At 68.1% G+C, this 55,822-nt stretch carries 59 protein-coding genes and 1 pseudogene (1 of these 60 cut by a window edge); 43 read left to right on the forward strand and 17 right to left on the reverse strand.

Annotated elements, in window-relative coordinates:
• Positions 1-237, forward strand: a pseudogene (locus tag ACFXN1_RS38895) (hypothetical protein); the annotation flags it as partial.
• A gap of 84 nt (positions 238-321) precedes the next feature.
• On the opposite strand, the gene ACFXN1_RS38900 reads toward ACFXN1_RS38895, so the two are convergent.
• The gene (locus ACFXN1_RS38900; RefSeq protein WP_379446208.1) at positions 322-1,182 is read right to left on the reverse strand and encodes a haloalkane dehalogenase; all 861 of its coding nucleotides are present in this window, start codon (positions 1,180-1,182) and stop codon (positions 322-324) included.
• A 291-nt stretch (positions 1,183-1,473) separates the two neighbouring features.
• Between ACFXN1_RS38900 and ACFXN1_RS38905 the strand changes: the two genes are divergently transcribed.
• From ACFXN1_RS38905 to ACFXN1_RS38950, 10 genes are all read left to right on the forward strand, one after another.
• Positions 1,474-2,541 carry a UbiA family prenyltransferase gene (locus ACFXN1_RS38905; protein WP_379446207.1) on the forward strand — a complete coding sequence of 356 codons (1,068 nt, stop codon included), beginning with the start codon at positions 1,474-1,476 and terminating at the stop codon, positions 2,539-2,541.
• Positions 2,541-3,638, forward strand: coding sequence for an aminotransferase class I/II-fold pyridoxal phosphate-dependent enzyme (locus ACFXN1_RS38910; protein WP_379446206.1), 1,098 nt, complete (start codon positions 2,541-2,543; stop codon positions 3,636-3,638). The genes ACFXN1_RS38905 and ACFXN1_RS38910 overlap by 1 nt, the downstream gene beginning before the upstream one ends.
• A complete protein-coding gene (locus ACFXN1_RS38915) occupies positions 3,626-6,877 on the forward strand; it encodes a thiamine pyrophosphate-binding protein (RefSeq protein ID WP_379446205.1) in 3,252 nt (1,083 codons plus the stop codon). The genes ACFXN1_RS38910 and ACFXN1_RS38915 overlap by 13 nt, the downstream gene beginning before the upstream one ends.
• Before the next feature lie 31 nt (positions 6,878-6,908).
• Positions 6,909-7,613, forward strand: a complete 705-nt coding sequence (locus ACFXN1_RS38920) for a class I SAM-dependent methyltransferase (RefSeq protein WP_379446204.1) — start codon at positions 6,909-6,911, stop codon at positions 7,611-7,613.
• Positions 7,614-7,631: 18 nt separating this feature from the next.
• A complete protein-coding gene (locus ACFXN1_RS38925; protein ID WP_379463843.1) occupies positions 7,632-9,056 on the forward strand; it encodes a cytochrome P450 in 1,425 nt (474 codons plus the stop codon).
• Positions 9,057-9,090: 34 nt separating this feature from the next.
• Positions 9,091-9,720 (forward strand): class I SAM-dependent methyltransferase, encoded by a 630-nt coding sequence (locus tag ACFXN1_RS38930; RefSeq protein ID WP_379446202.1) that lies wholly within the window; start codon positions 9,091-9,093, stop codon positions 9,718-9,720.
• Between the two features lie 134 nt (positions 9,721-9,854).
• Entirely contained in the window at positions 9,855-10,517 is a 663-nt protein-coding gene (locus tag ACFXN1_RS38935) for an ABC transporter ATP-binding protein (RefSeq protein WP_379463849.1), read from the forward strand.
• Positions 10,514-11,677, forward strand: a complete 1,164-nt coding sequence (locus ACFXN1_RS38940; RefSeq protein ID WP_379441690.1) for an ABC transporter substrate-binding protein — start codon at positions 10,514-10,516, stop codon at positions 11,675-11,677. Before ACFXN1_RS38935 ends, ACFXN1_RS38940 begins: the two co-directional genes overlap by 4 nt.
• Positions 11,674-12,486: an ABC transporter permease gene (locus ACFXN1_RS38945; RefSeq protein ID WP_379441691.1), complete on the forward strand. Its 813-nt coding sequence runs from the start codon at positions 11,674-11,676 to the stop codon at positions 12,484-12,486. Before ACFXN1_RS38940 ends, ACFXN1_RS38945 begins: the two co-directional genes overlap by 4 nt.
• A gap of 44 nt (positions 12,487-12,530) precedes the next feature.
• Positions 12,531-13,994 (forward strand): MFS transporter, encoded by a 1,464-nt coding sequence (locus tag ACFXN1_RS38950; RefSeq protein ID WP_379441693.1) that lies wholly within the window; start codon positions 12,531-12,533, stop codon positions 13,992-13,994.
• Between the two features lie 18 nt (positions 13,995-14,012).
• Here ACFXN1_RS38950 and ACFXN1_RS38955 read toward each other — a convergent pair whose 3' ends face one another.
• Positions 14,013-14,771 carry an NUDIX domain-containing protein gene (locus tag ACFXN1_RS38955; RefSeq protein WP_379402111.1) on the reverse strand — a complete coding sequence of 253 codons (759 nt, stop codon included), beginning with the start codon at positions 14,769-14,771 and terminating at the stop codon, positions 14,013-14,015.
• Between the two features lie 77 nt (positions 14,772-14,848).
• Between ACFXN1_RS38955 and nadA the strand changes: the two genes are divergently transcribed.
• The 3 genes from nadA to nadC all read left to right on the forward strand — a co-directional run bounded on the left by nadA (position 14,849) and on the right by nadC (position 18,569).
• The gene (gene nadA / locus ACFXN1_RS38960; RefSeq protein WP_379441694.1) at positions 14,849-15,889 is read left to right on the forward strand and encodes a quinolinate synthase NadA; all 1,041 of its coding nucleotides are present in this window, start codon (positions 14,849-14,851) and stop codon (positions 15,887-15,889) included.
• Between the two features lie 33 nt (positions 15,890-15,922).
• Positions 15,923-17,641 carry an L-aspartate oxidase gene (locus tag ACFXN1_RS38965; RefSeq protein ID WP_379441696.1) on the forward strand — a complete coding sequence of 573 codons (1,719 nt, stop codon included), beginning with the start codon at positions 15,923-15,925 and terminating at the stop codon, positions 17,639-17,641.
• 67 nt (positions 17,642-17,708) lie between these two features.
• Positions 17,709-18,569 carry a carboxylating nicotinate-nucleotide diphosphorylase gene (gene nadC / locus ACFXN1_RS38970; RefSeq protein WP_379441697.1) on the forward strand — a complete coding sequence of 287 codons (861 nt, stop codon included), beginning with the start codon at positions 17,709-17,711 and terminating at the stop codon, positions 18,567-18,569.
• 60 nt (positions 18,570-18,629) lie between these two features.
• Here nadC and ACFXN1_RS38975 read toward each other — a convergent pair whose 3' ends face one another.
• From ACFXN1_RS38975 to ACFXN1_RS38985, 3 genes are all read right to left on the reverse strand, one after another.
• Positions 18,630-18,812 carry a hypothetical protein gene (locus tag ACFXN1_RS38975; protein ID WP_379441698.1) on the reverse strand — a complete coding sequence of 61 codons (183 nt, stop codon included), beginning with the start codon at positions 18,810-18,812 and terminating at the stop codon, positions 18,630-18,632.
• 84 nt (positions 18,813-18,896) lie between these two features.
• Entirely contained in the window at positions 18,897-19,394 is a 498-nt protein-coding gene (locus ACFXN1_RS38980) for a tellurite resistance TerB family protein (protein ID WP_379441700.1), read from the reverse strand.
• A gap of 280 nt (positions 19,395-19,674) precedes the next feature.
• A complete protein-coding gene (locus ACFXN1_RS38985; RefSeq protein ID WP_379441701.1) occupies positions 19,675-20,853 on the reverse strand; it encodes a winged helix DNA-binding domain-containing protein in 1,179 nt (392 codons plus the stop codon).
• Positions 20,854-20,961: 108 nt separating this feature from the next.
• Between ACFXN1_RS38985 and ACFXN1_RS38990 the strand changes: the two genes are divergently transcribed.
• The 4 genes from ACFXN1_RS38990 (at position 20,962) to ACFXN1_RS39005 (ending at position 25,805) form a co-directional block, all read left to right on the forward strand.
• Positions 20,962-21,936 (forward strand): alpha/beta hydrolase family protein, encoded by a 975-nt coding sequence (locus tag ACFXN1_RS38990; RefSeq protein WP_379441702.1) that lies wholly within the window; start codon positions 20,962-20,964, stop codon positions 21,934-21,936.
• Positions 21,937-22,032: 96 nt separating this feature from the next.
• Positions 22,033-22,977: an NAD-dependent epimerase/dehydratase family protein gene (locus ACFXN1_RS38995; RefSeq protein ID WP_379463845.1), complete on the forward strand. Its 945-nt coding sequence runs from the start codon at positions 22,033-22,035 to the stop codon at positions 22,975-22,977.
• Positions 22,978-23,057: 80 nt separating this feature from the next.
• Positions 23,058-23,954 (forward strand): arylamine N-acetyltransferase, encoded by an 897-nt coding sequence (locus tag ACFXN1_RS39000; RefSeq protein ID WP_379441705.1) that lies wholly within the window; start codon positions 23,058-23,060, stop codon positions 23,952-23,954.
• 267 nt (positions 23,955-24,221) lie between these two features.
• The gene (locus ACFXN1_RS39005) at positions 24,222-25,805 is read left to right on the forward strand and encodes a protein kinase (RefSeq protein ID WP_379441706.1); all 1,584 of its coding nucleotides are present in this window, start codon (positions 24,222-24,224) and stop codon (positions 25,803-25,805) included.
• Positions 25,806-25,872: 67 nt separating this feature from the next.
• On the opposite strand, the gene ACFXN1_RS39010 is transcribed toward ACFXN1_RS39005, so the two are convergent.
• On the reverse strand, positions 25,873-26,757 hold the full coding sequence (locus ACFXN1_RS39010) for a helix-turn-helix transcriptional regulator (protein WP_379441708.1): 885 nt from the start codon (positions 26,755-26,757) through the stop codon (positions 25,873-25,875).
• A gap of 124 nt (positions 26,758-26,881) precedes the next feature.
• Between ACFXN1_RS39010 and ACFXN1_RS39015 the strand changes: the two genes are divergently transcribed.
• The 8 genes from ACFXN1_RS39015 to hisH all read left to right on the forward strand — a co-directional run bounded on the left by ACFXN1_RS39015 (position 26,882) and on the right by hisH (position 33,565).
• Positions 26,882-27,928: an aldo/keto reductase gene (locus tag ACFXN1_RS39015; RefSeq protein WP_379441709.1), complete on the forward strand. Its 1,047-nt coding sequence runs from the start codon at positions 26,882-26,884 to the stop codon at positions 27,926-27,928.
• Between the two features lie 52 nt (positions 27,929-27,980).
• A complete protein-coding gene (locus tag ACFXN1_RS39020; protein ID WP_379402125.1) occupies positions 27,981-28,268 on the forward strand; it encodes a putative quinol monooxygenase in 288 nt (95 codons plus the stop codon).
• Positions 28,269-28,441: 173 nt separating this feature from the next.
• On the forward strand, positions 28,442-28,738 hold the full coding sequence (locus ACFXN1_RS39025) for a DUF6412 domain-containing protein (protein WP_379389838.1): 297 nt from the start codon (positions 28,442-28,444) through the stop codon (positions 28,736-28,738).
• A 106-nt stretch (positions 28,739-28,844) separates the two neighbouring features.
• The gene (yidC, locus tag ACFXN1_RS39030; protein ID WP_379441711.1) at positions 28,845-29,621 is read left to right on the forward strand and encodes a membrane protein insertase YidC; all 777 of its coding nucleotides are present in this window, start codon (positions 28,845-28,847) and stop codon (positions 29,619-29,621) included.
• A gap of 194 nt (positions 29,622-29,815) precedes the next feature.
• Positions 29,816-31,153: a histidinol dehydrogenase gene (hisD, locus tag ACFXN1_RS39035; RefSeq protein ID WP_379441712.1), complete on the forward strand. Its 1,338-nt coding sequence runs from the start codon at positions 29,816-29,818 to the stop codon at positions 31,151-31,153.
• Positions 31,154-31,182: 29 nt separating this feature from the next.
• Positions 31,183-32,304 carry a histidinol-phosphate transaminase gene (locus ACFXN1_RS39040; RefSeq protein ID WP_379402196.1) on the forward strand — a complete coding sequence of 374 codons (1,122 nt, stop codon included), beginning with the start codon at positions 31,183-31,185 and terminating at the stop codon, positions 32,302-32,304.
• On the forward strand, positions 32,301-32,930 hold the full coding sequence (gene hisB, locus ACFXN1_RS39045; protein WP_354846012.1) for an imidazoleglycerol-phosphate dehydratase HisB: 630 nt from the start codon (positions 32,301-32,303) through the stop codon (positions 32,928-32,930). The genes ACFXN1_RS39040 and hisB overlap by 4 nt, the downstream gene beginning before the upstream one ends.
• On the forward strand, positions 32,927-33,565 hold the full coding sequence (gene hisH / locus ACFXN1_RS39050) for an imidazole glycerol phosphate synthase subunit HisH (protein WP_379402130.1): 639 nt from the start codon (positions 32,927-32,929) through the stop codon (positions 33,563-33,565). The genes hisB and hisH overlap by 4 nt, the downstream gene beginning before the upstream one ends.
• Positions 33,566-33,618: 53 nt before the next feature.
• Here the strand turns inward: hisH and ACFXN1_RS39055 are convergent, their stop codons facing one another.
• Positions 33,619-34,092, reverse strand: coding sequence for a nuclear transport factor 2 family protein (locus ACFXN1_RS39055; protein WP_379402132.1), 474 nt, complete (start codon positions 34,090-34,092; stop codon positions 33,619-33,621).
• Between the two features lie 99 nt (positions 34,093-34,191).
• Here ACFXN1_RS39055 and ACFXN1_RS39060 point away from each other — a divergent pair, with 99 nt between their 5' ends.
• Positions 34,192-34,647, forward strand: coding sequence for a MarR family winged helix-turn-helix transcriptional regulator (locus ACFXN1_RS39060; protein ID WP_379441714.1), 456 nt, complete (start codon positions 34,192-34,194; stop codon positions 34,645-34,647).
• A gap of 8 nt (positions 34,648-34,655) precedes the next feature.
• Here the strand turns inward: ACFXN1_RS39060 and ACFXN1_RS39065 are convergent, their stop codons facing one another.
• A complete protein-coding gene (locus ACFXN1_RS39065; protein WP_379402197.1) occupies positions 34,656-35,012 on the reverse strand; it encodes an LppP/LprE family lipoprotein in 357 nt (118 codons plus the stop codon).
• Between ACFXN1_RS39065 and ACFXN1_RS39070 the strand changes: the two genes are divergently transcribed.
• The 5 genes from ACFXN1_RS39070 to hisI are packed head-to-tail and all read left to right on the forward strand — an operon-like array spanning position 34,915 to position 38,178.
• A complete protein-coding gene (locus tag ACFXN1_RS39070) occupies positions 34,915-35,436 on the forward strand; it encodes a hypothetical protein (protein WP_379441751.1) in 522 nt (173 codons plus the stop codon). The two genes, ACFXN1_RS39065 and ACFXN1_RS39070, sit on opposite strands and share 98 nt — an antisense overlap.
• 26 nt (positions 35,437-35,462) lie before the next feature.
• Positions 35,463-36,194 (forward strand): bifunctional 1-(5-phosphoribosyl)-5-((5-phosphoribosylamino)methylideneamino)imidazole-4-carboxamide isomerase/phosphoribosylanthranilate isomerase PriA, encoded by a 732-nt coding sequence (priA, locus tag ACFXN1_RS39075; protein ID WP_354846023.1) that lies wholly within the window; start codon positions 35,463-35,465, stop codon positions 36,192-36,194.
• A gap of 4 nt (positions 36,195-36,198) precedes the next feature.
• Positions 36,199-37,020, forward strand: a complete 822-nt coding sequence (locus tag ACFXN1_RS39080; RefSeq protein ID WP_379441715.1) for an inositol monophosphatase family protein — start codon at positions 36,199-36,201, stop codon at positions 37,018-37,020.
• A 16-nt stretch (positions 37,021-37,036) separates the two neighbouring features.
• Entirely contained in the window at positions 37,037-37,810 is a 774-nt protein-coding gene (gene hisF, locus ACFXN1_RS39085) for an imidazole glycerol phosphate synthase subunit HisF (protein WP_379402136.1), read from the forward strand.
• The gene (gene hisI, locus ACFXN1_RS39090; protein WP_379389818.1) at positions 37,807-38,178 is read left to right on the forward strand and encodes a phosphoribosyl-AMP cyclohydrolase; all 372 of its coding nucleotides are present in this window, start codon (positions 37,807-37,809) and stop codon (positions 38,176-38,178) included. The genes hisF and hisI overlap by 4 nt, the downstream gene beginning before the upstream one ends.
• A gap of 60 nt (positions 38,179-38,238) precedes the next feature.
• On the opposite strand, the gene ACFXN1_RS39095 is transcribed toward hisI, so the two are convergent.
• The 4 genes from ACFXN1_RS39095 to ACFXN1_RS39110 all read right to left on the reverse strand — a co-directional run bounded on the left by ACFXN1_RS39095 (position 38,239) and on the right by ACFXN1_RS39110 (position 40,535).
• Positions 38,239-38,736 carry a MarR family winged helix-turn-helix transcriptional regulator gene (locus ACFXN1_RS39095; RefSeq protein WP_379441750.1) on the reverse strand — a complete coding sequence of 166 codons (498 nt, stop codon included), beginning with the start codon at positions 38,734-38,736 and terminating at the stop codon, positions 38,239-38,241.
• A 190-nt stretch (positions 38,737-38,926) separates the two neighbouring features.
• A complete protein-coding gene (locus tag ACFXN1_RS39100) occupies positions 38,927-39,520 on the reverse strand; it encodes a permease (RefSeq protein ID WP_379441717.1) in 594 nt (197 codons plus the stop codon).
• Between the two features lie 77 nt (positions 39,521-39,597).
• The gene (locus ACFXN1_RS39105) at positions 39,598-40,053 is read right to left on the reverse strand and encodes a peroxiredoxin (RefSeq protein WP_379441719.1); all 456 of its coding nucleotides are present in this window, start codon (positions 40,051-40,053) and stop codon (positions 39,598-39,600) included.
• 176 nt (positions 40,054-40,229) lie between these two features.
• Positions 40,230-40,535, reverse strand: a complete 306-nt coding sequence (locus ACFXN1_RS39110; protein ID WP_379441721.1) for a hypothetical protein — start codon at positions 40,533-40,535, stop codon at positions 40,230-40,232.
• Positions 40,536-40,734: 199 nt separating this feature from the next.
• On the opposite strand from ACFXN1_RS39110, the gene ACFXN1_RS39115 reads away from it, so the two are divergent.
• The 11 genes from ACFXN1_RS39115 (at position 40,735) to ACFXN1_RS39165 (ending at position 52,285) form a co-directional block, all read left to right on the forward strand.
• Positions 40,735-42,300, forward strand: a complete 1,566-nt coding sequence (locus ACFXN1_RS39115; protein WP_379441723.1) for an anthranilate synthase component I — start codon at positions 40,735-40,737, stop codon at positions 42,298-42,300.
• Positions 42,297-43,271, forward strand: coding sequence for a TIGR02234 family membrane protein (locus tag ACFXN1_RS39120; RefSeq protein WP_379441725.1), 975 nt, complete (start codon positions 42,297-42,299; stop codon positions 43,269-43,271). Before ACFXN1_RS39115 ends, ACFXN1_RS39120 begins: the two co-directional genes overlap by 4 nt.
• A gap of 149 nt (positions 43,272-43,420) precedes the next feature.
• Positions 43,421-44,239, forward strand: coding sequence for an indole-3-glycerol phosphate synthase TrpC (trpC, locus tag ACFXN1_RS39125; RefSeq protein WP_379441727.1), 819 nt, complete (start codon positions 43,421-43,423; stop codon positions 44,237-44,239).
• Positions 44,240-44,277: 38 nt separating this feature from the next.
• The gene (gene trpB, locus ACFXN1_RS39130; protein ID WP_379441729.1) at positions 44,278-45,558 is read left to right on the forward strand and encodes a tryptophan synthase subunit beta; all 1,281 of its coding nucleotides are present in this window, start codon (positions 44,278-44,280) and stop codon (positions 45,556-45,558) included.
• The gene (gene trpA / locus ACFXN1_RS39135) at positions 45,555-46,355 is read left to right on the forward strand and encodes a tryptophan synthase subunit alpha (RefSeq protein WP_379402144.1); all 801 of its coding nucleotides are present in this window, start codon (positions 45,555-45,557) and stop codon (positions 46,353-46,355) included. Before trpB ends, trpA begins: the two co-directional genes overlap by 4 nt.
• 193 nt (positions 46,356-46,548) lie before the next feature.
• A complete protein-coding gene (lgt, locus tag ACFXN1_RS39140) occupies positions 46,549-47,727 on the forward strand; it encodes a prolipoprotein diacylglyceryl transferase (protein ID WP_379441731.1) in 1,179 nt (392 codons plus the stop codon).
• Positions 47,728-47,747: 20 nt separating this feature from the next.
• Positions 47,748-48,209 carry an NINE protein gene (locus ACFXN1_RS39145; RefSeq protein WP_379402146.1) on the forward strand — a complete coding sequence of 154 codons (462 nt, stop codon included), beginning with the start codon at positions 47,748-47,750 and terminating at the stop codon, positions 48,207-48,209.
• 190 nt (positions 48,210-48,399) lie between these two features.
• Positions 48,400-49,155 (forward strand): transporter substrate-binding domain-containing protein, encoded by a 756-nt coding sequence (locus ACFXN1_RS39150; protein ID WP_379402147.1) that lies wholly within the window; start codon positions 48,400-48,402, stop codon positions 49,153-49,155.
• 21 nt (positions 49,156-49,176) lie between these two features.
• Positions 49,177-49,845, forward strand: coding sequence for an amino acid ABC transporter permease (locus ACFXN1_RS39155; RefSeq protein WP_379441733.1), 669 nt, complete (start codon positions 49,177-49,179; stop codon positions 49,843-49,845).
• A 90-nt stretch (positions 49,846-49,935) separates the two neighbouring features.
• Positions 49,936-51,360: a pyruvate kinase gene (gene pyk, locus ACFXN1_RS39160; RefSeq protein ID WP_364619557.1), complete on the forward strand. Its 1,425-nt coding sequence runs from the start codon at positions 49,936-49,938 to the stop codon at positions 51,358-51,360.
• A 61-nt stretch (positions 51,361-51,421) separates the two neighbouring features.
• The gene (locus tag ACFXN1_RS39165; RefSeq protein ID WP_379402199.1) at positions 51,422-52,285 is read left to right on the forward strand and encodes an acyl-CoA thioesterase; all 864 of its coding nucleotides are present in this window, start codon (positions 51,422-51,424) and stop codon (positions 52,283-52,285) included.
• Positions 52,286-52,519: 234 nt separating this feature from the next.
• Here the strand turns inward: ACFXN1_RS39165 and ACFXN1_RS39170 are convergent, their stop codons facing one another.
• The 5 genes from ACFXN1_RS39170 to ACFXN1_RS39190 form a co-directional block, all read right to left on the reverse strand.
• Positions 52,520-52,882 carry a hypothetical protein gene (locus tag ACFXN1_RS39170; protein ID WP_379441735.1) on the reverse strand — a complete coding sequence of 121 codons (363 nt, stop codon included), beginning with the start codon at positions 52,880-52,882 and terminating at the stop codon, positions 52,520-52,522.
• A 193-nt stretch (positions 52,883-53,075) separates the two neighbouring features.
• Positions 53,076-53,765: a low molecular weight phosphatase family protein gene (locus ACFXN1_RS39175; RefSeq protein ID WP_379441737.1), complete on the reverse strand. Its 690-nt coding sequence runs from the start codon at positions 53,763-53,765 to the stop codon at positions 53,076-53,078.
• 60 nt (positions 53,766-53,825) lie between these two features.
• On the reverse strand, positions 53,826-54,503 hold the full coding sequence (locus ACFXN1_RS39180; RefSeq protein ID WP_379441739.1) for a phenylacetaldoxime dehydratase family protein: 678 nt from the start codon (positions 54,501-54,503) through the stop codon (positions 53,826-53,828).
• A gap of 147 nt (positions 54,504-54,650) precedes the next feature.
• Positions 54,651-54,980 (reverse strand): hypothetical protein, encoded by a 330-nt coding sequence (locus tag ACFXN1_RS39185; RefSeq protein WP_379441741.1) that lies wholly within the window; start codon positions 54,978-54,980, stop codon positions 54,651-54,653.
• 279 nt (positions 54,981-55,259) lie between these two features.
• Positions 55,260-55,822, reverse strand: partial view of a glycosyltransferase gene (locus ACFXN1_RS39190; protein ID WP_379441743.1) — the 3' portion only. 418 nt of this gene lie beyond the right edge of the window; 563 of the gene's 981 nt are visible here — the last part of the coding sequence; its start codon lies beyond the right edge, outside the window; it ends in the stop codon at positions 55,260-55,262.

Here is a 55,822-nt window from a genome sequence, read left to right on the forward strand (position 1 = left end):
GGTCTGGCCATGAAGTCCGGCCTCAAGCGCCCCGGCCCGAAGGCTCCCGGCGCTGCGGCTCCGGTGGATTCGGCTCCGGCCGAGGCCGCTCCGGCTCCGGCCGCCGAGCACGCCGCTCCGGCCGCGACGGAGAGCAATGGCACGCCGGAAGGGAATGGTTCCGTCGCGCCGCCGGCCGCCAAGCCGGGTGGTCTGGGGTTCAAATCGGGGATGAAGGCGCCGGGCCGGAAGAACTAGGCGCGCTCGAAATGGCAGGCGGCCGAACCTGATCGACGTGGGCGGCGCTACCGAGTGGTAGCGCCGCCCACGGTTTCGCCAGGCTCAGGGGAACCGCTTCGCGATCGCCGTCGTGATCTCATGGGGTGCGTGCTCCTGGATGAACTGCTGTGCGCTCGGCAGCTCGACTACCTCGAGGTCGGTGAATGTCGCCTGCATTCGGGGGAAGTGGGCCTTAGGGCGGTAGACGAGGTCCCGCATGCCCCAGACCAAGAGGGTCGGTTTGTCGGCGAGGACGGCGGGCACGTCTCGGGAGAGCTGCTCCAGTAGCGGCCGGGCGTCGCGAATCTGTTTGGCGATCACGCCGAGTCCCGGGCGAGCTGCCGGGGTGGGCTGCACCCCGCGATAGTGGTCGGCTTCGGCCGCGCTGAGCTTGCGCCCCAGCTCGCCGAGTAGGACGCGCTCGACCAGGAAGTTCCGCTCGAGCACTTGCCGCTGCATCAGGGGGGTGCGGATGAGCATGCTGAAAACCCGATTCGCGCGCGCTTCGGGTGGCCAGAACGTGGTGTTGCCCAGCACGATTCCGCGCAGCCGATCCGCGCGCGTGGTGACCGCGCCGAGGCCGATGGGTCCGCCCCAGTCGTGTCCCATCAGGATGAAGTCGTCGAGCCGCAGGTGATCGATAAGCTCGCCGAGGACCGAGATGTGCTCGGCGACCGTGTAACCGAATCCCTGCGGACGTTCGGACAATCCGAACCCCAGGTAATCGACAACGATACAGCGATACCGGTCGCGCAGCTCCTGCACGATGTGGCGGTAGAGGAAACTCCACGTCGGAACGCCATGGCAGAACAGGATTGTCGGCCCGGACCCCTCGTCGATGTAGTGCACCCGGCCGGCGGACGAGTCGAACCAGCGGGAGTCGAAGGGGTACAGATTCCGGTCGGGAACGAAGTCGATCAGCATTGAAACCCTCTCTGCGATACGAGACGACGTCTGATATACCTCGCCCACACGGAATCACGTGAATTGCCAACGGTTTTCGGCCGCACATGGGCGTGTGCAACTGATGAAGGCAGCGGTTGAACACCCTTGGGCGACAACGGATTTCGTGTATGCTCACACCAGCGGAACCGAAATACACCGTATAAGCATTGACGAGTCGTGTTCTGAGTGCCGATCGTGGGGCAAGGGTTTCGGTTTCAGGAGCTGGGGGCCCGGGGCGGGCAATATCCAACTGCGCATGACGAGTGAGCTGTGATCGTGGCTGAAACTATGTCGATACCGACACTTGACGAATTTCTGGACAAGTCGGCAGAAGAGAGACTCGATTGGGTACATTCGTCCGAGGGATACACGACAGGAATTCTGGGGCGGATCGAGCTGTTCCTTTCGTTCGCCCGCCCGCGTACATGCCTACCCGGAATGCTGGCGTTCTGCCTTTCCTGCAAGCTCCTCGGTCTGACGGTTGACCTCGATGTTCTGATCGGCTTCGCGATCACCTTCCTGTACAGCGCGGTCGCGAATCTGTTCAACGGCTATTCCGATGTCGCGGAAGACAATGAGAACCTGCCGGCCCGCCTGTACCTGCTCGGTCTCTACGGCCGGCGGCGGCTGCTGGTGAGTTCCTATGTCGTGTGCGCGATCATGCTGGGGTTGGCGACTCTGGTGAGCCCCATCTTCGTCGTGATGACGGCGATCTGTGTTCTCATCGCACACCAGTACTCCTTGCCGCCATTTCGGGTGAAGGTGCGGCCGGTGCTGTCGATCTGCCTCTTCGCCCTGGATGTCGCCTTCCCGTTCCTGATGGCTCCCGCCGTCGCGAAGCACGGGCCGGCGGTTCTCGGGAATTGGCCCTTCATCAGCATGGCCGCATATTTGTTCGTGTGGTTCGCGGCCAAGGGGCTGGTGAAGAATCTGCCCGACTATTACGGCGATAGGGCTGCCGGTCTGACGACCTCGGCGACCATCAGCCGAACACGTTTGCAAGCCGCGGTGGTGGCCTCGGCCGGAACGATCATCGTCTACCTGGGTCCGGTATTCCTGGTGGCCGCCGGTCAGTTCGGGGAGAAGTACCTGCTGGCCCTCGTCTGGTTCCCGGTCGTATGCGTTCAGTGCGCGCGGATGATCCTTCGTGACGACAGCCAGTCGGCGAACAACATGCTTCGTTTCGACATGGTGGTATCCACGGGATATTTGTCGACCTGGATCCTGCTGATAGATCCTTCCGTTTCATCGATCAGCATCGTGATCGGGTCGCTGGTCATCATTTTCCTCATGGATGCGCTGAAGCTCGATACCCGCAGAAAGAAGGATGTCATCTGATGGATGCGGTGGAAAGGTTGATGAAGGCGCGTCCGGGTGTCGTGTGGAACGAGTATCGCTCGGGTGAGGAGAACAACTATTCGGTAGTCGCGCTGGACCTTTCGAACAATGCGTTGCCTTTTGCTCCATTGCCGAGCGTCCGCAAGGCGATCGAGGCCGAGGTGGACCGCGCCGCGGACTACCCTTCCGCGTCGTATGGCTCGCTGCGGGGAGCCATCGCCGAGTTCGTGGGCTGCGCCGCCGACCAGGTCATCGTCGGGCCGGGCAGCGTAGGCGTGCTCGGATACGTTCTGCGACGGGTTGCCGGGGATGGTGGCCGGGTCGTCTTCGCGGTTCCGGCCTTCGACGCGTACGAGCGCGTCGTGGCCGACTCCGGCGGCACGCCGGTGCCGGTGCCGGGCACGGAAAGTCGGTGGCAGCCACTGGATTCCATGGTGGCGGCGGCCCGATCGGACGCGGCCGCGATCCTGATCTGTTCGCCGCACAACCCGACGGGTGAGCGGGTGCGTCTCGACGAGATCGAGCTGGTGCTCCGGACGGCTCCGCGGCACACGGTCGTCGTGGTGGACGAGGCCTATATCGATTTCGATCGAACCGTCGATCCTGCCGCGATCTTCCGGCTGACTCGCCTGTATTCGAATCTTGTTGTCATGCGGACCTTCTCGAAGTCCTACGGGCTGGCGGGGCTCCGCGTGGGATACGCCGTCGGCAACAGAGATCTGATCGGTGCCTGTCGAACGGCCGCATTGCCCTTCGGCGTGAACCGGATGGCGGTGGCCGCGGCGATCGCTTCGTTGGATGTGAGCAATGAGCTTGCCGCTCAGGTCGATTCGGTCGTGCACTGCCGGTCGTTGTTCACCGAATCGGTTCGCGAGCACGGACTCGCCGTCCCCGAATCGGGCGGCAACTTTCTCTGGATGCCCATGCGGCACACGGCATCTCTTGTCGATTGCTTCTCCCGCTCGGGGATCGCCGTCCGTGAATATCCGGACCTCGGCGTCCGGATCACCGTGCCCGCACTCGAGCACCTAGCTGACGTTGTCGATGTACTCGCGGAGGGATACCGCGGAATGGAGGCAAGCGCATGCCACAGATGAATCCGCACCTGGGGGCCGATCTGATGGGCCGTCCCCGGTTCGCCGATGCGCTGGTGGATCGATTGGTCCGGAACGATGTGCGCTACATCTTCGGGATGCCCGCGGAATCGGTGAATTGCCTCGTCGATGCGGTCGGGCGGCGGGAAGAGATCGGGCTCATCGCGGTTCGCCACGAAAGCGCGGCCTCCTGGATGGCCGTCGGCTACGCGCGGGGCTCGGGCACCGTGGGTGTGTGCTTCGGTACGGCCGGCCCCGGCGCCACGCACTTGCTGCCCGGCGTTTATGACGGGCTCTACGACCGGGTGCCGGTGCTGGCGATATCCGGACAGGTTCCGCTGGCCGGTATCGGGACGAAGTCGTTCCAGGAGATCGAATCCTCGCGGCTGTTCCGAGACGGTACGTGGCGCTCATCGGACATCATGTCGGCCGACCAGATCGGCGTCTTCGACCAGATCGTGCTCGCGATACGACTCGAGCAGACGTCGGCTCATGTCGCGGTCCCGTCGGATCTGCTGAACGCACCGGTCGATGAGAGGGAACAGGCGAGCCCGTATCGGCTGGATCGCCGCAGTGCCACGAAGGTCGACAAGAAACGCATCGACGACCTTGCCGACCACCTGTGCGTGAACCCGATGGCGATCGTATTGGGTTCCGGCAGCGGGGAATCGGTCGATCGCGCGCGCCTGCTCGCACACGCGCTGGCGGCTCCACTGGTGGCCCTGCCCGAGTCGGGAATCCCGGAGGCGCTGGTAACCCCTGTCGACGACCACGAAGAATCCGCGGCCGACGGCGGCGTTCTGCTGATCGGCCGGCGTACCGTCGGAGTGGAGCGGTACTTTCCCGCGGCGAATATCCTGATCGAAATCACCGATCTCGCTACGTCCGGGTTCGACGAGGGATGCCGGCGGGTTGGGATCGCCGGTGATATTCCGGCGATTCTGGAGTCCCTGACCTCCGCCGTGTCGAGCCGCAAAGACATTCCGGCACAAGCATCATCGGAGCAGCCGTCCGGCACACCGCGCGACGCGGAGGTGCCCGGCGGGTGGGCGGTGCTCACGCGGCGGCTGGCGGGTGCGTCGGTGGCCGTCGACCCAGGACCGATGCAGCGACTGTCGCGCAGGTTCCTGGGTGAGCACGCGAATGTTCACAGCGCGTGGAATCTGGAGGCCGAAGGGTCGGCGCTGCCGATGTCGATCGGTCTCGCGCTGGCGGCCGGTGATCGATGCTATGCGCTGACCGACCTCGCGTCTCTGGACCAGTACATCGCGGAGCTGTCCACCGCCGCGCGCTACGCGGTTCCCGTCACCGTTGTCTGCGCAGCCGAATCCGGTGCGACGATCCGAGATCTGGCTCAGGCCTTCGGAATCCCGGTGTTCTGGGCCGGAAGCCCGAGTGAGCTGAATTCGAGGCTGGAAGAGGCCGGCCGCGAGCACGGTCCGGTCGTGATCCTGACCTCCGCGCTGGAAGTGGAACCGGCGCTGTCCGGCGGGACGGTCGACGCCGATGCCGTCCGGTTCGCGAGCGATCTGTTCGGTGCGATAGCGGGTCGCGGGGTCGACTCGGTGTATCTCTCGCGAAGTAGTTGTGCGCGGCTCGGTTCGGCGAGTGAATCGTCCGACCTCGACGTGCATGTCGTCTCCGATACGCAGGCGGCCGCCATGCGGGCAACCGCGGCCTTCAAGGCCGAGGGGACCACGGCGTGTGCCCTGGTGACCTCGCCCGCGGAACTGCTCGCGCAGCTGAATGGGCTCTACGACGCTTCGTTCGACAGCGCCTCGGTGCTGCTGGTCTCCTTCGAAATCGACCGCTGGTTCCTGGATCCGGTGGACGTGCTGGGGGAGATCTCGGCGATATCGGTGGTCCTGGACGGCACCGCCAAGGATTCGACGCGCCTTCGAGACGCGTTGCTGACCGTGGCCGCCGGGGGTAAAGGGGTGACGCACATTCACGTCGCCAACTCCGCGATAGCGGCGGGCAACAGCGCAGCGCTCGTGGAAAGTTCGAGCGCGCAAGGTATTCCGACGTCGTTGATCGGGCTTCCCGGTAGCACGATGGCCGCCCGCGAAGAGATCGCGCGGGCGGCGGAACTGCTCGAAGCGGCCGAGAATGTCTCGATCATTGTGGGCCGTGGCGCAGCCGGCGCACGACGTGAACTTCTCGAGTTGGCGTCACGCACGGGAGCTCCGCTCTACTGCACCATGGGTGCCCTGGCCGCGGATGTTCTGGGCGAACACTGCGACGGCCTGGTGGGGACATCCGGTCATGACGAAGCAATGCAGAACATCCGGCAGAGCCGACTTGTCGTATTGGTGGGCGTGTCCTGGCGCGGCTCCGCATTCGAGCTCGTCGGAAACGGTCCTGTGGTGTCGATCAATACCGACCCGCTGACTTTCCTTCGTCTCCCGCCCGAATCGATCGGCCTGCTCGGAGACGCACGGGAGCTGCTGGAAGCACTGATCGGATCGTCGAATGATCCTGTCGCCGTGCGCGATATCGCCCGGTCCGGCACATCGCAGCGAAAAGGGCCGCGGGAGAGTGCGCGGGAACTGCGCGCGGCCGCGGCCGCGCAGATCATCGATCATGAGCTCGCGCAAGCCGATAGAGCATCCACCCTGAGCGTGGATGTCGGTATCAACACGCTCTGGGCATACCGCTACGTACGGTCCGCATCCAGATATCTGTGGACCGCATCCTTCGCCACCATGGGATTCGCGGTGCCGGCTGCGGTGGACGTCGCCGTCCGCAGGCCGAAGGAAATCTCGGTGGCGATCGTGGGAGATGGCGGGATCGGCATCACGCTGGCCGAGCTCCGCAATGCCGCGAAGGTCGAATCGACAACGGTGATCGTCGTTTTCAACAACAGCGCGCTGGCCGCCATCAAGTTCGAGAGCTGGATCATGGGATGGCCGGATACCTCATCGGAATTCGCGCCATTGGATTTCGCCAGCTTCGCACGGCATTGCGGGCTGCCCGCGGTGACGGCGCGGACATCCGAGGAATTCGGGAATGCCTTCCGATCCGCGCTTCGCACCGAGGGCCCGATGCTCATCGACGCGCGCATCCCCGCGGTGGAGGCTCCCGCGCTGGCGGGACGCATTCATGTTCGCCAGGTCGTGGGACTGGTATCGGGCTGGCTGCGCGACGGTAAGGCCGCGAGATCCGGCGCGTGGTCGATGGTGAAGGCGGTGGGCGCCGACGCGGCTGTCCAGCTGATTCGCCGGGTAGGGCGAAGCGAATGAACTGTCAGGCAATCAGAGAGGAGGGACTCGAATGGTCGGGACACGTCCGGCTACGCCGCAGGCGATGTTCACGGAAATAGCTCCGCGCTACGACCTGGTCAATTCGATTCTCACATTGGGTGGCGACAAGCGGCTCCGGCGCGAGGCGGTCCGCCTGCTCCGGCTCGAGGCCGGTGCGAGGGTGCTCGATGTCGCCGCGGGGACGGCCGAGATCGCGTCCGCGCTGGCCGCCGAATATCGCTTTCCGATGTCCTACTGCGCCGTCGATCTCAATGAGCAGATGCTGGAGGTGGCGGAGCGCAAACTGGCGCGGCTGGGGCAGGAGTGGCCGCGGAGCGAGTGGGGCCTGGTGCACGGAAGCGCCGAGGCGCTGACCTTCGAGTCGTCGACATTCGACGCCGTCGTCATGTGTTTCGCGCTGGATGACATGGACGACCCGTCGGCCGCGCTGGCGGAGACGGTACGGGTGCTCCGCGACGGCGGACGCTTTCTGCTGATCGAACTCGCCCTGCCGGACAGCGAGTTGCTCCGCACGGTGCTGAAGTACCGCCTGTTGCTGATTCGCAGGATCGCGGGACTTCTCGGTTTGGCGCCCGTCGCCCACATGACCAAGGAGGTGGAGATGGACCGCGGCGCGGAATACACCATAGCCCGCTGCGAAAAGGCCGGCCTCACATTGGATTCCCGAGCGCGGTACCACGGCGGCATGGTTCGCGCCTATGTGTTCCGCAAGTAGAGATGGAAAAGGTTCTTCATGTCCAACAAATGCCCGCACGTCGAGGCGCCGAAGGTACATTCTGAAACCAGCATAATCAGCCGCCGTTTCTCGAATGAGCACCTGCCCGGGCCGCCGGGACACCGTTTCATGGGTTCATACCCCGAGTTCGCGAAGGACCGCAACAAGTTCCTGCGGGACACTGTCCGGCAGTACGGAGATGTCAGCCGAATCAGGTTCCCGCTCCGGGACTTGGTCGTACTGGGTAACCCGGAAGACGCACACGCGGCTATGGGTGACACCTCCGGCGACTACAGCAAGTTCGGAAACTATCATCCCGTTATTGCGAAGCGGCAGAACGGGTTGTCGTTCATCGAGGGAGAGCTCTTCAGGGAAAGGCGTCGGATCGTCAGTCCGCTGGTCACCCGGGACGGTCTGAAGAGCACGTTCAATGCCAATGTCGAAGCCTACCTAGACAGCCTCGACGCGAACATCGCCGTGGCGACCGACGCCGAGGGTGTCACCGATCTGCAGGAGGCGATTTTTCAGACCCTCTTGCGAGGAGTGCTGAAGCAGACGTTCACCGAGCCCTTCACTCCCCATGAGATCGATGAGTTGCACAACGGCCTCTCGACCTTCACCAAGTTCCTCGGATCGACTCTGAAGATCGCCGATCCGCCGAATCTGGTGCGCCCGTGGGGTCCGTACAAGATCCGGCCCTGGGCCGTGTACACCGCGGCGAAGATCGTCAAGAATCGCGTTGTCGAGCGGCAGAACTCGCCGGCTCTGGGCACCTACGGCGATGTCTTGGACGGCATGCTCGCGGGATACAAGAAGCTGAAGACCCCCATGACTTTCTGGGACCTTTGCTTCGATGTGGCGACCATGACCAGCGCGTCGTATGGCACCACCGCCGGCGCGATCACCCAAACGGTCGTTCGCACCGTCCTCGACGCCGAAGCGACGGATCGCCTCGTGGAAGAGAGTGGCACTGTCGATCTTTCACAGCCGTCCATCGAGTCGGTGCGCAGCCTGCATTGGGTGAAATCCTGCTTCGAGGAATCGATGCGAATGCAAGGGCTTCCGCTCCTGCTCCGATTCACATCGACCGGCGCGAACTTCCAAGGATTCGACATCGCGCCCAATACGATGCTGGGCGTTCCGATCTCGACGATCCACCGCGACCCACGCTGGTGGACCGATCCCGACAAGTTCGATCCGAATCGGTTCTACGACAAGAGCAAACGGGTCGATCAGCCTCGGGTGTTGCACTACCTGGCGTGGGGTGCGGGCCCGCACCGATGCACCGGCGCCCAACTGGGGTACCTGATCGCGCCGTACCTCGTGGCCTTGATCTTCAGCCGCTACAAGATCGAAGTGCCGCCACACTGGTCACTTCGCGAGGATCCGGGCCTGGCGCCGGTGATCAAGGGCGGCTTCCGAGTTCGACTGACTCGACGATGAATGCTTCGGCCGAAGAGAACCTGAGGGAGTGGGTATGAAATTCGCAGAGCGATACGATATCGCGGCACCGATTTACGACCGGACCGCGTGGGTCCTGTCACTCGGTGGAATCGACAAGCTGCACCCGGCCCTGGTCGCGGGACTGGACCTGTCCGGCAAGACGGTGGCCGATCTCGGATGCGGTACCGGACTTGCTTTCCCGGCTCTGATCGACGCGATCGGCCCGTCGGGCCGGGTGATCGGGTTGGACAACAACGCGGCCATTCTCGCCAAGGCGGAGAAGCGGGTGGCGGCCAACGGGTGGAACAATGTGAAGCTCGTGGTCGACGACATCGCGACGACACCTCTGCTTCGGGACGTCGACGTGGTCTTCAGTTGCATTGCGATGAGCTGCGTTCCGGACCCTTCGCAGAAACTGGACGAGCTCCTCGGGAACCTGAAGCCGGGTACCGGTGTCCGCATCATCGATGCCCTGCCGCGAACCTCCGGATTCGGGTACCCCGCCATCAACGGGTACAACTTCCTGAAGTCGTTCATCGTCGGATCGCACTACAAGAAGCTCGAGCCGTTCGAGCGGGTGTTCCGTGAACAGCTGAGCGACGTGGTCGTCGACAGCGTGCACGGCGGCATGTACACGCGGCTGACCGGCGTAAAGGGCGCATAGCGCGAACCCCTGGAAGCGAGTGAGCGCTGCCGTCGATGGTCGGCGCGCTCGCTCGATTCCGCTCACGAAGGTGTCCTTGTTTGCGAAATGAATTGACCCTCGATTGCGGCACGAAGAAGTTCGGCGACAATCTCGTGCTGGACAACGTGAGCATCTCGATCGATCGCGGTGAGTTTCTCGCCGTGCTGGGCCCGAGCGGCAGCGGAAAGTCCACGCTGCTGCGGATATTGGCGGGCTTGGAGAAGCTGACCGCGGGAACGGTGAGCTGGAGCGCGGACGGCGCTCGCCCGCGCACCGGGGTGGTGTTCCAGCAATCCCTGCTACTGCCATGGCTCACGGTCATCGAGAACATCTCGGTGGCAGGGCGATTCGCCGCTCACCGGAACGAATTCGACCGTCGGTATCCGGAAACCCTGTTGCGGCGTTTCGGTTTGGACGGCCTCGCGGACCGATATCCGAGTGAGCTGTCGGGCGGCCAGGCGCAGCGCGTGGCCGTACTGCGGGCGGTCGCGACCCGGCCACGGCTGCTCCTGCTCGACGAGCCGTTCAGTGCGTTGGACCCGGCGACTCGAATAGACCTGCGGCAGTGGCTGGCCGAGCTCGTCGCCGAACTCGCGGCCACGGTCGTGCTCATCACGCATGACGTCGACGAAGCGATCGCGTTGTCGGATCGGATCGTGCTGCTCGACCGGGGCAGCATGCGCCGTGAATGGCGGGACGTCCGAACCGGCGATACGCCGGCGCTGCGTGACGACATTCTCCAGCAGTACCACCCGGACGAGGTGGCGGTTCCGTGACGGATATTTCGAGACGGTACCTGCTGGCGGGCGCGACGGGACTCACCGTCGCCGCCGGGCTCTTCGGCTCGGCGGATCTCGTACGCAGCGCGGCCACCGCCGGGCGACGGCGGGAGAGCGCACTTCGCATCGGTTACCTGCCGATCACCGATGCGGCGCCCCTGCTGATCGCGCATTCGGCGGGCCTCTATTCCTCCGGGGTGAGCAGCGGTAAGCCCGTGATGTTCCGAAGCTGGGCCGGGCTGGCGGAGGCGTTCGTCTCCCGTGAGATCGATGTCGCGCATCTGTTGATGCCGATGGCTCTGCAGCTCCAGCGCGTTCTGGGTGCCGGGGTGCGAGTGCTGGGCTGGAATCACACCAATGGCTCGGCACTCACTGTCGCCCCGGACATTACGGATCTGGAGCAGCTGGCGGGAACCCAGGTCGCCATCCCGTTCTGGTGGTCGATCCACAACATCGTCCTCCAGCAACTGCTGCGAGCGCACGACATCACTCCGGTGGTGCGGCGCAGTGCGTCGCGATCCCAGCGCACCGTCGAACTCGTCGTCATGAGCCCGTCGGATATGGTTCCCGCCCTGGCGAATCGCTCGATCGCCGGGTACGTCGTGGCGGACCCGTTCAATGCCATCGCGCAGATCAAGAAGATCGGGCGAATCCATACCTTCCTGGGCGACGTGTGGCGTGAACATGCCTGCTGTGTACTGGTGACGAGGGACGACGTGATCGCGGAGCGGCCGGCCGCGGTGCAGGTGGTCACGGATGCGGTGGTTGCCGCCCAAGTGCGAATCACCGCGGACCGCAATGGATCCGCCGGTGCCTTGACGTCCGGAAGTTACCTGCCCCAGCCACTGCCCGCGGTTCGGACGGCACTGACCTACCCCGCGCCGCCCTATCAACTGCGACACCCCGATTGGTCACCGCAACTGGTCGGATTCCAGCCGTACCCCTATCCCAGCTTCACCCGGAAGCTGGTCGAGGCAATGCACGACACCGTGGTCGACGGGGACCGCGGCTTTCTGGACGGCCTGGATCCGAGCACGGCGCACGCGGGGCTGGTCGACGACACCTTCGTGCTGAATTCGATTGCCGCACACGGAGGGACACAGGCCTTGGGGCTGCCCGTCGACCTCGTCAGAGCTGAACAGGTGCAACTGCTGTGACTTCTACCTTCGTTCGATCCACCCCGGCCGCCCGCACCGCAGCCCGGTCGGCCGTCGCCACGGCGTGGCCCGCGGCCGCGGCCATCATCCTCACGGTTCTGCTCTGGTGGCTGGCGACTTCCATACTGGCGCCGCAGCATTCGCTGTTGCGCCAGACCGCCCCACAGCGGGTGCTACCGGCGATCGTCGATCTGTATCAGCGCGGCGTGCTGGTATCGGATGCGGCGATCAGCCTGTGGCGCTTGGTCATCGGCCTGGCCATCGCCATGGTGATCGGTGTCCCGGCGGGTCTGCTGATCGGCCTGAGCACGCGGATCGAGCGGGCGGCCACGCCCGTCGTGCAGTTCTTGCGCATGATCTCGCCGCTGTCCTGGACGCCGATCGCCATCGCGCTGTTCGGAATCGGTAATCAGCCGGTCTATTTCCTGGTCGCGGCCGCGGCCGTGTGGCCCATCCTGCTGAACACCGTCTCCGGGGTGCACGCCATCGACCGCGGCTTTCTGGACGTGGCACGGTCGTTTCACGCCACGCGGGTGGAACAGCTGCGGGTCGTGATCATTCCGGCCGTGCGTGATCATGTCCGGACCGGTCTGCGCCTGGGTCTGGGTACCGCCTGGATCGTGCTGGTACCCGCGGAGATGCTCGGGGTCCGGTCGGGGCTGGGCTATCAGATCCTCAATGCCCGAGATCAGTTGGCCTACAACCAGGTTGTGGCCATCATCCTCGTCATCGGCGTGCTCGGATCCGCGGTGGATTTCGTCGCGAGCCGCCTTCCCGGGCGGACCTTCAACAATCGCGCGGTCGCGTGACACCGGCGCGGTCGCAGGAAACCGATAAGTAAGGGGTGAGCTTCATGTCCGAAGAACGGGCGGCGTCCGATCGTCGCTGGTGGGCACTGCTGGTGCTGTCGATCGCGCAATTGCTCGTCGTCCTGGACGCGACGATCGTGACGATCTCGCTGCCCTACGCGCAGGCCGACCTCGGCATCCGCGATGCCGACAAGCAATGGGTGTTCACGGCCTACACGCTCATGTTCGGTGGCCTGTTGCTGCTGGGCGGCCGCCTGGCCGACTATGTCGGCCGGCGGCGGATCTTCCTCATCGGCCTGGTCGGGTTCGCGGTGGCCTCGGCGCTGGCCGGGGCGGCGGTGAGCCCGGGTATGCTGTTCGCCGGCCGGGCGCTGCAGGGCATGTTCGCGGCACTGCTGGCGCCCTCGGCGCTGTCGCTGGTGTCGGTGACGTTCACCGCGGCGCAGGAGCGGGCTCGCGCCTTCGCCGTCTTCGGGGGCGTGTCCGGAGCGGGTTTCGCGGTCGGGCTCATCGGCGGCGGAGCGTTGACACAGTACGCGTCCTGGCGCTGGTGCCTGCTGGTGAACATTCCGATCGCGGCCGCCACCGCGGCGGCGGCCCTGCTGGTCGTCGTGCGGGACGTGCCGGCCCGCCGGGTGGGCGGCTACGACCTGCCCGGTGTGGTTCTCGTGACCGCGGGACTGGCGAGCGTCGTGTACGGGTTCAATCGTGCGGCGCAGGCGGGATGGGGCGCGGCCAGCACCGTCGCGCTGCTGGTGATCGGTGTCTGCCTGCTGCTGGCCTTCGTCGCCATCGAGGCGCGGGTCGCCAATCCGCTGCTGCCCCTGCGTATTCCGGGCGAGATCAATCGGGGCGGCTCGTTCCTGGTCGCGCTGCTGGTTCCGGTCGCGATGTACGCGGTGTTCCTGTTCCTCAGCTACTACTTCCAGCAGACGCTCGCGTATTCGCCGTTGAAGGCCGGAATCGCCTTCCTGCCCTTTCCATTCGGCATCGTCGTTTCCGCGGGCATAGCCAGCAAGTTGTTGCCCCAGGTCGGGCCGCGCGTGCTGATGCTGGCCGGTGCGCAACTCGGGGCGGGTGGCCTGATCTATCTGGCGCAGTTGCGGGTCGGGTACCCCTACTGGGCGGCCGTGCTGCCGGCCGAGATCGTGATAGCGCTCGGCATGGCGCAGATCTTCGTGGCCATGCAGGCCACCGCGCTGTACGCGATCGACGATCGCGACGCCGGTGTGGCCAGCGGTCTGCTGAACGCCGCGCAGCAGATCGGCGCCTCGATCGGAACCGCGCTGCTCACTACCATCGCGGTGCAGGTCTCGACGCGATACGCGCGCAATCACCCGCCCACCCCGGATCTGCCGGCGCGCGCCGCGATTCACAGTTACGACGTCGGGTTCTACTGGGGCGCAGGGTTTTTCGTGCTGGCGGCAATCGTGGTCGCGATCACGATTCGGGTCCGGAAGCTGGACCCGGTGACCGATCCGGACCGGGCGGCGACAATACCCGCGTAGGCGGGGCGGTCCGCGCGGCTAGCTGGGCGGGCGGAGGGCGGCGAATTCGTCGGTGACGCGGATCCCGGAGTCGGTGAAGCGGTAGACGGCGGCGGGCCGCCCGCCCGCACGGCCGGGGGAGGAGGTCGCGCCGGTGGGGGTGATCACCTTGCGGCGGGTCAGTACTCGCTGGAGGTTGGTGGTATCCACGTCGTAGCCCAGTGCGGCGCAATAGATTTCGCGCAGGGTGGACATGGTGAAGGTGGCGGGGGCCAGGCCGAAGGCGATATTGGTGTAGGACAGCTTGGCGGCCAAGCGGTTTCGGGCATGGCGGACGACCGTGCCGTGGTCGAAGGACATGTCCGGCAGACCCGAGACCGGGTGCCACTTGGTGTCGTGGGGAAGCACCGGTTCGGCGGTCAACGGCACCAGACCCAGGTAGGCCGAGGCGATTCGGCGGTCGCCGGGCACCCGGTCGGGATCGCTGAAGACCCACACCTGCTCGAGGTGGGTCAGCTCGCGGACATCGACCTTCTCGGCGAGCTGGCGGGCCGCGGACGTATCGAGATCCTCGTCGTCGCGCAGGCGGCCGCCGGGCAGCGACCAGGTGCCCTTGGCGGGGTCCAGGGCGCGTTCCCACAACAGCACCGCGAGTTCGGTGCGCTGGCCCGGTGGGCAGCGGTCGGAGATGGCAATCCCACCCACGCTAGGGCTCTCACCTGCACGGATGGTGTCAGGAAAGCGACGAACCTGGAACACCGCGGTGAGTGTTTCGTGGATGGTGCTACGATGGGCCACGTTTTCGATTGTAAGTCGAAAACCGGTTGGATGCGAATCGGCGAGGTTGCCGGGCGCATGAGAGAAGGAGCCATGCCATGGCTGCAGCAGTGGGTGCGACGATGACGCTGACCGAGCGCATCACGGACGGCCCGTCGGGATACTCCGGTGTGGAGGCCACCCCCGAATGGGCGGCGGAGATCAAGCGGCTGGCGCGTGAGCGCAATGCCACCATCCTGGCGCACAACTACCAGCTGCCCGAGATCCAGGACATCGCCGACCATGTGGGCGACTCCCTGGCCCTGTCCCGGATCGCCGCGGAGGCGCCGGAGGACACCATCGTCTTCTGCGGTGTGCACTTCATGGCCGAGACCGCCAAGATCCTCAGCCCCGAGAAGACCGTGCTCATCCCGGACCAGCGCGCGGGCTGCTCGCTGGCCGACTCCATCTCCGCCGAGGAACTGCGCGACTGGAAGGCCGAGCACCCGGGCGCGCTGGTGGTCTCGTACGTGAACACCACCGCCGCGGTGAAGGCGCTGACCGACATCTGCTGCACCTCCTCCAATGCCGTCGACGTGGTCGCCTCCATCGACCCGGACCGCGAGGTGCTGTTCCTGCCGGACCAGTTCCTGGGCGCACACGTCAAGCGCGTCACCGGCCGCGAGAACATGCACATCTGGATGGGCGAGTGCCACGTGCACGCCGGCATCAACGGCGACGAGCTCAACGAGCAGGCCCGCACCCACCCCGACGCCGAGCTGTTCGTGCACCCCGAATGCGGTTGCGCCACTTCGGCTCTCTACCTGGCGGGTGCCGGTGAGTTCCCGGCCGACCGGGTGCACATTCTGTCCACCGGCGGCATGATCGACGCCGCAAAGGCCGCGAAGTCGAACCAGGTCCTGGTCGCCACCGAGGTCGGCATGCTGCACCAGCTGCGGAAAGCCGCCCCCGGCATCGACTTCCAGGCCGTCAACGACCGGGCCTCCTGCCAGTACATGAAGATGATCACCCCCGCCGCCCTGCTCCGCTGCCTGGTGGAGAACCGCGACGAGGTCCACGTCGATGCCGAAACCGCTGCCCTGGCCCGCAATTCGGTGCAGCGCATGATCGAGATCGGCAACCCCGGCGGCGGCGAGTAGCCACGTCGTCCCCCGTCAGGGGAGGGATGAGCAATGGTGAATACATCGATTTCCATCACCTGGGAAGCCGAGGCGGATCTCGTCGTCGTGGGTGGCGGGGTGGCCGGCCTGACCGCCGCGCGGACCGCGTCCCTACGCGGGCTGCGGGTGCTGACGCTCAGCAAGGGCGGGCCCACCGACACCTCCACGCAGTACGCGCAGGGCGGGATCGCGGTGGTTGCGCCGCACGGGGATTCGGTGGAATCGCACGTGCACGACACCGTGGTCGCCGGGGCCGGGCTGTGTGACGCCGACGCGGTGGGGTCCATCGTCGAGGGCGGGCAGCACGCGGTGGCCGCGCTGACCGATCTGGGCGCGGTGTTCGATCTCGGGCGCGATGGTCAAGTGTCGCGGACACGCGAGGGCGGCCACAGCATCCGCCGCATCATTCACGCGGGCGGTGACGCCACCGGTGCCGAGGTGCAGCGGGCGCTGAACACGGCCGGACTGCCGGTGCTGTTCGGGGCCGTCGTGCTCGACATCGTGACCGGACCCGAGGGCGTGCGCGGTGTCATCGTGGTGTCGGGCCAGGGCTTCGGCATCGTGCACGCGCCCGCCGTACTGCTCGCCACCGGCGGGCTGGGCCAGCTGTACGCGTGCAGCACCAATCCCGCCGGGGCCACCGCCGACGGCATCGCGCTGGCGCTGCGGGCCGGGGCGCTGGTGGCGGACCTGGAATTCCTGCAGTTCCACCCCACCGTGCTGTTCACGCCCGGCGGCCTGGGCCGCCGCCCGCTGATCAGCGAGGCGGTGCGCGGCGAGGGCGCGATTCTCGTGGATTCCGAAGGCAATTCGGTGACCGCGGGCGTTCACCCGCGCGGCGATCTGGCCCCGCGCGACGTGGTCTCCCGCGCCATCGCGGCCCGCATGCACGAGCTCGGCACCGACCACGTGTACCTCGACGGCCGCTCGATCGAGGGCTTCCCGCAACGCTTCCCGACCATCACCGCCTCGTGCCTGGCCGCGGGCATCGACCCCACCACGGATCTGATCCCGGTCGCGCCGGCCGCGCACTACCAGTGCGGCGGCATCCTCACCGACACCGCCGGCCGCACCACGGTGCCCGGCCTGTACGCCGCCGGTGAGGTGGCCCGCACCGGCCTGCACGGCGCGAATCGCCTGGCCTCCAACAGCCTGCTCGAGGGCCTGGTGGTCGGCGAGCGCGCGGGCGCGGCGGCCGCCGAACGCCGGGGCGCGGCCCGCCCGATCGCCGAGGTCGGCCCGCTGCGCTTCCCCCGTGCGGATCGAAAGTTGCTGCAGGAGCTGATGTCCGAGCACGCCTCGGTCGTCCGCGACGGCGACGGCCTGCGCGCCGCCGTCCTGCGCATGGTCGGCCTGGTCGCCGACAATGCCGCGCCCGACATCACCGTCGAGTGGGCGCTGAACGGAAACGGCGCAGCCGTCGGCCGGGCCGACGGTGCCGTCGATGCGTCGAGCGATGGCGCAGTCGTGCACTCCGATTCGGCGGCGGCGATCATTCGCGAGCTGGAGGACTCCGCGCTCACACTGACCGCGCGAGCGCTGCTGGTCGCGGCGGCGGCACGCACCGAGAGCCGCGGCTGCCATACCCGGTCGGATTGCCCGGAGCCGCGGGAGGAATTGCGGCGCAGCATCGCGGTGCGGCTCGGGTCCGACGGGCGGCCCAAGCTCGTTGCCGACGACATCGAGCCAGGACAGGCGTGGGGCCGGGCCGCCGTGCCCGTCGCCTCGTGACGGGCACGGCCATCATGCCGGAGCTCGCCGTCTCCCACCGACAAGTCATCGAAGAAGGAGTGCAGCAATGACCCTCGACGCCGGACTGGACCGCGACGCGGTGGTCGCGCTCATCCGCGCCGCCCTCGACGAGGATCTGCGGTACGGGCCCGATATCACCACGCTGGCCACGGTCCCCGCGGACGCGGTCGCCAAGGCGGACATGGCTTCTCGCCAGCCGGGCACGGTGGCCGGGCTGGATGTCGGCCTGCTCGTGCTCGACGAGGTGCTGGGCGCGGGCAATTACGAGGTCACCGGCCGCGTCGCGGACGGCACCCGGGTGCAGCCCGGTGACGTCGTGCTCAGCCTGGCCGCACCCACGTGCGGGCTGCTCACCGCCGAGCGCACGCTGCTGAACCTGGTGTGCCACTTGTCCGGAATCGCCACCGCCACCTCCCAGTGGGTGGACGCGGTGGCGGGCACCGATTGCCGCATCCGCGACAGCCGCAAGACCTTGCCCGGCCTGCGGGCCCTGCAGAAGTACGCGGTGCGGGTCGGCGGCGGCGTCAATCACCGCATGGGTCTGGGCGATGCCGCGCTCATCAAGGACAACCACGTGGTGGCCGCGGGCTCGGTGGTTGCCGCGCTGCGCGCTGTGCGGGAACTGAACCCGGATATCGAGTGCGAGGTCGAGGTGGACAGCCTCGACCAGCTCGACGCCGTCCTCGCCGAGGACGTGGAACTGGTGCTGCTGGACAACTTCCCGCTGTGGGCCACCCAGGCGGCCGTGCAGCGCCGCAACACCCGGTCGCCGCGCACCAAACTCGAGTCCTCGGGCGGACTCTCGCTGGACATGGCGGCCGACTACGCCCGCACCGGCGTCGACTACCTGGCCGTCGGCGCGCTCACCCACTCGGTCCGGGTACTGGATCTCGGACTCGATATGTGAGACAGCCCTTCCCGTCGATTCACCCCCGGTGTGCCACTCCGCCGGGGGTGAATCGTCTGGTCAGCGCCGGTAAATGGGCGGATCGACGAGCCAGCCGATGCCGCCGCAGCCGGTGCACAGGATCGCCGACCCGCTTTCGGAATAGCCTGCGGCCCCGGTGCCTTCGCACCAGCCGCAGTACCGCCAGCCCCGATTGGGGTGGACGGTGTCGAGCAGAATATTGAGGAACCCTTGGATCGCCATGCAGAGTGAATCCCCTCGCTAGGCAGCAAACGCTCCAAGAATGCGGGACGGCTCCGGGCAATGTCCAGCAAAAGCCAGAGGGCTTTACAGACCGAATTCGTGCGGGTCCAGACGCAAAACCTGACAAGCCTCGCGAATCACCGTGAGCGCGTGTGCGCCGAGTTCGCCGTGGGCTTGCCCGACGACCAGCCCGATCCGCACCACCGCGGCCGCCTGCTCGGGATAGTCGGTGGCCTTGGAAATCTGCGCCATCACATACGCGTGCCCGAAGGCGGGATCCATGATGAGCCGAGCGCAATTGTCCTCGAACAGATTTCGCAGGTCCTCGGGGGAACGCAGGCGCAGGACCTCGTGCGCGCCGACCATTTGCGCGACCCGCATGCGCGCCGCGGGATCGATGCGCCCGTCGGTCGCCGACAGCACCGCGCACATACCCAGCGCCGCATCCCGGAAGGCGTCGCCCCACAGGTCGTTTCGCGGCGGCGCGGGTGCGGGCCGGCCCTCGGCGGAGCTACCGTGCGGCGCGCCCGCCGAATCGATGTGCGGTGCAGCCGGGGAGACCAGCCGATTCGTCAACGCCATGACACACTCCGAAAACTCGCCGAACCCCTGGACCTCCCCGTGTCCCGGCCCGGATCGTGCGAACAACAATGCCGACAGTAGCAGCCTGCCGCGCGGTAGGCCCGCAGAATTTCTACGAATACTCGTGGGCAGCAACCTCACAGTAGTATCCGGGCCGGGCCGCAACCGTCGAATACCCTGCCATGCAATGAGATCGACATTCGATCGCAAACTCGCAACCGATCTGCGGCACGGATCGCGGACCGGCGCGGCGGTATTCGACGGAGTGTCGGCGCGCGGCTCAGGCGGTGAGCTCGCGTTCGAGCGGCGTTCGGAATCGGGGAATCGGGCGGACATCGCCGTACCATGCCCCGATGCGTTCGGCTTCCGCGGCGATGGCGCGCTCGGCGTCGGAGCCCGCGTCCTCCAGCAGCCGCCAGACGATCTCGCCGTCCGGGCGCTGCGCCCAGCCGCCGATGATGCGGCCGTCCCACCAGACCGTCGGGCCGACATTGCCATTGCGGTCGAAGAGCGCGGGCTGGTGCGGGCCGAGGTACCAGTCCCGGGACTGCCAGCCCATCGGCGTGGGGTCGAGGGCGGGCAGCAGCGCGGCCCAGGGTTCCGGGGCGGGAGTCGATTCCAGATCGTCGGCGAGAACCAGGCCGGTCTCACCACCCAGGTCGACCTCGGCGGTATCCACCGGCGCGAGCGCCTTGCGGACCTCGCCCAGCGTCCACCCGGTCCACCACTTGAGATCGCTCACCGGTGCGGGACCGAAGGCGCGCAACCACTTCCGGACCAGCTCCGCCCGCGCCTCGTCCACCGGCAGTGCCGGAATCCCCTCCGGCAGCCAGGATTCGATGGGCGCCCACGTGTACTGACTGCTGGCCCAGCTCCCATTGGGCCGCCCGCGCACGATCCGGCCCTCGCAGCCCAGCGTCACCAGCACCCAGGTGGTGATATTGGTCGGCTTGGAATACGGCTTGCCCGGCGCGGTGTCGACCTGGGTCCGCAGCCGCGGCACCTCCTTGCTCAACTGCGCCCCGGTCGCGCTGCCCCGCGCCAGCAGCGCCGCATGCGTCTCCGCCTCGACCTCGTTCAGCCACGCGGTGACATTCCCCGGCACCGCCCCGGACTGTTCGATGTACCGCCCGTAGGTCTTGCGCTGCTTGTGCGCCAAGGCATCCGCCACCGACGCCTGCAGCACCGGCACCAGGTCGACCGGCGCGACGAACATGGTGCGCCGCATGGCCAGCATGCGCAGCAGCGTCCGATCGTCGTAGAGCGCCTGCTCCACGTGCCCGGGTTCGATGCCCACCCCGCGCGCCGCGACGGACAGATACACGGTGGCCGGATCGGTCGCGTGCAGCACCACCATCGACCGCACGATCTGCTCGACCGCGTCGCCGCGCACCCCGGCGGCCAACCGGTGCCGCACCCCCAGCCGAGCCCGCCGCTCCGCGGTATCCATCGAACGCATGGTCGAATCCTAGCCTCCGCCATCCGAATCCGCGGGCATCCCGCCGCCCGGGAAGTCGCCCGGCGTGGGTACCCGGCCGGGCCCCGCGGACATGCGACGATGCCGGGCGTGGGTGTCCGGTGGCGAGGGATGCGGGTGTTCGGTGCGGTCGCGGGCATGCTCGCGGCGACGGTGGTTGTGGCCCCGATGGTTTCGAGCGCGCCACCCGGTGACGTGTCGATGCGGCCGGTGGCCCTGATGGTGGACGGTGAGACCGCCACCGGCCGGGTCTACGAACCCGACGGCGGCGCCCGCGGACTCATCGTGGCGGTGCACGGCCACGCGGGCAGTGCGAGCGACTTCCCCGACTACCTGGCCTCGATCGTCCGGCAGACCGGCGCGGCCCTGGTCACCATGGATCAGCGCTCCGACACCGGTACCTGGCGGACCGGGGAGTGGAACGTCTGGGCGGGCTGGCGCGACACCGTCGCGGCCACCCAGTGGTACCGCGCCGAGCACCCCGGCATCGGTCCCACGGTGCTGTGGGGCTGGAGTCAGGGCGGTGTGACCAGCGGGCTGGCCGCCGCCTATGCCCCGCCCGGCACCTACGACTACTGGGTCGACACCTTCGGCCACGCCGACGACGTCACCGCCTGGCTCGAATCCGGCCTGGCCGGACCACAATTGCGGGCCGAGATCGAACGCGACGCGGGCGGCTGCACCCCGGTCATCTGCCTGCAGTCCTACCTCGACCGGTCGCCGGCGCTCATGACCAACCGCATCGACGTCAAGCGTGCGGTCCTGCTGCACGGCACCGCCGACCCGCTGGTGCCCTACACCCAGTCGCTCGAAATGCGCGCCTCACTGACCCTCTCCGGCCACCCGGTCTCCATGTACACCGTGGTCAGCGGCCGTGATCTGGAGGGCCGCGTGGTGCCCGGCGACCACGGCATCAATCCGGTGTTCTTCGAATCCGGTTGTGTGGTCCAGCGATTGCTGCTCGGCAGTGAGCCGCTGGGCGGCGACCACGACTACCTCATCGATGTCGCGTCCGGCGTGAACACCGCCCCGCCCGCGCCTCCGAACGCCAAATGCGCGGCCTGAGCGCGGCCGTTCGGTGCTGACCGCGATCCACCCGATCCCGTCCCCGGACAGTAGGCTCGCAGTCGATGTCGGCGCGGTGAGACGGGATGAGGCGCAATGAAAGTCGTGGTGGCTGGGGCGACGGGAGCGATCGGGCGGCCACTGGTCACGGCGCTGCGGCAGGCCGGGCATCAGGTGTACGCGCTCACCCGCGGGGGTCGCGGCGCCGAGGTCGCGCGCTCGCTCGGGGCCACCCCGCTGGTCGCCAATGTCATGGACCGCTCGGACCTGATGCGAGCGACCGAACGACTGACCGCCGACGCGGTCATCCACCAGCTCACCTCCTACCGGTACTCGCCGCCGACCCACTATCATGCGCCGGGTCTGTTGCGCACCAACGCGTTACGCGAGATCGGCAGCAAGCATCTGGTGGAGCTGGCCCAGCGCACCGGTGCGCGGCGCTATCTCACCCAGTCGCTGATCGTCGGATACGGCCTGCGCGACCACGGCTCGCGGCTGGTGACCGAGCAGGACCCGTTCGGCCGCATCCAGGGCGACGTCACCGACGGCATCATCGGCGCGCTGCACGAGGCCGAATCGAGCGCCTGGCGCGCACCCGGCATCGACGGAATCGCCCTGCGCTACGGCCTGTTCTACGGTCCCGGCGCGTCGGAGAGCTTCGTGCGGGCGCTGCGGCTGCGCATGTTCCCGCTGCCGAGCACGGGGACCGGATACGTCGGCTTCGTCCACCTCGCCGACGCCGCCGCCGCGACCGTCGCGGCCCTCGAACGCGGCGTCGCCGGCCAGGCGTACAACATCGTCGACGACGAGCCGATCACCTGGGACACCATGTTCGACGCCATGGCCGAGACCGTCGGCGCGGGGGCGCCGCGCCGGCTTCCGGCCCGCCTGGTGCGCATGGCCTCACCGCTGGCGGCCGCCCAGATGCTGGACTTCTCCATCCGCGTCTCGAACGCCAAGGCGCGCGCCGACCTGGGCTGGAAGCCGATGTACCCTACCTACCGCGAGGGCCTGCCCACCCTGGCCGACTCCATGCGCTGACCCGGCACCCGCTGCCGCCGGAACACTTTCCCGCCGAAGACCGTTCATCTTTGCGAATCCGGCGCAACAGGAAGGCAGCGATGACCACACCGGCGGACCCCTCGTACACCTGGCAGGGTGCGGACCTCGACCTGGACGCCTACCTGGCCCGGATCGGATTCACCGGCGACCCCACGCCCACCCTGGCCACCCTGCGCGAACTGGTGCGCGCCCACACCACCACCATTCCGTTCGAGAACCTGGAGATCATTCTCGGCCGCGGCATTCCACTGGATCCGGAAGCGCTGCAGGACAAGCTGATCCGGGGGCGGCGCGGCGGGTACTGCTACGAGAACGTCGGCCTGTTCGCCGCCGCGCTGGAGCGGCTCGGCTTCGAGTTCACCGCCATGTCGGGCCGCGTCACGCGCGGCGCGACCAACCTGCGCCCGGCCACCCACGCGCTGCTGCGGGTCAAGGCCGTGGACGACGATCGCCGCTGGCTGTGTGATGTCGGCTTCGGGTGGGGGCCGCTCGAACCGGTCGAGCTGGCCCCCGATCGTGGTGAATTCAGCGCGGGCGCATGGCGTTTCCGGCTGGAGCGGACCGCCGATGCCGCCGGCGGCGAGCTGTGGACGCTGTACCAGTTCGGCCGGGACGGCTGGGTGGACCGCCACACCTTCGTCACCACCCCGCAATACCGTGTCGATTTCGCGGTCGGGAACCACTACGTGTCCACCTCGGCGCGTTCGCCGTTCACCACGCGGCCGTTCGTACAGCGCTTCCACGCCGAGGTGCATCACCAGCTGGACGGCACCACCTGGACCACCAGCTACCCGGACGGCTCGGAGGAGGTGCGCGAGCTGGAGGCCGCCGAGTTGCCGAAAGTGCTCGCCGAGGTCTTCGACATCGAGCTCGACGAGGCGGACGCGGCGCAATTGACGCGCGCCGAGTGGCCCGCGGCGGTCTCCGCCCCGGCTTCGGGGGTGAAAGGTAGCTGAACGCCGTCGGTGTGTGGGAGCAAACACGCACCAAACCAATCGGTCTATGTCCCGTCATAGATGTGCTTCGACCAGCGGGTTCGCATAACCGGTTACGCGGCGGTCACTCGATTGCGGCGTAGATCTCACCGAGATCTCGCTCATATCTCACGCTGACGTCGGAGATCCGCGCGTCGCCCGCTACACTCGTGCGGGGAAACGCGCGGGCAACCGCATTGTCACAGTCATCTCGAAGAACTTCGGAGTAGTGCCATCGAAACCGGCCAAGTGATCGCAGGGCATTACCGCCTGGTCGAACGGATTGGTAGCGGCGGCACAGGTGTCGTCTGGCGAGCCGTGGATCAGCGGCTCGAACGTTCCGTGGCGGTCAAACAGATCCTCACCCAGCCGAGCCTGTCGGATGCGGACAAGGACATCGTTCGGCAGCGCGCCGCACGCGAGGCGCGCAACGCGGCCCGGTTCCAGCACCCGAACGCCATCGTCGTATTCGACATCACCGAGCACGAGGGTGACCCGTGCCTGGTCATGGAGTATCTGCCGTCGCAGAGTCTGGCGGTGGTGCTGTCCGCGCAGGGCACGCTGCCGCTGCCGCAGGTCGCCCGCATCGGCGAACAGGTGGCATCCGCGCTCATCGCCGCGCATCGCGCCGGGATCGTCCATCGCGACGTCAAGCCCGGCAACATCCTGCTCGGCGACAACGGCGCCGTGAAGATCACCGACTTCGGCATCGCCAAGTCCAAGGGTGATGTCACGCTGACCGCCACCGGACTCATCTCCGGCACCGCCGCCTACCTCGCCCCCGAGGTCGCGCGCGGAGCGGAACCGACGCCGGCCGCGGACGTATTCGCCTTGGGCGCCACGCTCTTCCACGCACTGGAAGGCGAACCGCCCTACGGCACCAACCCGAATCCGCTGGCGCTGCTGTACGCGGCCGCCAACGGCCAGATCAGCGAACCACGCAATGCCGGACCGCTCAGCGATCTGCTGCTCAGCCTGCTCAGCTTCGAGCCGGAGGACCGGCCGAGCATGCTCGACGTGCGCGACATCATGGCCGAATTCGCCGAGGTCGGCCCGGATGCCGAGGCCACCCGGGTGCTGGCCGCCCGGCGCTCGGGCCCGGCCACCCCGTCGGCCGGCGCCGCTCAGCGCTCCGCGCCGCGGCAGACCACCCGGCAGATGGAGCGCCGCCAGTCGGCCGACATCCCGACCGGCGCCATGAGCCAGGCACAGCTGCTGGAGACCCCGCCGCCGCGCCCGCCCATGAACGCCGGCCCGCCGACCCGCAATCATCCGGCGCCCGAACCGGATTCGGATTCCGGCTCCAAGAAGAAGCTGGTGCTGATCCTGATGGCCGCGGTGGTCGTGGTGGCCGGCGGCATCGCGTACGGCCTGTTCGGCAACTCCGGTTCGAACAGCACCTCCGGCGCGGGCACGAACAGCAGCTCGGTGAAGGCGTCGGTCACGGCCAGCGCCACCAAGGGCGTGCCCTCGGGCCTCGGTCAGACCAAGAGCGCCGGGACGGTCAGCTTCGACGCCGCCGTCGACGCGGTGCAGTCGTTCTGGGACGACGTGACCTACACCCGGTACTCGGATGCCTGGAAGCTGCTGACCCCCGCCGCTCAGCAGGTCTACGGCAGTCAGCAGGCATTCCAGACGTATTGGACCGGGAACCCGGTCCAGAAGTACTCGAGCATCCGGGGCGCCAATGGCGGCGGCACGGTCGACCCCGATGGTTCGGTCGATATCGTGCTGGACTCGCTGCAGACCAAGAACGGCCCGACCAAATCGGTGAGCATGCGGGTGATCGACGCCGGCGGCGGCAGCCTGCAGATCGACAGCGACACCAAGTAATCCCGGCAGCACACTGCGCCGCACCGGTTTTCCGGTGCGGCGCAGTGCGTTACGGGGGTGGGTCTGCTCAGCAGAGCTTCGCCGGATCGGCGGCGAGAGAGGCCAGCAGCCGTAGTCCGTCGGCGCTGGGGGAGCCGGGTTCGACGTGGTGGGCGACCAGCGCCTGATCGGGATCGTCGGGGAGACGGAGGGTTTCGAAGCCGAGGTCCAGGCGGCCCACGATCGGGTGGCGGTAGATATGGCGCCCGTGGGTCTTGTCCTTGAGCTCGTGCCGCTTCCACAGCTCCGCGAATTCCGGGCTCCGGGTGTTCATTTCGTCGATGAGGGCGGTGATGCGCGGGTCACCGGGATGGCGGGCGGCATCCAGGCGCAGGTAGGCCACGGTGTCGGCGGCCTTGTCGTCCCAGTCCTCGTACAGATCCTTCGCACCCTCGTCCAGGAAGACCAGGTGCAGGAAGTCGCGCTGCGCGGGCGGGAGCGCGCCGAAATCCGTGATCAGGGCCGCCGCCAGGCGATTCCACGCCAGGACGCGGACACCGCGGCCGACGATGTAGGCCGGGACGTCGTGGGCGGCGTCCAGCAGCCGGCGCAGACCCGGGCGCACCTCCTGCACGGCGGGCGGCTCCTCACCGGACCACGGGCGGGCCAGGCGGTAAAGATGGTCGCGCTCAACCTGATTCAGCCGCAGTGCCCGTGCCACCGCATCCAGCACCGACTCCGAGAACTGCAGGCTGCGTCCCTGTTCCAGGCGCACATAGTGATCCACGCTGACCCCGGCCAGCAGCGCCAGCTCCTCGCGGCGCAGGCCCGGAACACGGCGGCGCGCACCGTGATCCATCAGGCCCACCTCCGCGGGGCTGAGCCGGGCGCGGCGGGAGCGCAGGAATTCACCGAGTTCGGCGCGACGGTCCAAGGTCATGCCTTCGGTAACCACGAGCGCCGCGAATTCCATCCGGCACCGCATCCTGGTCATGCGGTGCCCAGGCAGACGCAGCACTGTTTGCCTCGCTCGCATCCGGCGAAAGTAGTGCTCAGCGCCGCAACGGACGGCGAAAGCCACACGAGGAGCACACACCATGACCTTCCTTCCCACCCGTCAGCTCGGCACCACCGACATGCACATCAGCCGGATCGGATTCGGCGCGTGGGCCGTCGGCGGTTCGGGCTGGCGCTACACCTGGGGCGCACAGGACGACGCCGATTCCATCGCCACCATCCGCCGGGCCGTCGAGGCCGGCGTCAACTGGATCGACACCGCCGCCGTCTACGGACTCGGCCACTCCGAGGAGGTGGTCGGCAAGGCGATCAGCGGACTGCCCGAGGCCGATCGGCCGTTCGTCTTCACCAAGGCCGGACTGGTCTGGGACGAGAACGACCGCGCCGCCGCGCCCAAGCGGATCATGGCCGCCGCCAGCGTGCGCCGCGAGGTCGAGGACTCGCTGCGCCGGCTGAACGTCGAGCGCATCGACCTGTACCAGGTGCACTGGCCCGATACCGGTGCCTCCCTGGACTTCTCGGACCCCGACGGCGTCGACCCCGCGGCCGCGACCCCGCTCGCGGAGTACTGGCAGACCATGGCCGACCTCGTGCGGGCGGGTAAGGTGCGCGCCATCGGCCTGTCCAATCACGATGTGCCGCAACTGGAGATCGCCGAGTCCATCGCCCACGTGGACGCCATCCAGCCGCAGTTCTCGCTGATCAAGCGCAGCGCGGCGGACGAATTGGCCTGGGCCGCGGCGCATCACACCGGCGGCATCGTCTACCAGCCGCAGCACTCCGGCCTGCTCACCGGCGCCTTTTCGGCCGAACGCGTCGCGAGCCTGCCGGATGACGACTGGCGCAAGGGCTTCCCGGAGTTCACCACCGAACTCGACCGCAACCTCGCGCTGGTGGACGCGCTGCGTCCGATCGCGGCGGCCCACGACACCACCGTCTCCGCCGTCGCCATCGCCTGGACCCTGACCTGGCCCGGCGTCACCGGCGCCATCGCCGGCGCCCGCCGGCCCGAGCAGGTCGACGGCTGGATCGGCGGCGCCGCACTGGAATTGACCCCCGCCGACCTGGACGCCATCGCGACCGCGCTGCGCACCACCGGCGCCGGTGAGGGCCCGATCCAGCGCTGAACGTCACCAAGATCCGAATACCGAGTACCGATTCCCGAAGGAGCACACCACCATGACCCTGCACGTCGTCGCCGAACTGCTCGCTGCCGCCGGCCAGGAGGACCGCCTCCGCACCGCCCTGGAAGCCATGATCGAACCCTCCCTGGCCGAACCCGGCTGCCTGTCCTATCAGCCCTTCACCAACCCGAACGACCCGGCCCACATGGTCGTGGTGGAGGAATGGCAGGACGCCGATGCCCTGGAGAAGCACTTCGCAACCGAGCACTTCCAGCACGTGGCCGGAGTCCTGGAGGGCATCGTGGCCGAGCCCATGATCATCCGCCGCCTCGTCGCCGAATAGCGGTCGAGCCCTCGATCCTCGCGCCCCCGCCGGTGTCCCCGGTAGGGGCGCGGTCGCGCGTGGGGCCCGGATCAGGGTGCGCCCGAGCCGGATACGGTGCGGGCCCGGGGCGGGGCATGTCGTGTCCGGCACATGGGGTGCCGAGGATGGGGAACGCAGGTAGGGTCGGGCGCATGGGTACGCGGATTCGATCGACGGCGCTGCTGCTGTGCGCGCTCGTGGTCTCCGCGTGGGCGGTGCTGTATCTGGCCGCCGCCACCCCCGATTCGCTGCTCGTCCTCGGTGCGGCCGCGCTGGTCGCGGTGACCGCGGCGGTGCTGTCGGCGCGCGGTCCGCTGCTCGCGGCCACCGCGCACATCGGTCCGGCGGAATCCGCCGGACGGCGGCGCCGCGGCGCGTTCCTGCGGCAGAGCAATCCCGACGCCCCGGGCCGCCCGCGCCCGCGCGCACCCGGAGTCCTCGCGGCCTGACCGCGCCCGCACGACCTGTCCCGGTCGTGTGCGCTGTCGGGTTCTCCGCCGTCCCGAATTCCTTTCGCCCGCACCCGTGTGCGGGCGCTGCGCAGCGAGGTACTCCGTGCTCGATTTCATCTACTACCCCGTGTCCGCCGTGCTGTGGCTGTGGCACACCGCCTTCGCGTCGCTGCTCGGCGCGACCAGTGGCCTGGCCTGGGTGCTGGCCATCGTCTTCCTCGTCATGACCCTGCGGGCCCTGCTGATCCGGCCGTTCATCGCGCAGTTGAAGTTCTCCCGCGCGCTGGCCGAGATGCAGCCGAAGCTGCAGGAGATCAAGCGCAAGCACGCGGGCGACCGGGAGAAGCAGGCGCGGGCCATGCAGGAGCTACAGCGCGAGTCCGGCGTCAACGTGCTGACCGGTTTCCTGCCGATCATCGGCCAGACGGTGGTCTTCATCGGCCTCTACCACGTGCTGCGGTCCTTCCAGCCAGGTCACACCCAGAATTACGTGTTCAATGCCACGCAGGTGCAGTCCTTCCTGGACGCCAAACTGTTCGGCGCACCGCTGGAGGCCACCCTGTCCACCGCCGGCTCGTCCTTCGGAACCGTTGCCGCCGTGGCGATTCCGCTCATGATCATCGCGGCGATCGCGACCCATTTCACCGCCCGCGCCGCCGTCGCCCGTCAGCCGCAACCCGCCGAAGGCGCGGCGGGCTCGCAGGTCCGGATCATGAACACGCTCTCGCAGTGGGTCTTCCCCGCCGGAGCCCTGCTGGTCGGCCCGGTGATGCCCATCGCCATCCTGCTCTACTTCGTCACCCAGAACGCGTGGACCTTCGCCCAGCAGCATCTGGTGGCCGCTCGCTTCGGTCCCGAGGCCGCCCGCAGCACGGTCTGAGCGGTGCCGCGGCCCGCGCCTCATAACCGCCGGTCCGGCGGGTGTTCCCGGGTCGCGGGCCGGGAACACCCGCGCGAGCTCGGCCGCGACGTAAAGCGCTGGCGGTGACCCGATAGTCTGGTAGCTGGTCGCAAGCGGTTTCGGCCGCGTCGCGAACCCCTCGACATCAGCACAGACAAGGACTGCACAGCGCTATGACTAGCCGCATCGAGCTCGCCCGCGTGGATCTGCGCGGACGTACTCCCACTGCTGCCGAACTGCGCGCGGCTCTGCCGCGTGGGGGCGTCGACGTGGACTCGGTGCTGCATCATGTGCGACCGGTCGTGGAGGCCATCCGGGATCGGGGCGTCGAGGCCGCGCTGGAATTCAGCGAGCGGTTCGACGGCGTGCGGCCCGCCGCGGTGCGCGTACCCGCCGCCGAGCTGGACAAGGCCCTGGCCGAGCTGGACCCGGCCGTGCGCGCGGCCCTCGAGGTCGCCATCGAGCGCACCCGCAAGGTGCACGACGATCAGCGCCGCACCGACAAGACCACCCAGGTGGTGCCCGGCGGCACCGTGACCGAGCGGTGGGTGCCGGTCGAGCGGGTCGGCCTGTACGTGCCGGGCGGCAATGCCGTCTACCCGTCCTCGGTGGTCATGAACGTGGTTCCCGCGCAGGCCGCGGGCGTGGACTCGCTGGTGGTCGCCTCGCCGCCGCAGGCCCAGTTCGGCGGCCTGCCGCACCCGACCATCCTGGCCGCGGCCAAGCTGCTGGGCGTCGAGGAGGTGTGGGCGGTCGGCGGTGCGCAGGCCGTGGCGCTGCTGTCCTACGGCGGCACCGACACCGACGGCGCACAGCTGGAACCGGTCGACCTGATCACCGGCCCGGGCAATATCTATGTGACCGCCGCCAAGCGGCTGTGCCGCGGCCTGGTCGGCATCGACGCCGAGGCCGGGCCCACCGAGATCGCCATCCTCGCCGACGCCACCGCCGATCCGGTGCACGTGGCCGCCGACCTCATCTCGCAGGCCGAGCACGACGTACTGGCCGCCAGCGTGCTGGTGACCGACAGCGTCGAGCTCGCCGATGCCGTGGACGCGGCGCTGACCGCGCAGATGATCGTGGTCAAGCACCACGACCGCGTCGCGGAGGCACTGTCGGGCAAGCAGTCCGGCACCGTGCTGGTCGACGACATCGCCCAGGGCCTGCGCGTGGTCAACGCCTACGCCGCCGAGCACCTCGAGATCCAGACCGCCGACGCGTCCGCGGTCGCGGCCCGGGTCCGTTCCGCCGGAGCGGTTTTCGTCGGCGCGTGGTCGCCGGTCTCCCTCGGCGACTACTGCGCCGGCTCCAACCATGTGCTGCCCACCGCCGGATGCGCCCGGCACTCTTCGGGTTTGAGCGTGCAGACCTTCCTGCGCGGCATCCACGTCGTCGAGTACTCCGAGGCGGCGCTGAAGGATGTCTCCGGGCACGTGGTCGCACTGGCCAATGCCGAGGACCTGCCCGCACACGGCCAGGCCGTGCAGGCGCGATTCGGAGAGCTGCGGTGAGCGCACAGGCCGGCCTGGAAGAAGGTACCGTGACCGTCCCCGGATCGAATATCTCGCTCGACGATCTGCCGCTGCGGGAGAACCTGCGTGGCAAGAGTCCTTACGGCGCACCGCAATTGGCCGTTCCGGTGCAGCTGAACACCAACGAGAACCCGCACCCGCCGAGTAAGGCCCTCGTCGACGATGTCGCCGAATCCGTGCGCGCCGCGGCCGCCGACCTGCACCGGTACCCGGATCGCGACGCGGTCGGGCTGCGCGCCGATCTGGCCGCCTACCTGACTCGGCAGACCGGCGTCGCGGTGGACACGGCGAACGTGTGGGCCGCCAACGGCTCCAACGAGATCCTGCAGCAGCTGCTGCAGGCGTTCGGCGGACCCGGCCGCAGCGCACTGGGTTTCGTGCCCTCGTACTCGATGCACCCGATCATCTCCGAGGGCATCGACACCGAGTGGATCGAGGCCAAGCGCAATGGCGACTTCTCCCTCGACATCGACTACGCGGTGCTGACGGTGGGGGAGAAGAACCCCGACGTGGTCTTCGTGACCAGCCCCAACAACCCGACCGGCCACAGCATTCCGCTCGCGGACCTGGAACGCATCCTCGCGGCCGCGCCCGGCATCGTGGTGGTCGACGAGGCATACGGCGAGTTCTCCGCGGCGCCCAGCGCGATCAGCCTGATCGACAAGTACCCCACCAAACTGGTGGTCAGCCGCACCATGTCCAAGGCCTTCGCCTTCGCGGGCGGGCGGCTGGGCTACCTGGTGGCCGCACCCGCGGTCATCGACGCCATGCTGCTGGTGCGCCTGCCCTACCACCTGTCCGTGGTCACCCAGGCCGCGGCGCGGGCGGCGCTGCGGCACGCGGACGAAACCCTGGGCAGCGTGGCCGAATTGGCGGCGCAGCGCGATCGGGTGATGGCGGCGCTGGCCGAGCTGGGCTACGAGGTCATCCCCTCGGATGCCAACTTCGTGCTGTTCGGCCGCTTCGCCGACGCGCCGCGCGCCTGGCAGCACTACCTCGACGAGGGCGTGCTCATCCGCGATGTCGGCATCCCCGGCTACCTGCGCACCACCATCGGCCTGGCCGCCGAGAACGACGAATTCCTGCGCGTCAGCGCGAAACTGGCGTCCGAGGAGCTGATCGCCCGATGACCACCGACCGTGCCGACCGCATCGCCCGGGTCGAGCGGACCACCCGCGAATCCAGCATCGTGGTGGAGCTCAATCTGGACGGCTCCGGCAAGACCGACATCTCCACCGGCGTCCCCTTCTACGACCACATGCTGACCGCCTTCGGCCAGCACGGCAGCTTCGACCTGACGGTCCAGGCCAAGGGCGACATCGAGATCGAGGCCCACCACACCGTCGAGGACACCGCCATCGTCATCGGCCAGGCCCTGGGCCAGGCGCTCGGCGACAAGAAGGGCATCCGCCGCTTCGGCGACTGCTTCATCCCGATGGACGAAACCCTCGCGCACGCCGTCGTCGACGTGTCCGGGCGGCCGTACTGCGTGCACACCGGCGAGCCGGATCACATGCTGCACACCATCATTCCGAGTGTGGCTCCGACCGCGTCGTACTCGACCGTGATCAACCGCCACGTGTTCGAGTCCATCGCGCTCAACGCCCGCATCGCCCTGCATGTGCGCGTGCTCTACGGCCGCGACCAGCACCACATCACCGAGGCCGAATACAAGGCCGTGGCACGGGCTTTGCGCGCCGCCGTCGAGTACGACCCGCGCGTGTCCGGCGTCCCCTCCACGAAGGGCTCGCTATGACCAAGACGATCGCCCTGCTCGACTACGGCTCCGGCAACCTGCACTCCGCCGGCCGCGCCCTGGCCCGTACCGGTGCGGACGTCACCATTACCGCCGACCCCGAAATCGCCCTGAACGCAGACGGTCTCGTGGTCCCCGGTGTCGGCGCGTACGCGGCCTGCATGGCGGGCCTGCTGTCCGTGCGCGGTGACCGCATCATCGGCAGGCGCCTCTCCGGCGGCCGCCCGGTGCTCGGCATCTGCGTCGGCATGCAGATCCTGTTCGAACGCGGCGTCGAATTCGGGGTGGAAACCGAGGGCTGCGGCGAATGGCCCGGCACCGTCGAGCGTCTGGACGCCCCCGTCCTCCCGCACATGGGCTGGAACACGGTGAAGGCTCCCGAGGACAGCGTCCTGTTCGCGGGCATGGACGCCGACACCCGCTTCTACTTCGTGCACTCCTACGCCGCCCAGCACTGGGCCTGGACCGACGACGGCGGCAGCCAGATCGCCCCGGCCAAGCTGACCTGGGCCGAACACGGCGTCCCGTTCCTCGCCGCGGTGGAGAACGGCCCGCTGTCGGCCACCCAGTTCCACCCGGAGAAGTCCGGCGACGCCGGAGCCCAACTCCTGCGCAACTGGGTCGACTCGATCTGATCGGCCCCCGAAACGACCGAAACCCCCGCTCCCGGCGGGGGTTTCGGTCGTTTCTAGGCCGCTGACGGCTCGGGCCGGGTACCGACCGACCAGATGGGCTTGGAGGCCACGCTCGAGAACTGCCAGCCGTCGGGGGTGCGGACGGCGTCGAAGCGATAGACCTCGCCCAGGGTCAGGCGCGGCTGGGAGCCGAGGGTGGGGTCTTGGGCAGGACCCCAGGCGAAGACGACGAGGAGGTTGGCCCGGACCTTGGCGGTGTCGCCGTCCAGATCGATCAGGATGCCGCTGATGACGTGCTGGATCTGCCGGTCGGGGGAGTGGTTTCGGCCGGCCTGGGTGACCAGGGCGGTGCGGCCGGTGGCCAGGCCGCCGGGGGTGCGGGCGGTGGCATCGGCGGTGTAGAGGGCGGCGAGCTCCTCCCAGTCGCCTTCATCGAGGGCACGGCCGAGGCGGTGGACCAGCTCGGTGATCTCGAATTTGTCGGCCAGGTCCTGGAATTGCCGGGTTGTGGTGTCGATCGCATTCATGGCTACGGTCTTTCGACGAGTTTGTTGGTAGCTCCAACGTTGGTGGAACCAATGTAACCGATTGTGGGTGTCCCCAACAAGTGTTGCTAGATTCCTCTCATGGACACCGCGCCCCAAGGGGCCTCCGGCCGGCTGCGCGCTCTTCCCACCCGCCTCATCGGCCAGGTCGCGATCATCGCCAACCGCTGCACCGAGAAAGCCCTGGAGCCCACCGGTTCCCGCCGCTACCACTACGCCCTGCTCGCCACCCTGGACGAACACGGCCCCCTCAGCCAGGCCGAGGCGGGCCGCCGCACCGGCATCGACCGCAGCGACGTGGTCGCCGCGGTCAACGACCTGGCCGACCGCGGCCTCCTCCACCGCACCCCCGACCCCACCGACCGCCGCCGCAACACCCTCAGGCTCACGCCCGCCGGGCGGGCCCACCTGGCCGACCTCGACGAACGCCTGGAAGCGGCCCAGCGAGAACTACTCCCGGGCTTCACCGCCGCCGAACGCGCCAACTTCGTCCTGACGTTGAACCGGGTCCTCGAATCCCATACCCGAGACGGCTGACCCCCGCCTCAGCACCTGGTCGACCCGGGCGTCACGGTCGTCCCCGACACCTCCGGCGGCCGCCCGGCCATCTGCGCCTTGGTTCCGTCCCAATGGAATTGGACGCAGTAGAAGGTTCCGTCCGAGCAGGCATTGCAGCTGCCGGGGATCTTGTACCGCAGCCCCACGGTGTCGTCGGTGGTGTGGTTCGGATCCGGGGAGATGAACGAATTCCACCTGGGGTCCGCGGTGCCGACGTAGCTCCCGCGATGGAACAGCAACACCTGCATGGGTGAGCTGGCCGTCGCCCCCTCGATCGTGATCAAGTACGCCGACAGGGTCGAGCAGATGTCATTGACCGTCGTCCGCGCCCCCGCCGCGGGCAACGCCCACTTCCACGGCGTCCCCGGCACCACCTCGACCGGAGCCAATGTGGCGGCGGCACTTCGAATCACCCCCGGCTCGGGCTTGCACGGCTGCGCTCCCGTCCCCGCCGTGGTATCCGCGGGTGTGCGCGTGGTGGTCACCGCCGTCGGCTCCCCGGCCTGCGCCGCGGTGCTCGCCGCCGGGCCGGGCCGCGCCCCCGACCCGCCGCTGTCGCCGCACCCGGCCGCACCGCAGGCCAGCGCCAGCGCCGCCAGCCCGATCCCCACCTTCCGCACGACCAGCCCCACCTTCCGCACAACGAGCTCCCTTCGATCGACGACCCCGACCTCCCCACAGCGTGACACCGCCCGCGTGCCCCCGCCCCGGAAATCGTTTCCGCCGCGCGGTGGGCGGCTGACGCGGTTCACCCTGCGGTCGGTGTGACGGCGGGCAACCACTAGGCTTACCCCGTGAGTCTTGTGCTGCTACCTGCCGTCGATGTCGCCAATGGTGAGGCTGTGCGCCTGGTTCAGGGGGAGGCGGGCAGCGAAACCAGTTACGGTTCGCCGCGCGACGCCGCGCTGGCCTGGCAGCACGCCGGTGCCGAGTGGGTGCATCTGGTCGACCTGGACGCCGCGTTCGGCAAGGGCTCCAACCGCGAACTGCTGGCCGAGGTGATCGGCGAACTCGATGTGAAGGTCGAGCTGTCGGGCGGGATTCGGGACGACGAGTCGTTGAAGGCCGCGCTGGCCACCGGCTGCGCGCGCGTCAACCTCGGCACCGCGGCGATCGAGAATCCGGAGTGGTGTGCCCGGGCCATCGGCGAGTACGGCGACAAGATCGCCGTCGGTATGGATGTGAAGCTCATCGACGGCGAGTGGCGGCTGCGCGGCCGCGGCTGGGTGACCGACGGCGGCGACCTGTGGGAGGTGCTCGAGCGCCTCGAGCGCGACGGCTGCTCGCGGTACGTGGTCACCGACGTCTCCAAGGACGGCACACTGACCGGGCCGAACCTGGACCTGCTGAGCCAGGTCGCCAATGCCTGCGAGGCCCCGGTCATCGCGTCGGGCGGCATCTCCCAGCTCGACGACCTGCGTGCCATCGCGACGCTGGTGGACGAGGGCGTCGAGGGCGCGATCATCGGCAAGGCCCTGTACGCGGGCCGGTTCACCCTGCCCGAAGCCTTGGCCGCGGTTCGCTAGCGCCGTGGCCGCTGAACTCGCCGAACTGCTCGGCATCGCCAGTGAGGTTCTCGACTCCGCCGCACCGCGTTTCGTCGAGGGCATCGGGGCGCCGAGCGCGGTCGAGAAGGGGCGCAACGACTTCGCCACCGAACTCGACCTGGAGCTCGAGCGCACCATCTCGCAGCGGCTGGGCGAACGCACCGGAATCCCGGTGCACGGTGAGGAATTCGGCGGTCCGCAGCTGACCTCCGGCACCGCCTGGGTGCTGGACCCCATCGACGGCACCTTCAACTATTCGGCGGGCAGCCCCATGTGCGGCATGCTGCTGGCGCTGGTGCGCGACGGCGTCCCGGTCATCGGCCTGACCTGGCTGCCGGTCCTGGGCCAGCGCTACGCGGCGGTCGCGGACGGCCCGCTGCTGCTGAACGGCAACCCGCTGCCGAGCCTGGCCCCGGCCAAGCTCGCCACCGCGATGATCGGCTTCGGCAGCTTCAATATCGATGGGGCGGGCCGGATTCCGGGCATCTTCCGCTTCAACCTGCTGGGAGCGCTGAGCCGGCTGTCCGGCCGCCAGCGCATGTACGGCTCCACCGGCATCGACCTGGCCTACACCGCCTCGGGAATTCTGGGCGGGGCCGTGGTGTTCGGACATCATCCGTGGGACAACGCCGCGGGCGTGGCCCTGGTCCGGGCCGCCGGCGGCGTGGTCACCGACCTGCTGGGCCGGGACTGGACCATCGAATCCGGTTCGGTGCTGGCCGCCGCGCCCGGCGTGCACGAGGAACTACTGGACCTGATCGCGGACACCGCCGACCGGGTCCGAGGAGAGGCAGAGCAATGCTGAAGACAGAGGTCGTGAAATGACGGTGGCCGTACGCGTGATTCCGTGCCTGGACGTAGATGCCGGGCGCGTGGTCAAGGGCGTCAATTTCGAAAACCTCAGGGACGCGGGCGATCCCGTGGAACTCGCGGCCACCTACGACGCCCAGGGCGCCGACGAGCTGACCTTCCTCGACGTCACCGCCTCCACCGGCGACCGCGGCACCATGATCGACGTGGTCACCCGCACCGCCGAGCAGATCTTCATCCCGCTCACGGTCGGCGGCGGCGTGCGCACCGTCGAGGACGTGGACCGGCTGCTGCGCGCGGGCGCGGACAAGGTGTCGGTCAACACCGCCGCCATCGCCCGCCCCGAGGTGCTGCGCGAAATGTCGGAGCGGTTCGGCTCCCAGTGCATCGTGCTGTCGGTCGACGCCCGCACCGTGCCCGAGGGGCAGCCCGCGACCCCGTCCGGCTGGGAGGTCACCACCCACGGCGGCAAGCGCGGCACCGGCATCGACGCCGTCGAATGGGCCGTGCGCGGAGCCGAACTGGGCGTCGGCGAGATCCTGCTCAACTCCATGGACGCCGACGGCACCAAGGCGGGCTTCGACCTGCCCATGATCCGCGCGGTGCGCGCCGCGGTCTCGGTGCCGGTCATCGCCTCCGGTGGCGCGGGCAAGGTCGCCGACTTCGCGCCCGCCGTGCAGTCCGGCGCGGACGCGGTGCTGGCCGCCAGTGTCTTCCACTTCGGCGACCTCTCCATCGGCCAGGTCAAGGACGCCATGCGCGCGGAAGGAATCACCGTTCGATGAGCACCCTGGATCCCGCGATCGCGCGGCGCCTCAAGCGCAACTCCGACGGGCTGTTCGCCGCCATCGCGCAGGAGAAGAGCACCGGCGACGTGCTCATGATGGCGTGGATGGACGACGAGGCGCTGGCCCGCACCCTGGAAACCCGCAAGGGCACTTACTATTCGCGCTCGCGCCAGCAGTACTGGGTCAAGGGCGAGACCTCCGGCCACACCCAGTACGTGCACGAGGTACGGCTGGACTGCGACGGCGACACCGTGCTGCTCGTCGTCGACCAGGAGGGCGCGGCCTGCCACACGGGCACCCACACCTGCTTCGACACCGACGTGCTGCTGTCCCAGGGCGACCGGCTGCTCACCGACGAGGACTGAGCGGCAACGGTTTCCGGCCTCGGCGAGCCAGCTTGCAGCGTCGGTGAACAGCCTTCGGCGTCAACCCGATTCGTTCGGGTCCATGTCCAGATGCGAGATCGGCCGCCCCGCGCGGCCGAGCCCGCGGGCCATGCCCTTGTCCAGCTGTGCCACCAGGGTCTCGCCCAGTTCCAGCAGCTGCTTTGTCTGCTCGGCGTCCAGCCCGTCGAACGCCAGGCCGCGCACGCACTCCAGATACCCGGGCGCGGCCTCGGTGATCTTCTGATATCCGGCATCGGTCAGCACCGCCTGCGCGCCGCGGCGACCGGTAATGGTGACACGCTCGGCCCAGCCCAGCCGTTCGAGTTTGGAGACCACGTGCGAGAGCCGGGATAGCGATGCGTTTGCCTTTTGCGCAAGGTCACTCAGTTGCAACCGGTGACCTGGTTCTTCGGAGAGCAGAGTCATCACGAAGTATTCGAAATGGGTAATCCCGGACTCACGTTGTAGCTGGGTATCCAATGCGGCGGGGAGTCTGGTGGTGAGCGCGACAAGGGTACGCCACGCTCGCTGCTCCATGGGATTCAACCACTTGGTCACCGTGCGCGCCCTCTCGTAGCAGCCAAGTGACGTGTTGTGCCGGCCCGTGGGAGAGCCGGCGAAACAGCATCGAACGAGTCACTCGCACGTCAAAGTTTGCCACGATTTCGCTCGCCAGTCACGGTGTTGCCGAATGACGTGACATCGATCACGCGTGTCGCGAGTGGATTCAGTTCGCGCCGAGTTCGGGCGGAGGTGTCGGAGTTTCGGGCTCCACGCGAGGCTTTTCCGGTTCGGCGTGCCGGCGTTCGGCACGGTACCGGCGGAATCGCCTGCGCCCCAAGAGAAATGCCATCAGCAGGAACAGCAACGCGGCCACGATCGCACCCGCCAGCGTGGCACCGCGGAATCCCGGCCCGTCGACATCGAGAATGCGCTCACCGGCGTGTGCGGCATTCGAGTTGCCCCACACGATGGTCAGCGTCATCAAATTCGGGATGGCGATGACGATCGCGAGAACCGCCGCGCCGCCCGCCATAAACATGCCGCCCCGTTTACGCCAGCTGAGTCCTGCGGCCAGGAACAGGAAAAGTGGCACAGCCGTACATACCGCGCCCATTATCAGGCCGTACCAGATGCCCTTGGCGAAACTCCCGCTCACCCATTCGCCGATGCGCTGCGCCCACCACCGTGGAATGAATGCGGCCAGCATCAGATACACCAGCCACAAAACGACCGCGGCCACCACTCCGCCAATGATGCGATTGCGCCACGTGACGAAGGTTGAAGGCTTTCGCTCCTGGTCGGTGCTGGGCGTAGTCATGCGCTCAGCGTATGTCCGAATTGTTGGCGCGCACAGGAGCGACGCGGTGGGGGCTCAGCGCTCGCGCGGGAACCTGCTCAGCGCTCGCGCAGGAACTTCAACGCCTCGTCGGCGTGCACGTTCGCGCGCATCTCGCTGTTGATGACCTTGGCGACGGTCCGGTCCTGATCGATGACGAAGGTCGTCCGCTTCACCGGCACCAGCGCGCCCAGCAGGCCGCGCTTCACGCCGAACTCGGCGGCCACCTTGGCTCCGGGATCGGACAGCACCGGATAGCTCAGTCCCTGCTTCTCCGCGAACCCGGACTGCACCTCGACGGAATCCGCGCTGATCCCCACGCAGGTCGCCCCGGCGGCCTTGAATTCCGTTGCCAGATCCCGGAAGTGGCAGGCCTCGGCCGTGCACACCGGCGTGTTCGCCGCGGGATAGAAGAACAACACCACCGGTCCGTCCGCGAGCAGCGACTCGAGCGACCGCACGGTCCCCGACTGGTCCGGAAGTTCGAAATTGGGTGCGAGCTGACCAACCTTCATACCCGCACCCTACCCCCAATTCATCGTGCACGAGCTATCAGAGCCCCCGATGAAATCCTTTGCTGGGCTTCGGGCTTGGCGCCCCGCGAACCGGGCCCCACCGGGCCTCTGCTCGAGGGTCCGGGGAACGGCCCCCGGAGCCCCAACCACCCCCGGCACCGGGTGCCGGTCCTACCTCACACACCGATGAGGGCGGCGACCTCCGGGTTCTTGATATCCATGACGTCCAGGATCCCGTGGGCGCGCAGGAACGGCTCGAGTTCCCTGATGCGGTCGCTGTACTCGGCGTACTCGTCCGGGAAGCTGCGCGGATCGAGCGCTTCCAGGGCCTTCACATACGTGACGAACGAGGCGATGGCGGAGTACTTCCAGCCGTGGTTCATATGCATCATCCGGGGCGGCTGGCCGGGCAGCCCGCCCGGAGCCAGCTGCGGAGCGGGGTGGCGTGGACCCTCCGGTGCCATCGGTTGCGAGGGGTACATCTGTGTTGAACTCCTCTCGAGAATGGGGATAACCGCGTGCGACCTCTCCATCTTGCTGCCGGAGCAGTGACGATCCACCGCGTGTGGAGACCGCCGCGCGTGTAGTGATGACCGCTTCAGGTATTCGCCGCGGCCGCTTGCTCGGCTGGGCGGGGAGCGCGATTTAGATAGCGTCGGGCGGGCCTGGAATGATGGGTGAATGCACGGCGCGCATGGTTTGCCTCTGAACGCGGCTATCGATACCACCACCTCCCGGGAGCAGTTCCGGGCGCTCGCGGCCGACCACCGGGTGGTCCCGGTGGTCCGAAAGGTATTGGCGGACTCCGAGACTCCGCTCTCGACCTACCGCAAACTGGCCGCGGACCGGCCCGGCACCTTCCTGCTGGAATCGGCGGAGACCGGCCGCTCCTGGTCGCGATGGTCGTTCATCGGCGCGGGCAGTCCCAGCGCGCTGACCGTGATCGACGGCGCGGCGGCCTGGCTCGGCCAGACTCCCGCCGACGCGCCGGTGGGCGGCGATCCGCTCGCCGCGCTGCGCGAGTCGCTGCAGGTGCTGCGCACCGAGCGGCTGCCCGGTCTGCCGCCGCTGACCGGCGGCCTGGTCGGCTACCTCGGCTACGACACCGTGCGCCGCCTCGAACGCCTGCCCAGCATCGCCACCGATGACCTGCAGGTCCCCGAGATGGTTCTGATGCTGGCCACCGACCTGGCCGCCTTCGACCACCACGAGGGCGCGATCACCCTCATCGCCAATGCCGTCAACTGGAACGGCACCGACGAGCACGTGGACGCGGCCTACGACGACGCGATGGCCCGCCTGGACCGCATGACCGAGGCCCTGGCCGCCCCCGCCGACTCCACCGTCTCGGTGTTCGACCGCCCCGAGCCCAACTACCGCCGGCAGCGCACCTCCGAGGAATTCGGCGCGGGCGTGCGCCGGCTGGTCAAGGAGATCGAGGCCGGCGAGGCGTTCCAGGTGGTGCTCTCGCAGCGCTTCGAGATGGACTACAACGGCACCCCGCTGGACCTCTACCGCATGCTGCGGGCCTCGAACCCGAGCCCGTACATGTACCTCATGCACATCCCGGACGGCTCCGGTGGCACCGCGTTCTCCATCGTCGGCTCCAGCCCCGAATCGCTGGTGACGGTGAAGGACGGCGTGGCCACCACGCACCCGATCGCGGGCACCCGCTGGCGCGGCGTCACCGAGGAGGACGATCTCCTGCTCGAGAAGGGCCTGCTCGCCGACGAGAAGGAGAACGCCGAGCACCTCATGCTCGTCGATCTGGGCCGCAACGATCTGGGCCGGGTCTGCGAGCCCGGTACCGTGCGCGTCACCGAGTACCGTCACGTCGAGCGCTACTCGCACGTCATGCACCTGGTCTCCACGGTCTGCGGCCGCCTGCGCGCCGGCAAGATCGCCCTCGACGCGGTCCAGGCCTGCTTCCCCGCGGGCACCCTCTCCGGTGCGCCCAAGGTCCGCGCCATGGAGTTGATCGAGGAGCTCGAGCCCACCCGCCGCGGTGTCTACGCGGGTGTGGTCGGCTACCTGGACTTCGCCGGTGACGCCGACACCGCGATCGCCATCCGCACCGCCCTGCTCAAGGGCGGCACCGCCTATGTCCAGGCCGGCGCCGGCATCGTCGCCGACTCCGACGCGGACTACGAGGACGTCGAATCCCGCAACAAGGCCATGGCCGTCCTCAAGGCGATCGCTGCCGCCGAGACCGTGCGCGCCTACCGCCCGAACGGCGCGGATCAATGAGCGATCAGGACCCGGCCAGGGGCCGGGAACGGAAAGCGACACCCGAAGGCAGCACAACACCCGAAGGCGGCGCGGAGCGGGAAAACGCAGCGGCGCAAGCCGATTCGAAGCCCGCCGGGGCGGACACCGGGAAAACCGGTGCCGCCGGCACCGATCCACGCGCCGAGACCGACGCCGCGCGCACTGCCGAACGCGCGCAGGCGGCGGACCTGGCCGAGGCGAATGCCGCTGCGGCGGAAGCCGACACGAACGCCGCGGGGGCGCGGAAGCGGTCGCGGCCGATCGCCGCGGTGGCGCTGCTGGCGGTCGCGGCGGCGCTGCTCTGGGGGTCGTCCCGCATGACGTGGGCCCGGCTCGAGATCACCAGCGACTACGGCCTGCCGCGCCATCGAGATCTCAACGGCGGTGTGTGGTTCGGGGCCCTGACGCCACTGGCGCTGGTCTTCCTGGCCACCATCGCGGCGGTGTTCGCCACCCACGGCTGGTGGCGGCGCGGCGTCGGCGTGGTGGTCGCGGTCCTGGCCGCGGTGTCCGCAGTGCCCGCGTACGCCCTGCTCATGCACAAGGGGACCGCCGATCGCGCTACGCGACTGGCCGAACTGCACGGGGGTGACCACGCGGGCGCGGTGACGACCTCGACGCTGCCGGCCGTGGTGTGCCTGGCCGGTGCGGTGGCCGCGTTCGTGGCCGGTCTGCTCCTGGTCCGGCAGTCGTCCGGGACCTCCCGGATGTCCGGCAAGTACGACAGTCCGGCGGCGCGGAAGCTGTCGGCGGCCGAGCAGGTTGCCGCACATCAGGCCCGGGTCCAGGACCACGAATCCGGGACCCCGGCCGCCGCCGACAAGCAGTTGTCGGGTCGCGTGCTGTGGGATGCCCTCGACGAGGGCGTCGACCCGACCGACGATGAAACCAATCACCCTGCCGCGCACGATGATCCGGGTAACGGGGCAGCGCGTGACAACCGCCCCTGAGCTGGGTGGGGTACCGGCAGCGCCGCCGGTACCCGCCCCGCTGTCAAGCACGGGAGCATAGCCATTTACTCTTTATCAGCATCGGTGAGACAGCGCCTGGGGGGATTCTCAGGCAGCAAGTCCGTCTCCCCAGAAAGGATTCGAGCCAGATGACGGTACTCGACTCGATTCTCGACGGGGTCCGCGCGGATGTGGCCGCTCGGGAAGCCCTTCTGGATTTCCAGGCGGTGAAGGCAGCCGCCGCGCAGGCCAAACCCCCGCGTGACGCCAAGGCCGCCCTGCACGCGGAGGGGATCGGAGTGATCGCCGAGGTGAAGCGGGCCAGCCCCTCCAAGGGTGCGATCGCGGACATCCCGAACCCCGCCGACCTGGCCCGGGCCTACGAGGACGGCGGCGCGCGCATCATCAGCGTGCTGACCGAGCAGCGCCGCTTCGGCGGTTCCCTCGCGGATCTCGACGCGGTTCGCGCGGCGGTGGACATTCCGATCCTGCGCAAGGACTTCATCGTCGGCCCGTACCAGATCCACGAGGCCCGTGCCCACGGCGCGGACGTGATCCTGCTGATCGTGGCCGCCCTGGAACAGGACGTGCTGTCCGCGCTCATCGACCGCACCGAATCGCTCGGCATGACCGCGCTGGTCGAGGTGCACACCGAGGAGGAGGCCGACCGCGCCCTCGAGGCCGGCGCCAGCGTGATCGGCGTGAACGCCCGCAACCTCAAGACCCTCGAGGTGGACCGGGATGTGTTCGCGCGCATCGCCCCCGGCCTGCCCAGTGAAGTGATCCGGGTGGCCGAGTCCGGCATTCGCGGCACCGCCGACCTGCTGGCCTACGCCGGGGCGGGCGCGGACGCCGTGCTCGTCGGCGAGGGCCTGGTGACCAGCGGCGACCCGCGCGCCGCGGTGGCCGAGCTGGTGACCGCCGGAACCCACCCCTCGTGCCCGAAGCCGGTTCGCCGGGGACGGTGAAAGAGCCGATGACGCAAACTCACGGAGTTTCTTCCGAAATGGCCTCCGGCAAGAACGGTCTCGGCCTCCCGCAGGCCAGTGACGGCATCACGCACAAGAGCCACGAACCCGATCTGGGCGGGCACTTCGGCGTGTACGGCGGGCGGCACGTGCCCGAGGCGCTGATGGCCGTGATCGAAGAGGTCACCGCCGAATACGACAAGGCCCGGGTCGATCCCAACTTCCTCGACGAGCTGGATCGCCTGCAGCGTGACTACACCGGGCGCCCGTCGCCGGTGTTCGAGTGTCAGAACCTGGCGCAGCACGCCGGCGGCGCGCGCATCCTGCTGAAGCGGGAAGACCTGAACCACACCGGTTCTCACAAAATCAACAATGTGCTGGGCCAGGTGCTGCTGGCCAAGCGCATGAACAAGACCCGCGTCATCGCCGAGACCGGCGCGGGCCAGCACGGCGTCGCGACCGCCACCGCCTGCGCGCTGCTCGGCATCGAGTGCGTCGTCTACATGGGCGCGGTCGACACCGTGCGCCAGCAGCTGAACGTGGCCCGCATGCGGCTGCTCGGCGCCGAAGTCATCAGTGTGACAACGGGTTCGCAGACCCTCAAGGACGCCATCAACGAGGCGCTGCGCGACTGGGTCACCAATGCCGAGCAGACCTACTACTGCTTCGGCACCGCCGCGGGCCCGCACCCGTTCCCGCTCATGGTGCGCGACTTCCAGCGCATCATCGGCCTGGAGGCGCGCCAGCAGGTGCAGGCCCTGACCGGCCGCCTGCCCGACGCCGTAACCGCCTGCGTCGGTGGCGGTTCCAATGCCATCGGCATCTTCCACGCCTTCATCGACGATCCGGGCGTGCGCCTGATCGGCTACGAGGCCGCGGGTGACGGTGTCGAAACCGGCCGTCACGCAGCGACTTTCACCGGTGGCACTCCGGGTGCGTTCCAGGGCGCGTACTCCTACCTGCTCCAGGACGAAGACGGCCAGACCATCGAATCCCATTCGATTTCGGCCGGTCTGGACTACCCGGGCGTCGGCCCGGAGCACGCCTACCTCAAGGACATCGGCCGGGCGGAGTACTACCCGATCACCGATACCGAGGCCATGGACGCGCTGCTGCTGCTGAGCCGTGCCGAGGGCATCATTCCGGCCATCGAGTCCGCGCACGCGGTCGCGGGCGCGGTGAAACTCGGCAGGGAGCTCGGCGAGGGCGCGATCATCGTGGTGAACCTGTCCGGTCGCGGTGACAAGGACATGGACACCGCCGCCGAGTGGTTCGGGCTGTTCGACAAGGCCGAAGAGAACGCAGGGGAGAAGCAGTGAGCCAGCAGTCCCGCCTCGCGAACACCTTCGCAGCCGCCCGCGAGGAGAACCGCGCCGCGCTCATCGGCTACCTGCCCGCCGGTTACCCGGACCTCCAGGGTTCCATCGACGTGTGCAAGGCCATGGTCGAATCCGGTTGCGACATCATCGAAGTCGGCGTCGCCTACTCCGATCCGGTGATGGACGGCCCGACCATCCAGCATGCCGCCGAGCAGGCGCTGGCCGGCGGCGTCCGGGTGCGTGACGTGTTCAAGGTCGTGGAGGCCATCTCCCAGGCGGGCGGCAAGGCCGTCGTCATGACCTACTGGAACCCGGTGCTCAAGTACGGCGTCGACAGCTTCTCCCGCGATCTGGCGGCGGCGGGCGGCCTCGGCCTGATCACGCCCAACCTGATTCCGGAGGAGGCCGACGACTGGTTCGTGGCGTCCTCGACCCACAATCTGGATCGCATCTTCCTGGTCGCGCCGTCGTCCACCGAGGAGCGCCTGGTCAAGACCCTCGAAGCCAGCAAGGGTTTCGTGTACGCGGCCTCGACCATGGGTGTGACCGGTGCGCGCGACGCGGTGTCCTCCATGGCCCCGGCCCTGTGCGCGCGGGTGCGCAGCCACTCCGACATTCCGATCGGCGTCGGCCTGGGTGTGCGCAATGGCGCGCAGGCGGCCGAAATCGCCTCCTATGCGGACGGTGTCATCGTGGGCTCGGCCCTGGTGACCGCGGCGGCACAGGGTCTGGACGCGGTCCGGACGCTGACGGCGGAGCTGGCGCAGGGCGTCCGCTCGGCGGCGGTCTCCTCGTAACCAAGGCAATACCCAAGGGTGCGTACCGAATTCGGTACGCACCCTTGGGCGTTGTCCGGCGGTGCGGGGATGCGCGCCGCTTCGTATATCCGTTGCGTTACCGGGTGCCGGCGCGACCCGCGGCGGCGAATCCCACGGCGCGCGCCGACCTGAGACAGCATGCCGCAGGCCTGTTGGGCTACGGTGGGGACTCGTGACCATACGAGCCCTTGCCGAGAGCGCCGGTGCCGATGTCCTGGCCTACATTCCCAGCCCGCCGCGCGGGGTCTGGAACATTGGGCCGTTCCCGCTGCGGGCGTACGCCATCTGCATCATCCTCGGCATCATCGCGGCCATCTGGCTGGGTGAGAAGCGGTGGGTGGCGCGCGGCGGCCAGACCGGCATGGTGCTCGACGTGGCCATGTTCGCGGTGCCGTTCGGCCTGATCGGCGGACGGCTCTACCACGTGGCCACCGACTGGCAGAAGTACTTCGGCGCCGGCGGTCACCCCATCAACGCGCTCAAGATCTGGGAGGGCGGCCTCGGCATCTGGGGCGCGGTGCTGCTCGGCGGCATCGGCGCCTGGATCGGCTGCCGGGTGTACCGGATTCCGTTGCCCGCCTTCGGTGACGCCATCGCCCCGGGCATCCTGCTGGCCCAGGCCGTCGGCCGGCTCGGCAACTACTTCAACCAGGAGCTCTACGGCCGCGAGACCAAGGTGCCGTGGGGCCTGGAGATCTTCCTGCGCTACGACCACAGCGGCCAGCTGGACATGATGAACGGCACCGCCGCGGGCCCGGCGGAGAAGATCGTGCAGCCGACCTTCCTCTACGAGCTGATCTGGAACCTGCTCGGCGTGGCCGTGCTGCTCTACGTGGATCGCAAGTTCCGCATCGGCCACGGCCGCCTGTTCGCGCTCTACGTGGCGGTCTACTGCTTCGGCCGCTTCTTCGTGGAGCTGCTGCGCGACGACGAGGCCACCCACATCCTGGGCCTCCGCATCAACACCTTCACCTCGGCGATCGTATTCGTCTGCGCCGTGGCCTATTTCCTGTTCGCCACCAAGGGCCGTGAGACCGCCGACCAGCTGCGCGCCGGCGTGGAACGGCCCTGGCCGTGGCAGTTCGGTGCGCTGCGGGCGTTCGGGGCGGCAGGTGCGGCGGCCGGAACCGGCTCCGCGGCAGGGGATTCGAAGGCTGCGGTCACCGAGGTCGACGAGCCGACCGCCGAAAAATCCACCGGTGACACCGGAACGGAACCCCCGGCCGGCGGCAACGAATCCGAGACCGAGCGCGATATCTCTTCCGAAACCGGCGATTCCGAGCCGGACGAGACGGAGTCCACCGCGGTCGACCAGGCGAAGACGGTCGAGTCCGGCAAGAATGGCTGCTGACCGCGATCAGGAGGACGTGAGTGACCGACCCATTCGACAAGCCGCCGATGCAGGACGGGCCGCAGTACGGCGTTCCCGGCACCGGCCCGCAGTACGGGCAGCCCTACGGTCAGCAGCCGTACCCGGGCCAGCAGCCCTACGGCCAGCCGGGTCAGCCGTACGGCCAGCCGGGTCAGCCGTACGACCAACCGATGCCGTATCCGATACCGGGCCCGGCCGGGCCCTACGGCGGTGACCCGGAAGCCCCGTTCGGCCGCGACCAATTCGGAGTTCCGTTCTCGGACAAGAGCAAGCTCACCGCGGGCCTGCTGCAGATCTTCATCGGGCACTTCGGTGTCGGCCGGTTCTACCTGGGCTACACCACGATCGGTGTGCTGCAGCTGATCACCTGCGGCGGCTGCGGAGTCTGGTCGCTGATCGACGGCATTCTCATGCTCACCGGCAAGGTCCCCGACCTGCAGGGACGTCCGCTGCGCGACTGACGGCGATACTTCCGCGTCCAACGGCCGCCACCCGACCGGGTGGCGGCCGTTCGCGCTTATCATCGGGCGCGATTTCGCGCCAGAGTTTCGCGCATCCTGATGGTTGCCGTGCCGCCCGGTCGGTTCGCGGCGTACCCTTTGTCGGTTGTTTTGTCGCGTGGTCAGCCACGCCCGAGGAGAGGTCCCCGTCGTGCGCCGTAAGCTCACCGCCGTCATGCTCGCCGTTGTCGCCGCCGCAGGGCTCGTCGCATGCAGTTCGAGCAAGGACGACGCGAACACGCTCAAAGTCGGCACCGAGGGCAACTACTCCCCGTTCACCTACCAGGACAACGGCACCCTCACCGGCTACGACGTCGACGTCATCAAGGCCGTCGGCGACAAGATCGGCAAGAAGGTGGAATTCACCACCGCCCCCTGGGACTCGCTGTTCGCCGCACTGGAATCCAAGCGCGTGGACCTCATCGCCAACCAGGTCACCATCAAACCCGAACGCGAGCAGAAGTATTCGCTCTCCCAGCCCTACACCGTCTCCGAGGGCGTCATCGTCACCAAGACCGGCAATGACGGCGTCCACGCCCTGGCCGATCTGAACGGCAAGACCTGCGCCCAGTCCGAGACCTCCAACTGGGCCGACACCGCCAAGGGCGCCGGCTGCAAGGTCGAGGCCATCCCCGGCTTCGTGGAGGCGGTGCAACTGCTCAAGACCGGCCGTGCCGACGCCACCGTCAACGACACCCTCGCGGTGAACGCCTACACCAAGCAGCAGGGCACCGGCACCATCCAGGTCGTCGGCAAGACCGGTGAGGTCTCCAAGCAGGCCTTCGCCGCCCGCAAGGACTCGCAGGCGCTGACCGATCAGGTCGACAAGGCGCTCGACGAACTGCGCGCCGACGGAACGCTCGCCAAGATCTCCGACAAGTACTTCGGCACCGACGTCAGCAAGTAAGCGACACAGGGCAATTCGACGATGGACGACGCCACCTGGGCGCTGGTACGGCACAATCTCTGGCCCATGCTGGAGGCCACGGTCACCAAGACGCTGCCGCTGACCGCCATCAGCTTCGTGATCGGCCTGACGATAGCGCTGTTCGTGGCGCTGGCCCGGATGTCGAGCGTGTGGCCGCTGCACGCGGCCGCGCGCTTCTACATCTCGATCATTCGCGGCACGCCGCTGCTGGTGCAGCTGTTCATCATCTTCTTCGGCCTGCCCGCCTTCAATATCGTGCTGGAGCCGTTTCCGGCGGCCATCATCGCGTTCAGCCTGAATGTCGGCGGCTATGCGGCGGAAATCATTCGGGCCGCGATTCTTTCGGTGGCCCAGGGCCAGTGGGAGGCGTCCTACTCGGTCGGCATGAACTATGCGCAGGCGCTGCGGCTGATCATCCTGCCGCAGGCCTCCCGCATCGCGGTGCCCCCGCTGTCCAACACCCTCATCTCCCTGGTGAAGGACACGTCGCTCGCTTCCACCATTCTGGTGACCGAGTTGCTGCGCACCGCGCAAATGGCCGCCGCGCCGACCTTCGACTTCTTCGCGCTCTATGGCGTCGCGGCAATCTACTACTGGGTAATATGCCTGGTCCTCGGCTTCGGTCAGACTCGACTGGAAACCCGTCTGGCCCGGCACGTTGCGCGTTGATCGTGAGATAGCTGAACGGCTGCTTACGAGATCTGTATATGTGTGTGCCGGGGTCGGCATGAGGGTTGTCACAGGTCTAGGGTTGAACGCGTGATGCGACGAACGAAGATTGTGTGCACCCTCGGACCAGCAGTGTCATCCGAGGACCGGATTCGTGAGCTCGTCGAAAGTGGCATGGACGTTGCGCGCCTGAACTTCAGCCACGGCGAGCACTCCGATCATGCCGAGAACTACAAGAAGGTGCGCGCTGCCAGCGATACGGCCGGCCGCGCCGTCGGTATTCTCGCCGACCTGCAGGGCCCGAAGATCCGGCTGGGCCGGTTCGAGGGCGACGGCAAGACCGTCTGGAACACCGGCGAGGAAGTCCGTATCACCGTCGACGACATCGTAGGAACTCACGACCGGGTTTCCACCACCTACAAACACCTCGCCAAGGACGCCAAGCCCGGCGACCGGCTGCTCGTGGACGACGGCAAGGTCGGGCTGACCGTGCTGCGTGTCGAGGACAACGACGTCATCTGCCGGGTCACCGAGGGCGGCCCCGTCTCCAACAACAAGGGCGTCTCGCTGCCCGGCATGGACGTGTCCGTGCCCGCGCTGTCCGAAAAGGACATCGACGACCTGGAATTCGCCCTGAACCTGGGCGTGGACTTCATCGCGCTGTCCTTCGTGCGCTCGCCCTCCGATGTGGAGCTGGTGCACGACATCATGGATCGCGTGGGCCGCCGGGTGCCGGTCATCGGCAAGCTCGAAAAGCCCGAAGCCATCGACAATCTGGAAGCCATCGTGCTGGCTTTCGACGCCATCATGGTCGCCCGCGGCGACCTCGGCGTGGAGCTGCCGCTCGAGCAGGTGCCGCTGGTGCAGAAGCGCGCGGTGCAGATGGCGCGCGAGAACGCCAAGCCGGTCATCGTGGCCACCCAGATGCTGGAGTCCATGATCACCAACTCCCGCCCGACCCGCGCCGAGGCCTCCGACGTGGCCAACGCCGTGCTCGACGGTGCGGACGCGGTCATGCTCTCCGGTGAGACCTCGGTCGGCGACTACCCGATCGAGGCCGTGCGCACCATGGCCCGCATCGTGCACGCCGTGGAATCCGAGTCCTCGACCCGGGTGCCGCCGCTGACCCACGTGCCCCGGACCAAGCGCGGTGTCATCTCCTACGCCGCCCGCGACATCGGCGAGCGGTTGAATGCCAAAGCGCTGGTTGCCTTCACGCAGTCCGGTGACACGGTGCGCCGCCTGGCCCGCCTGCACACCCCGCTGCCGCTGCTCGCCTTCACCCCGCAGGCCGCGATTCGCAGTCAGCTCGCCTTGACGTGGGGCGTGGAAACGTTCATCGTTCCTCCGGTGGGCACGACCGACGAGATGATCCACCAGGTGGACAACGCGTTGCTCTCGATCGGCCGGTACAAGAAGGGTGACCTCGTGGTCATCGTGGCCGGCTCGCCGCCGGGTACTGTCGGGTCCACCAACCTGATCCACGTGCATCGCATCGGCGAGGAGGACCACTAATTTGAGTGCGTCGCTGGACGAGACGTCTTCGGACGTCGTCGCGGACCCCGAGGGGACCGGTCTGTCCGACGATCTGCGGGAGCTGCTGCGCCTGCTGGATCTGGAGGAGAACGGTCCCGATATCTTCCTCGGACACCATCCCGAGAAGGTGTGGAGCCGCACGTTCGGCGGCCAGCTCGTCTCGCAGGCGATCATCGCCGCGGGCCGGACGGTGGGTCCGGAGCGTCCGATCCACGCGGTCAACGCGCACTTCGTCCGTGGCGGTGACCCGAAGCAGCCGATCGAATACCACGTCGATCGGCATCGGGACGGCCGCTCCATCGCCAACCGCACGGTGACGGCGTACCAGGACGGGCAGGAGCTGTTCGTCATGCTCGCCGCCTTCCAGGACTGGGGCAAGGGGCTCGAGCACGGCGCGCCCCTGCCCGATGTCCCGGGGCCGGACGACCTTCCGCGCGTGGAGGAGTCGTTCGCGGGTCTGGAGGACAAGCTCCAGATGTTCGTCGACGCACCGCATCCCATCGAGATGCGCTACACCAACGACCCGGCCTGGATCCTCAAGGGCAAGGGCGAGAGCCTCGGCCACAACCGGGTCTGGATGCGCACCGACGGGCAGCTGCCCGACGACCCGCTGATTCACGTTGCGGCGCTGGCATATTCGTCCGACACCACGGTGCTGGACTCCATCATCACCACGCACGGGCTGTCCTGGGGCTGGGACCGCATCATCGCGGCCACGGTGAACCATTCCATCTGGTTCCACCGGCCCTTCCGGTTCGACGACTGGTCGCTCTACGCGACCGAGTCCCCGGTGGCGGCGGGTTCCCGCGGCCTGGCCCGCGGCCACTTCTACGCCCGGAACGGCGACCTGCTCGCGACAACCGTCCAGGAGGGCGTGATCCGCCACTTCCCGGCGCGCCGCTGACACGCGATTGCTCGGAGACGACGCATACATGACCGGGCCGTGCCCTGCGGGGTGCGGCCCGGCGCGCGTTCCAGGAGATGGGCGTGGCGCGTTCCGGGTGTCAGGCGTAGCGCGTTCCAGGTGATGGGCGTGGCGCGTTCGGGGTGTCGGGCACGGCGAATCTCGGGGGTCCGGGGGCGGAGCCCCCGAAATCTCGAGGGGGTTCGGGGGCGAAGCCCCTGAGAGCTCTGAGAGTTAGATCAACTCGCGGTTCTCTTCGAGTTCGAAGTTCTCGCGCTGCAGGGCGTGCACGATGTAGGGGATCGGTTCGTCGGCGGACAGTTCCAGCACGAGGCGCTGCTCGAGCTTGGCGATGCCCACCTTGGTTAGTTGACGGGCCTCGCCCACCAGGCTGAGCGCGATCTCGTAGGTGCGGCGGGTGCCCGGCTCCACGCCGGGATTGTCCAGCCGCCACTGGGTTTCGAGCACAGTGTGGGTGGGTTCGTCGCACTCCACCGGGAGGGTGAAGCGCCACGCGAAGATATCTCGATCGGCGACGTATTCATCGACCACCCGGCACACCGTCTCGGTGACGCGGTGCAGGGTCTGAGGTGTCACGTAAACATGGAGCGAAACATCCGAAATTCGCTTCGGCATGTCCTTGGTCCTGTTCTTGTGTCGAACCACCGGCAGTGGCGTTCGGCGGAACGGATAAGTGTTCCGCGCGAGAGTGTAATCCCTTACCGGACCAACCAGGCAGCAAGGTGCATTGACACGCGACAGTCCAGGGCCCGGATGCCGGATTTGCCTGCTATCCGGCGGATTCCGCCACGTGCCGGGTCGGTTCGACTGCCGGCCCGGAGTATTCGGCCGGCCGCGGGTGCGCGGCTCGCCTGCCCTGCTCGCCCCGGCCGCCGTCTATCACCAGCAGCGGCGGCTGCCCGTCCGCGGCGCTGCGCGGGCGCAGTGTGGCCTGCGGATGCTGATGGGCGTGCAGGGCGAGCAGCAGCGGCACCAGCGCCTCGGCGATGCGGTCGCCGACATCGCAAAACTGTTGCGGCGACAGGCCGACCGGATCGGAGATGTTCTCCCGGCCGACGTACGCGAGATCGTTGCGCGCGGCGTGCAGTCCGACCACGGTGCGCGCGCCGCTGACCTTGGCGATCCGGTACGCCTCGAGCAGCGTGAATGTGCGGGGGAGCGCCTCGGGCACGAGTTCGCGCACCTGGTCGCGAATCTTCTCGGTCATGGCCAGCACCAGGTCGGCGCGGTGCACCATCTCTGCCTTGAGGCGGCGGGCCTTGAAATTGTCGGCGTTGCCGCCGAGGCCCACAATCGTCTGTGCGGCAAGGGGTTCCACGGGGAATCCGACCAGCGCGCGTACGCCGGCACTCTCGGCGGACAGCTCCTGTAGTCCGTGGTCAGCGGCCACCGCCAGGGTGAGGCGCTCGGCAATGACGGATCGGCAAACATTTCCGCTGCACACGAACAACACATGCATGCGGATAACTTATGCCCGCCGTTGTCGCTTCGAAACTGTTCCGTGACCGAATCACACGTTTCAACCGCGATGTTCATCGCGCGGTCGAATATCGCTCACCTGATGTTGGTTCTCGTTTACCGGAGTGTCCGTTTGGCAACAGGTCAACGCCCCTGGAATGTGAGCATGCCCGTTCGTGTCCGGCAAATCAATAGCCGAACAGTTATTGGTGTCCGCCGTGTCGTACAACGCGGATTCCGTTATCACGGGCGCGATTTCGGGCACGGCCCGATCTGCGGCCCGGACCGTGTCGCCGACCCGGCCGCGCGTCGAGAACAACCGCCCCCGAGCAGGGACGGTTCGTGCGAACCGGGCCAGCCCGGTGGCCGTGGACATATCGTCGTACACGGAATCGATTCCGCCCCTGGCGAAATAGGCTTCGTGCCAGAATCCGGTGCCGCCGGAATCCCGCAGGAATTGCTGCCACCACTGCCGGTGCGGGTCCGATCGCGTCCACCGTTCCAGGCTCTCCAGATCCCGCCAGTACTGCCGCGCACCCCAGTGCGGCGGCCACAGCGACCACACCACATCCTCGTGTGACAGGAGCCCGTCCGGCATGTCGTGATGTGACCGGTACAGCTTGGGGCCGACGCCCAGCAGCCGCAGGATTCCACGCGGCTTGCGCACGCGCATTCCGAGCAGGATCACGACCAGATCCGGATATTCGGACAGGTCCGCGGTCATTCTCTTCACCCGCATTCGTGACCTCCGCACGTTTCGCTGATCTGTGCGGGACTACGGCGCCGCTGTGCTCGCGGTTCGAAAACGCGGTTTCCTCGTCCTGCCGGAAGTCTAGTCTGCGGTGCGGTGCGCGGCCGGAACGTGGATGCGGCCCGGCGCGCCCCGCTAGGTGCTCAGCCGCAGCACGGCCGAATTGCCCTGGACGGCAACGATCTTCACGGTCAGGCCGTTCAGGAAGATGGTGCCGCCGACGCCGGTCGACCCGGAGACCGGCAATCCGAACACCGTCGTCGACGCGGTGACCGAGCCCGGGCTGATCTGCCCGATCCGGACACTGCTGATCCGGGAGAATCCGGGAACCGGAATCGTGGTCGGCCCGTCGACCCGGACCTCGCAGTTGCCGTTGGAGCAGGCGCCGAGATCGGTCCCGTTCGAGGCAGCCGGCAGCCCATCCGACGGCTGGTTCGATGCTTTCGAAGACGTAGCTTTGGCCACGGTCGTCTCTCCCGCCGTCGATCCTGTCCCGGCTGGTACCGCCGACCCGCCCGTTTCCGTCCCGCACCCAGCGCACAACGCCACAATCGCCACCGCCAGGCCGACCCCGGCCGGCCCCACTTTCGCCACTGCGGATATCGGGATTCGCATGCAACCTCCACCATGCTCTCGGACCTACGGACACCGATGATGCGCGACGCGGCGGCCCGCCGTAGTGAAATCCGACTGTTCGCCCCGATTTATCCCCCGCATTGCCCATCCGAGCCGGGCCCGGTCCCCCTATCGGCCCGCGACGTAGTCGCGCAGCCGCTCGACGACCTCATCCGGCCCGGGCATCCGAGCGATCTCCGTCGCGACCGCCTCGGCCGCCTCTCGATAAGGATTGCCCCGTCGCGGCAGCAACCGCGCCGCCCGATCGGCGATCGTGTCCGCGTCGACCTCGCCCGCCCCGAGCTGAATCGCCGCACCCGCCGCCTCCAGCGCATCCGCATTGGCGAACTGGTCGGCCCCCTGTGGCAGGACCAGTTGCGGCACTCCGAAATTCAACGCCCCGAGCGTGGTACCACTGCCCCCGTGATGGACGACGAGATCGACGTGGGGGAGTAGCCGGGACTGCGGCACCCAGCCGTGAACACTGACGTTGCCCGGTAGCGCACCGAGCTCGTCCGGATCCAGCCGCCCCGCAGCGACGATGACCTGGGCGTCGAGCCGAGAGAGCCCGGACAAGGCCTGCGTGAGCAGTCCCGGCGTGCCGAACACGGTGCCCAGCGTCAGGTAGATCAGTGGCCGAGACGACGGTATGCCCGGCAACGCGCCCAGTTCCCCCGTTTCCGGGTAAGGAA

Source organism: Nocardia sp. NPDC059154 (genome assembly GCF_042755705.1).
GTDB lineage: Bacteria > Actinomycetota > Actinomycetes > Mycobacteriales > Mycobacteriaceae > Nocardia.

Excerpts from the sequence above, each read along its gene's own strand:
- hisD (WP_379441712.1), top strand. The coding sequence starts at position 29,816 with ATGACTAGCCGCATCGAGCTCGCCCGCGTGGATCTGCGCGGACGTACT.
- ACFXN1_RS38975 (WP_379441698.1), bottom strand. The coding sequence starts at position 18,812 with ATGGCGATCCAAGGGTTCCTCAATATTCTGCTCGACACCGTCCACCCC.
- ACFXN1_RS39070 (WP_379441751.1), top strand. The coding sequence starts at position 34,915 with ATGGGTGAGCTGGCCGTCGCCCCCTCGATCGTGATCAAGTACGCCGAC.
- ACFXN1_RS39180 (WP_379441739.1), bottom strand. The coding sequence starts at position 54,503 with ATGCGGGTGAAGAGAATGACCGCGGACCTGTCCGAATATCCGGATCTG.
- ACFXN1_RS39155 (WP_379441733.1), top strand. The coding sequence starts at position 49,177 with ATGGACGACGCCACCTGGGCGCTGGTACGGCACAATCTCTGGCCCATG.
- nadA (WP_379441694.1), top strand. The coding sequence starts at position 14,849 with ATGGCTGCAGCAGTGGGTGCGACGATGACGCTGACCGAGCGCATCACG.
- ACFXN1_RS39015 (WP_379441709.1), top strand. The coding sequence starts at position 26,882 with ATGACCTTCCTTCCCACCCGTCAGCTCGGCACCACCGACATGCACATC.
- ACFXN1_RS39095 (WP_379441750.1), bottom strand. The coding sequence starts at position 38,736 with ATGGAGCAGCGAGCGTGGCGTACCCTTGTCGCGCTCACCACCAGACTC.
- ACFXN1_RS38920 (WP_379446204.1), top strand. The coding sequence starts at position 6,909 with ATGGTCGGGACACGTCCGGCTACGCCGCAGGCGATGTTCACGGAAATA.
- ACFXN1_RS39115 (WP_379441723.1), top strand. The coding sequence starts at position 40,735 with ATGCACGGCGCGCATGGTTTGCCTCTGAACGCGGCTATCGATACCACC.
- ACFXN1_RS39110 (WP_379441721.1), bottom strand. The coding sequence starts at position 40,535 with ATGTACCCCTCGCAACCGATGGCACCGGAGGGTCCACGCCACCCCGCT.
- hisI (WP_379389818.1), top strand. The coding sequence starts at position 37,807 with ATGAGCACCCTGGATCCCGCGATCGCGCGGCGCCTCAAGCGCAACTCC.
- ACFXN1_RS38910 (WP_379446206.1), top strand. The coding sequence starts at position 2,541 with ATGGATGCGGTGGAAAGGTTGATGAAGGCGCGTCCGGGTGTCGTGTGG.
- hisF (WP_379402136.1), top strand. The coding sequence starts at position 37,037 with ATGACGGTGGCCGTACGCGTGATTCCGTGCCTGGACGTAGATGCCGGG.
- ACFXN1_RS38915 (WP_379446205.1), top strand. The coding sequence starts at position 3,626 with ATGCCACAGATGAATCCGCACCTGGGGGCCGATCTGATGGGCCGTCCC.
- hisB (WP_354846012.1), top strand. The coding sequence starts at position 32,301 with ATGACCACCGACCGTGCCGACCGCATCGCCCGGGTCGAGCGGACCACC.
- ACFXN1_RS39020 (WP_379402125.1), top strand. The coding sequence starts at position 27,981 with ATGACCCTGCACGTCGTCGCCGAACTGCTCGCTGCCGCCGGCCAGGAG.
- ACFXN1_RS38985 (WP_379441701.1), bottom strand. The coding sequence starts at position 20,853 with ATGCGTTCGATGGATACCGCGGAGCGGCGGGCTCGGCTGGGGGTGCGG.
- trpB (WP_379441729.1), top strand. The coding sequence starts at position 44,278 with ATGGCCTCCGGCAAGAACGGTCTCGGCCTCCCGCAGGCCAGTGACGGC.
- ACFXN1_RS38965 (WP_379441696.1), top strand. The coding sequence starts at position 15,923 with ATGGTGAATACATCGATTTCCATCACCTGGGAAGCCGAGGCGGATCTC.
- ACFXN1_RS39175 (WP_379441737.1), bottom strand. The coding sequence starts at position 53,765 with ATGCATGTGTTGTTCGTGTGCAGCGGAAATGTTTGCCGATCCGTCATT.
- ACFXN1_RS39025 (WP_379389838.1), top strand. The coding sequence starts at position 28,442 with ATGGGTACGCGGATTCGATCGACGGCGCTGCTGCTGTGCGCGCTCGTG.
- ACFXN1_RS39000 (WP_379441705.1), top strand. The coding sequence starts at position 23,058 with ATGACCACACCGGCGGACCCCTCGTACACCTGGCAGGGTGCGGACCTC.
- ACFXN1_RS38900 (WP_379446208.1), bottom strand. The coding sequence starts at position 1,182 with ATGCTGATCGACTTCGTTCCCGACCGGAATCTGTACCCCTTCGACTCC.
- ACFXN1_RS38930 (WP_379446202.1), top strand. The coding sequence starts at position 9,091 with ATGAAATTCGCAGAGCGATACGATATCGCGGCACCGATTTACGACCGG.
- nadC (WP_379441697.1), top strand. The coding sequence starts at position 17,709 with ATGACCCTCGACGCCGGACTGGACCGCGACGCGGTGGTCGCGCTCATC.
- ACFXN1_RS39100 (WP_379441717.1), bottom strand. The coding sequence starts at position 39,520 with ATGACTACGCCCAGCACCGACCAGGAGCGAAAGCCTTCAACCTTCGTC.
- hisH (WP_379402130.1), top strand. The coding sequence starts at position 32,927 with ATGACCAAGACGATCGCCCTGCTCGACTACGGCTCCGGCAACCTGCAC.
- ACFXN1_RS39120 (WP_379441725.1), top strand. The coding sequence starts at position 42,297 with ATGAGCGATCAGGACCCGGCCAGGGGCCGGGAACGGAAAGCGACACCC.
- ACFXN1_RS39055 (WP_379402132.1), bottom strand. The coding sequence starts at position 34,092 with ATGAATGCGATCGACACCACAACCCGGCAATTCCAGGACCTGGCCGAC.
- ACFXN1_RS39105 (WP_379441719.1), bottom strand. The coding sequence starts at position 40,053 with ATGAAGGTTGGTCAGCTCGCACCCAATTTCGAACTTCCGGACCAGTCG.
- trpC (WP_379441727.1), top strand. The coding sequence starts at position 43,421 with ATGACGGTACTCGACTCGATTCTCGACGGGGTCCGCGCGGATGTGGCC.
- ACFXN1_RS39060 (WP_379441714.1), top strand. The coding sequence starts at position 34,192 with ATGGACACCGCGCCCCAAGGGGCCTCCGGCCGGCTGCGCGCTCTTCCC.
- ACFXN1_RS38980 (WP_379441700.1), bottom strand. The coding sequence starts at position 19,394 with ATGGCGTTGACGAATCGGCTGGTCTCCCCGGCTGCACCGCACATCGAT.
- ACFXN1_RS38995 (WP_379463845.1), top strand. The coding sequence starts at position 22,033 with ATGAAAGTCGTGGTGGCTGGGGCGACGGGAGCGATCGGGCGGCCACTG.
- ACFXN1_RS38950 (WP_379441693.1), top strand. The coding sequence starts at position 12,531 with ATGTCCGAAGAACGGGCGGCGTCCGATCGTCGCTGGTGGGCACTGCTG.
- ACFXN1_RS39010 (WP_379441708.1), bottom strand. The coding sequence starts at position 26,757 with ATGGAATTCGCGGCGCTCGTGGTTACCGAAGGCATGACCTTGGACCGT.
- ACFXN1_RS38925 (WP_379463843.1), top strand. The coding sequence starts at position 7,632 with ATGTCCAACAAATGCCCGCACGTCGAGGCGCCGAAGGTACATTCTGAA.